Genomic DNA, 56,358 nt, shown 5'->3' on the forward strand with positions numbered 1-56,358 from the left:
GGCCACCACCTTCGGCACCACGAACGTGGGATGTCCGTCGTAACCCGCGGCGAAGGCGCGCTGGTTGTTCGCCTCCAGGCGATAGTCGAGCTCCTCCTCCATGCGCTCGGTCAGGGCTATCGTCATCACGCGCTGGACGGCTTCGGGGTAGGAGTGGTCCGGTGGGACGTAAATTTGGAGGGTCATCAGGCTTGCTATGTCGTCGGCTGTGACGTCTGGGCGGAGGTCGCCGTCGGCGTGTGCTTGTTCGGTCAGGGCCAGGATGCGGTCTGCTATTCGGGTGCGGGGGGCGGCCAGGGTCGGGTCGTTGCGGATGTCGCCGTGGAGGCCGGGTTCCAGGGCGGATGCCATTGCGCCCAGGCGTAGTTCGGCGCATTCCCGCAGGATTCGGCACAGGGTGGGCCAGGCGCCTTCCTCCTCGGCCTCGGCGGTGGTGGCCAGGTCGGCCAGGCCCGAGAGGTAGGCGTGGGCCGCTGCGCTGATCAGCGCGGCGCGGTCGGGGAAGCGGCGGTACAGGGTGCCTATGCCTACCCCGGCCTGGTCGGCGATGGTTTTCATCGGGACGTCTGTGCCGTGTTCGCGGAAGATGATCTGGGCCGCGGCCAGGATCTGATCGCGGTTGCTGCGGGCGTCGGCTCGCAGGTGTTCGGCCATGGGTGGGGCACCTTTCGAACTTGTCGGACTTCCGCTGATCGACATGGTACGAAATCTATGTGGACGAAATTGTTCCGGTTAGTGTAGCTTGAGGGATGAAGCGGACGAAATTCGTCCACTCCGACTTGGGAGGCTGACATGGGCGCTGACGTCCTGATCTCTGGGGCCGGTGTCGCCGGTTCGACCCTGGCTTATTGGCTGAGCCGGCACGGCTATCGGGTCACCGTCGTCGAACGGGCCACGGGGCAACGCTCCAGCGGGAACCCGGTCGATGTGAAGGGGGGCGCGGTGGACGTGGCCGAGCGGATGGGGGTGATGCCGACGTTGCGCGCTGCGGGCTCGCGCACGAGTCGGCTCGTTTTCACCGACGACGGGGGGCGGGTGCGGTCGTCGGTGCGGATGCGGTCGTTTCAGGGTTCGGCCGGTGATCGTGAGGTGGAGGTTTCCCGGGCCACGCTGGCCTCGACCTTGCTGGCGGCCGCCGCCGAGGCGGCCGAGATCCGTTGGGACGACAGTGTTACCGCGCTCACTCCCACCGCATCCGGGGTCGATGTGACCTTCGCGCGGGGCGAAGCGGCGCATTTCGATCTCGTGGTCGGCGCGGACGGTGTTCATTCGGCGACTCGGCGGCTGGCCTTCGGGCCGGAGTCGGAGTTCACCCGCAATCTCGGCATGTACGTGGCGACGCTGCCGGTGGAGCGGGCGTTCGGCGAGCCGGACGAGGTCGTGATGTACAACCTGCCGGGCGCGGCGCTGTCCGTCCATCCGGGTGTGGGACAACCGGTGGCGGCCTTCATGTTCCGGCACGCGCCGGTGCCGGACCTCGACTATCGCGATATCGAGCGGCAGCGGGCGATGATCTCGGCGGTGTACGGCGGGCGGCTGGGGGTGTTCCGGCCGTATCTGGACGCGGTGCGGGTGGCCGAGGATGTGTATTTCGACGCGGTGACGCGAGTGATGTTGCCGCACTGGAGTTCCGGTCGGATCACCCTGGTCGGCGACGCTGCTTCGAGCCTGTCGTTGTTCGGCGACGGTTCCACGCTCGCGATCTGCGGCGCGTACACGCTCGCCGAGGAACTCGGCGCCACGCCCGGTGACATCGCGGGGGCGCTCGCCCGGTACGAGCGGCGGCATCGCCGTCTGGTGCGGCCGCGGCAGCGCGGATTCCGTTCCGCCGGGATGTTGCTGGCGCCCAAGACGCGAACCGGTATCGCGTTGCGCGACAACGCGGTTCGCGTCCTGAGTCGGTGAGGCCGGCGGGTCAGCGCGGGGTGCGGGTGGCGCGCCGCATGGCCGACAGGGGATCGGCGTAGAAGACGCTCAGCGAGGTGACCGCCGCGGCGTGCTCCTGCACCCGGCCGCCGAACCGGCTGATCCGCAGATCGGCCGGAGGCAGGGTGGTGCTCTGCGCGAAAGCCCTTGCCACTCGGTCGACTCCGGGACGATAGCCCGTGAAGGCCTGGCCGCCCAGCACTACCCGATCCGGGTTGAACATGTCGCGGATCAGAGCGGCTGCGCGACCGAGGATCTCGGCTCGCTCCAGCAGCATCTCGCGCGCCGGTTCCGACCCGGAGTCGGCCGCCCGGTACAGATCGGCGATCACCGGGCGGCGCGGCGCCTCCCGCTTGGGCACGATGCCGGCCCGGACCGCCCGGCTCAGCACCGCCGCCTCGCCGATGGTGGCCTCCAGGCAGCCGCGCCGGCCGCAGGCGCATTCGATGTCGGAACCGGTGGGCAGGTGCGCGATCGAGCCGGGACCACTGCTCGGCGTGTGCACCCGATCGTGCAGCGTCACCGCGATACCGGCGGTCTCCCGCGCGTAGATGTAGAGGCTGCTGTCGGGATGCGTCCGCGGCTCTTCGCCGGTGGCCAGCAGCAGTTCGGCGGCGGCCATCGCCTCCACGTGCGCGGCGACCGACACCGGCAGATCCAGCACGCTGCCGAACACCGCGCCGACCGGCGCGGCGTGCCAGTCGAGGCGGGGATGGTCCACCACACCGGCGGTCGCGTCGACCCGGCCGGCCAGTGCGACGCCGCTCCACAACGGGCGGCGGCGGGGTAACCGGTCCAGGAAGGCCTTGGCGCTGCGGGCGATGATGGTGAGCGCGGCGTCCTGCGTGGTCTGCGGGGTGGCGATCTCCAGGCCGCCCAGGATGCGGCCGGACAGGTCGGCGGCGATCATGCGGGTGACGTTGGCGCCGATGTGCACACCCAGGGTGGCGTACGAGTCGGTGTCGACCTCGAACGGCACCCGGGGACGTCCGACCGCACCGGAGGCGGTGAGATCGGCCCGTTCTCGCAGCAGACCGGCCGAAAGCAGCGACGCCACTTGGCGATTGACGGTGGCGATGCTCAAACCGGTTGCCTGTGCGGCGGTGTCACGGAAGATGGGGCCACGGGTGGCGGCCCGGAGAACTGCGGCGGCCGGGTTGTCGGCGATGCGCAGTTCGGGGGGAACGGCGGGACGGGCGGGCGCGGTCCGGGTGGCGGACAGGGCGGAATTAGACGGTCGCTCGAGGGTGGGGCTCGTCATGAGGCGGCAATCCTTGTTGAGGTCCCCGCGGCGAGGGGACGGTTCGAAACAGCAACAAGGCAGCGAGAAGGGCCCGAGAGGGTCTTACCGGAGGACTCGAAGAGCGGTTCTCAGCTGCGCGGCCGGGAGCAACACAGCTCCCGTTGCCGCGGCAGCCGTACACCGAGCGCAACCGTCACATACGTGACGTGTGCGGCGTTCGGATGGCTGGGAGACATGTTTCAAAATGTAACATCCCATGTCTCGAAGACGCCAGACCGGCCGGTCTGCATCCATTCCGATCACCGTGAACATAACTTTTGCCCGCGTGCGGCCGGTGGCGCAATAGCCCGGATCCGGTGCATCCAGCCAGGCCCGGGCCACCGGAGCGGCGGCGGAATCCGCCGCCCGCGCCACAGCGCCGGCCGCGGTCACCCGCTGTCGGCGAACACCCTCGGTACAGTGACGAATCAGCAGGTCACGGGCATGAAGGAGGATGGGATGACGCCAGTACCGGCGCCGTCGCACGACCCCGGTCCGGACGGCGGGCCGGGCGGAAGCGAGCCGGCCGCGATTACGTCCACCGGCGGCCGTGGGCCCGATCACCGACTGCGGCCGGTGGATACGGATGGGATCGATATCACCGACCGGCCGGTACGCACCGGCGGTGGCGAGCGGGTCCGGCGCGCGGACCGCGCCCGGCAGGTGGCCGACGTCCTGCGTCAGCAGATCCATACCGGAACCTTCGCGCACGCGTTGCCGAACGAGGGTGAACTGGCCGCGGAATTCGCCGTCTCCCGCAACACCGTGCGCGACGCGCTGGCCCTGTTGAAGGACGAGCGGCTCATCGAGCGCGCTCCCAAGGTGGGCACCCATGTGGCCCAGCGCAAATACGATCACGGCCTGGACACCCTGCGCGGACTGAAGGAGACCCTGCGCGGGCACGGCGAGGTGCGCAACGAGGTGCGCGCGGCCCGGCTGGAGGATCCGCCGCCCGCCGTCGCGCGCCGGCTGTGCCTGGCACCGGGCGAGCGGGCGGTCTACCTCGAGCGGCTGCGCTACCTCGGCGATCTGCCGCTCAGCCTCGACCTCACGTACCTCGCCCCCGACATCGGCGAGGCCGTGCTGACCCGCGATCTGGAATCCAACGACATCTTCGCCCTCATCGAGGAGATCAGCGGCGGCCCACTCGGTTCCGCCGATCTGGTCCTGGAGGCGATCACCGCCGACACCCATTCGGCGGCCACCCTGCAGATGCCGGAGGGCGGCGCCCTGCTGCTGCTCGAGCGGCTGACCCGGCTCGACGACGGCCGCCCGGTGGATCTGGAGTACATCCGGATGCGCGGCGACCGTATCACCATGCGCGGCAGCCTGTTCCGGCCCGCCGACGCCAGCGATTGGAGACTGATCCGATGACACTGGTCAACCAGCGCGCCGACGTCCCGGTGACCATCGACGAATCCCTGTGTATCCAGGGCTGCACGCTGTGCGTGGAGATCTGCCCGCTGGATTCGCTGGCGATCAACCCGGACAACGGCAAGGCGTTCATGCACGTCGACGAGTGCTGGTACTGCGGACCGTGCGCGGCGCGCTGTCCCACCGGCGCGGTCACCGTGAACATGCCCTATCTGCTGCGCTGAACCGCGACTCGCTGCACCGAAGTCGTCGCGCCGCAGCATATTCACAGTCATCCACATCGAGCGGCGAATCCGCGTCCGCCTCCCGCGCTGCTGCCGTGGCGCTGCCCCCGCAAGGAACCCCATGAAGTACCGTCCTGCCCGTCTCATCGCCGTCGCCGCGTCCCTGGCCCTGGCCGCGGCCGGTTGTTCGCTCGACAGCACTTCGGATTCCGCCGGCACCGTCGCGGTCGTCGTCGGATACCAGTCCAGGACCATCAACACGGTCACCGCCGGCACCCTGCTGAAGGCGAAAGGTTATCTGGAACAACGTCTTTCCGCGCTCAGCGCGAAGGGCGGCCCGAAGTATCGGGTGGAGTGGCAGGATTACGACACCGGCGCTCCGATCACGGCCCAGATGGTCGCGCAGAAGATCGATATCGGCTCGATGGGCGACTACCCGCTGCTGATCAACGGCTCCCGCACCCAGGCGGCGGAGAAGTCGCGCACCGAACTGGTCTCCGTCACCGGTTATCAGCCGCACGGATCGCTGAACATGATCGTGGTGGGCCAGGATTCGCCGGTGCAGTCGCTGCGCGATCTGGCGGGACGGAAGGTTTCGTCCAGCGTCGGCTCGGCCAGCGACGGATTGCTGCGACAGGCGTTGAGCCGCACCGGTATCGACCCGAAGTCCGGCGTCGAGGTGCTCAACCAGCAACCGCAGGTCGGCGCGTCGGCCCTGGAATCCGGTCAGGTGCAGGCGCTGTCGCAGTTCGTGGCGTGGCCCGGGTTACTGGTGTTCCAGAACAAGGCGAAGCTGCTGTACGACGGCGCCGAGCTGAACGTGCCCACCTTCCACGGTGTGGTGGCCCGCCGTGACTACGCGAAGGACCATCCGGAGGTGCTCGACGCCTTCCTCCAGGCGCAACTCGACGCGACCGACTTCCTGCACCAGCGCCCGCTGGAGGCGGCGAAACTGGTCGCGGACGGCTCGGGGCTGCCGCCGGAGGTGGTGTACCTGTACAACGGCCCGGGCGGCACCTCCTTCGACACCCCGCTGAAGCCGCAACTGATTTCGGCGTTCAAAGGTGATGTGCCGTACCTGAAGTCGATCGGCGACTTCGCCGACCTGGACATCGACGGCTTCGTGAACGACGAACCGCTGCGCAAGGCGTTCGCCGAACACGGCGCGAACTACGACGCGGCCGTGGCGAACTTCGGTAATCCGGCGCCGATCACCGGTACCGATCCGGTGGCGAACCGCCCGGTGTCCGATCCCGCGCTGGCGGGCGAGATCTGGCTCGACGGCCAGGACGCCGCCACCCCCGCGGCGGATCCCACCAGCCTGCTGCGCGCGGTGAAACTGGCTCGGGCCCAGGGGAAGAAGGTACGCGCCGCCTACGTGCCGGACGCCGAATTCGGGACCCGCTGGTTCGCCGACAAGGCCCTGTGGGTGCACGCGGGCGACACCTATCTGCCGTTCACCACACCCGCCGCGGTGCAGCGGTATCTCGCCGCGCATCCCGGCGGCACGGCGGTCTCGTACGAGCAGGCCGTCGGCGAGGTGCGGTCGTGAGCGCGCGAGCCTGCTCGAGACGATCAGCACCGGGAGGTCGGTCATGAGTGTCGGTACGTTACCTGTCCCGGCGGCCGTGAGCGAGGCGGATGCCCGGCCCGCCGGACCGGCGACGCCGGTTCGAGGCCGCGGCGTATGGCGGTCGCGAGCGATCCGGGTGGTGTCGGTACTGCTGGCCGTACTGGCCTGGCAGCTGTTGACCGCCAACCACGTTCGGATCTGGGTTCGCTTCGACACGTTGCCGACGGTGACCCAGATCCTGCATGCGCTGGGGAAGCAGCTGGGGACGAACACCTACTGGCTGGATCTGGCGCAGTCGTTGATCCGCATCGTCAGCGGATTCGGGCTGGCCGGAGTGCTCGGTGTGGCAACGGGTATCGCGCTGGCGCGGTCGCCGCTGTTGTCGGATGTGCTGGGGCCGTTGACCGAACTGCTCCGGCCGGTGCCCGCGATCGCGATCGTGCCGGTGGCGATCCTGCTGTTCCCCACCGACGAGGCCGGGATCGTGTTCATCACCTTCCTCGCGGCCTTCTTCCCGATCATGGTCAGCACCCGGCACGCGGTGCGTGCGCTGCCGACGATCTGGGAGGACTCGATCCGCACCCAGGGCGGCGGCCGCTGGGACGTGCTGCGGCGAGTCGTGTTGCCGGGCAGCCTGCCCGGGGTGTTCGGCGGACTCTCGGTCGGCATGGGTGTGTCGTGGATCTGCGTGATCTCGGCGGAGATGATCTCCGGCCGGCTCGGCGTGGGTTACCGCACCTGGGCCGCCTACACGGTCGTGGACTATCCCGGGGTGTTCGTCGGCATCATCACCATCGGCGTTCTGGGACTGGCTACTTCGGCGGTGGTCGAACTGGTCGGCCGCCGGGTGACCCGCTGGCTGCCGCGCGCACAGGAGGTCGCGGCATGAACGATCGGAGCGCCGAAGTGGCAGTGCGGCGGGGACCCGCGGCCAGCGGGCCCGGCGCGAGGCCGACCTCGAACCGAGCGGTTGATGACGGGATACGCAGCGCCGGAATGAGTTTGCGTCTGGACGAGGTCGAACTCGCCTATGCGGGAACGGCTGTCGTCACCGACTTCACGGTCGACGTCCGGCCGGGCGAGATCCTGGTGCTGGCCGGGCCGTCCGGCTGCGGCAAGTCGACCGTGCTGCGCGCACTCGCCGGGCTGCTGCGGCCCCGTGCGGGCCGAATCCTGGCCGACGGGAACCCGGTCACGGGGCCGGATCGCGATCGCGCGATGGTGTTCCAGGACGACGCGCTGCTGCCCTGGCGCACGGTGCGGGCCAATATCGAACTGGCGCTGAAACTTCGGGGCATGCCCAAGGCGGGCCGGCGGGAACGCGCGGACCGGTGGATCGAGGAGGTCGGCCTCACCGGCTTCGGTGACCACCTGCCGAAACGCCTGTCCGGGGGTATGCGCCAGCGCGTGCAACTGGCGCGCGGCCTGGCGGGCGCGCCGCGCGCGGTGCTGATGGACGAGCCGTTCGGGGCACTGGACTCGCGCACCCGCGCGACCATGCAGCGACTGCTGATCGACACCTGGCACACCCATCCGACCACCGTCGTCTTCGTGACCCACGATGTCGACGAGGCGCTGCTGCTCGGCGACCGGATCGTGGTACTCGGCCGCGCCGGGCAACCGCCCCGAGCCCTGCTGGAGGTGCCGCGACCGCGCGACGCTGCCGCCGACCGATCCGGGCTGCGCACCGAAATCCTTGCCGCACTGGATTATTCCGACGACATCGCCGTGATGTCCTGACCTTCCGTGGAGCGTTTGCGATGCAGATTCCGGACCCGGCCGATGTCATTCGCCTCGACTGCGACGTGCTCGTGATCGGTGGCGGCACCGCCGGCACCATGGCGGCGCTGACCGCCGCCGAACAGGGCGCGAACGTGCTGCTGCTGGAGAAGGCGCACGTGCGGCACTCCGGCGCGCTCGCCATGGGGATGGACGGGGTGAACAACGCCGTCGTCCCCGGTAAGGCCGAACCCGAGGACTACGTCGCCGAGATCACCCGCGCCAACGACGGAATCGTCAACCAGCGCACCGTCTATCAGACGGCGACCCGCGGCTTCGCCATGGTGCAGCGGCTGGAGCGCTACGGGGTGAAGTTCGAGAAGGACGCCTACGGCGAGTACGCGGTCCGCCGGGTGCACCGTTCCGGGTCGTACGTGCTGCCGATGCCGGAGGGCAAGGACGTCAAGAAGGCGCTGTATCGGGTTCTGCGGCAACGGAAGATGCGGGAGCGGATCCGCATCGAGAACCGGCTGATGCCGGTGCGGGTGCTGACCGCGAACGGCCGGGCCGTCGGCGCGGCCGCATTGCACACGCGCACGGGCGAATTCGTCGCGGTGGGTGCGAAGGCGGTGATCCTCGCGACGGGCGCCTGCGGTCGCCTCGGCCTGCCCGCCTCCGGATATCTGTACGGCACCTACGAGAATCCCACCAACGCGGGCGACGGTTACGCCATGGCCTATCACGCCGGCGCCGAGCTGTCCGGCATCGAATGCTTCCAGATCAACCCGCTGATCAAGGATTACAACGGCCCGGCCTGCGCCTATGTCGCCAATCCGTTCGGCGGCTACCAGGTGAACGCGCAGGGTGAGCGGTTCGTCGACTCGGACTACTGGTCGGGCCAGATGATGGCCGAGGTGAAGCGGGAGATCGAATCGGCTCGGGGCCCCATCTATCTGAAGGTCTCGCATCTGCCGAACGAGACCCTCGAATCCCTCGAGGGCATCCTGCACACCACCGAACGCCCGACCCGCGGCACCTTCCACGCCAACCGCGGTCACGACTACCGCACCCACGACATCGAGATGCACATCTCCGAGATCGGTTTGTGCAGTGGGCATTCCGCCTCCGGCGTATGGGTGGACGAGCACGCCCGCACCACCGTCGGCGGCCTGTACGCCGCGGGCGATCTGGCCTGCGTACCGCACAACTACATGATCGGCGCCTTCGTCTACGGCGATCTGGCCGGCGCGCACGCCGCATCCACGCTCGCGGAAGTGCCCGCGCCCGAACAGCTTCCGGCCGACCAGCTGGCCGCCGCGCACGAGTTGATCTACCGGCCGCTGCGACATCCCGACGGGCCGCCGCAGCCCCAGGTCGAGTTCAAGCTCCGCCGCTTCGTCAACGACTATGTGGCCCCGCCGAAGACGTCGACGAAACTGTCGCTGGCGATCGAGACCTTCGACCGGATGCGCACCGAGATCGCGGGCATGGGCGCCACGACGCCGCACGAGCTGATGCGATGCGCCGAGGTGACCTTCATCCGCGACTGCGCCGAGATGGCGGCCCGCTCGTCCCTGACCCGCACCGAATCCCGCTGGGGCCTCTACCACGAACGCGCCGACCTCCCGCGACGCGACGACACGGACTGGCGCTACCACCTGAACCTCCGCAAGAACGCCGACGGCGCCATGGAATTCCTGAAGCGCCCGGTGGCGCCGTATCTGGTCCCGGTCCCCGAATTCGCCGACGTGCCCAGCGCCGCAACAGAACCCGTCCCGGTCCGCCAGCCGGACCCGATCGCCGGGCCGCCCCGCACGGGCAGCGCGACCGCGACCCCCACCCGCACGGCCGTCCGCACCGCCGACGAACCGGACGACGCCGCCGCACCCCGGATCGCGCAGCTGCTGCGCCTGGACGCTCCCACCGTCGCCGAACTTGTTGCCTACCTTGAGGATTCGCAGCCCGGAGTCCGCGCCACCGCGCTCTCGGTCCTCACCGAGAACACTCCGGACGGCTTCGCCGCGGCCCTGGTCACCGCACTCGGCGATCCCGCCACCACCGTCCGCGCCGCCGCCATCGCGGGCCTGCGCGAACTGGTGGAGATCCTCCCCGGCGACGTCACCGTCGCCGACCCGCCACACCCCGGCGTCCTCCCCGCCCACCTCGCCTCCCCCGACCCGCAGGTCCGCGCCGCCGTGGTCGACCTGCTGCGCGCGCTCCGCGCCGGCACCGCCGAACATTTCACGAAGGCCGTACACGACGCCGACCACCGGGTCCGCGTCGAAGGCGTCCGCGCCCTGGTGTCGCTCGACGACTGGGCCGCCCTGGAAACGGCCGCCCACGACGAGAACCGGGAGGTCCGCATCGCCGCCGCCCAGGGCCTGGCCACCGTCGGCCGGGGCGGCGCCGGTACCCTCCGCACCCTCACCACGGACCCCGACCCACTGGTCCGTGCCGCCGCCCTGGCCGCCCTAGCCCCGCTCGGCGACGCGGACGACGCCCCGATTCTCGCTGCGGCGCTGCGGGATTCGGCCTGGCAGGTCCGGGTCGGCGCGGCCCGGGGCCACACCGCGCTCGGCCCCGGATCCGCCCCCGAACCTTTGCGCCCCGCCCTGACCGACCCGCACCCCGACGTCCGCAAGGCCGCCGTCCTCACCCTGGCCGACTGGCCGGCCCACCCCGCGGCCCGCACCGCCCTGGAATCCGTCCTCGACGACTCCGACGCGGACGTCCGTGCCTACGCCCGCCGAGCCCTCACCCCGGTACACCCGTCGTGAGACGAAGCAAGCCGCCGTGGGGCCCCGGTCTCGGCCTCGCCGAGGCGGTCCGCGTCGAGGCCGGCGCGGACGGCCGCCCGCTGTGCGGGAGACGCCGGCCGATCCACCCGCCCCGGCGCGCAACGCCGCGGCCGAGATCGTGGCCCGGATCGTCCACGAGTGCGGAGCGGCGCGAGCCGGTGTGCCCGCGCTGCTCGACTGTGCCGCCCGGAGAACTCGGGGCTGTCCCGGCCCCCGGCTGATCCCTAGGCTGCGTCATGGAACCAGGGAGAGACGAAAAGTGCTCTGCCCCATGATGATCGGAGAGATCTGTGCACAAGAGGATCGCGGCCACCCTGCTGGTCACCACCGCGCTGGCACTGCCGGCGGCCACCGCCACCGCCGCCACGCCGGGCACCGGTTCGGCCTCGGGCTCGGCGAACGGACTGAACAATCTGCTCTGCGAGCTGCGGAGCTTCCTCGGCCAGGGCTGCGTCTACCAGCTGCCCTGAGATCCGGTGGCGGGCCGGCCCCTCACGGGCGCCCGCACATGTAGGCCTCCACCGAACCCGCGTCGCCGGGGAGGTGTTTGCAGTGCTGTTGGATCCACCGCACCCGAGGGTCGGCCGAGGGGGTGATCAGGGCGAATCCGATGTCGCCGTGGGCGACCAGGCGGGCCAGATCGTCGGTGGTGAGAGCCTGTGCCGTGCCGGTGAAACCGCCGAACGGGGGAATCTCGGCGCCGGTGGTGAAGATGAAGGGCGCGGCCAGGATCGAGGTGTAGGCGACGGCCGGATCGTGGGCCGCCGGGAATGTCTTACGTGCCGAGGCAACCAGTTTCGGGCCGGTGGCCATCGCGTCCCGGACGATGTCGTGGGTCACGTGGGCCTGGGCCGCCGGCTCGAAAGGCGTGTCGATCCCGCTGTATCCGTCCGCGACCACCGACGCGGCGGCGACGGCGGGGCCCGCGAGGACGGCGATCAACAGGGCGGCGGCAGCCGTCGTTCCGCGTAGCCCGACCGCGACCAGGCAGGCCGCCAGCGCCACCGCGACCGTGGCCCAGCGCACCGCGGCGGGAGCGGGCCGCAACAGCCACCAGCCGTACAGCACGGTGAGGATCGCGGCGAGCAGTACGGCCGCGCGCCACCCGGATTCCGTCCTCGTCGCGAATTCGACTGTGCCCCAGCAGATCAGCGCTGCCACCGGTGGTGTCAGCGCCGCCAGATAGTACGGGTTGATCGTGCCGGCGGCGAGGAAGACCGCAAGGTACACCAGCAGCCAGCCGCCCCAGAGCATCACCGCGGCCGGCTGCGCGGCGAAATCGGCGCGGTTAGCGAGGTCGGCGCGGTCCGCGAAATCGGCGCGGTCGGTAGATCCGTTGCCGCGGCGGCGTTTCCACACCGACACCGCGACGGCCGTGAGGATCAGCAGCGCCGGCGGAATCAGCCAGCCGATCTCCCGGCCACCCGCACCGGTGAAGACGTGGCCGAGCCGGTCGTCGGGGCCGAGCACCAGCCGATCGCGATAGCTCGTGCCGCCCGGCCCCAGCGCGAAGTTGGCGGCGCCGACACTGAACCCGCTGTCCGCCCGGGCCGCGCCGTTGTAGACGAAGACCTGCTCGAACAGCGAATCGTGGCCGCTGCCGTCCACATACGGCCGGCGCCGGGCCGGGATCAGGCTCACCACGGTCATCCAGCTCAGCGACACGACCAGCGTCACGGCCCCGAAACCGGCGATCTCGGCCAGCCGTCGCACCGGCCGCACGCCGGTCCGCGCCACCAGAAAGGCCAGCGCGAGCACCGGCACGATCAGCCAGGCCTGCACCATCTTGGCCTGGAATGCGAGGCCCACGAAAAGTCCCGCGTACCAAAGATTTCGGGGATTCTCGAACCGGATCGCGGCCAGCGTCCGGTCGGCCGCGAGGACCAGCAGCAGGACGAGCAGGGTGTCGGAGATGTTGCCGCGATCGAGCGCGACCGTCACCGGGGTGGCGGCCACCACCACCGCCGCGACCAGTCCGGCCACCGGTCCGGCCGTGCGCCGCACCGCGCGATACAGCACCAGGACGGTCAGCACCCCCTCGATCACCTGCGGCAGGGCCAGCGCCCACACGTGCGGCCCGAACAGCCGCACCGACAGTGCCTGCACCCAGAACGCGCCGGGTAGTTTGTCGATGCTGATCAGCCCGTCGGGATCGAAGGCGGCGAAGAAGAAGTCGTGCCAGGACGAGGCCATCGATCGGACGGCGGCCGCGTAGTAGATGTGCGGGACCAGCTCGGTGATGCCCCACGCGTAACTCACCGCCGCGACGGCGGCCACGAGCAACAGGGCCGGACGGGCCCAGCCCGGCTGGCCGCCGGGAGAGCGCCAGAATCGCCACCCGATGCCGCCGGTGGCCCGCGGTAACGCGAGTGCGGTCACCGCTCCACTATCGAAACGGCGGCGGCCCGGGTCAATCGAATTCCCGTCGAATCAACCTGTCGTCCAGCGGATTTCCACCTACGGGTGGAGGCCGCGGCTACCCTGGCAGGCATGCTCCATCACGTGCAGGTCGGCTGCCCGCCCGGCGGGGAGGATCGCCAGCGCGCCTTCTACACCGGCGTGCTCGGCTGGCCGGAGCTGCCCAAGCCGCCGCTGCTCGCGGCCCGTGGCGGCTGCTGGTTCCGGATCCCGGGTCACGGCGGGCCGGACAGCGAACTGCACGTCGGCGTGGAGGCCGATTTCCGGCCGGCCCGCAAGGCCCATCCCGCGTTCGTGGTGGACGCCGAGGCCACGGCCGCCGCGCTGACCGCCGCGGGCAGTCCGGTCACCTGGGCCGATCCGGCGGAGATCCCGGGCCGGCGACGTTTCCACTCCGAGGACGGGGCCGGGAACCGGCTCGAGTTCATCGACGGCTGATCGGCCGTCGCGGCGGCGCGTCTGCGGGTACCGCATCCGACGTATGCGGCCGTCCGGCAATTACTGTGACATCGCCGCCCGCCGTGGCGCCGTCTCGCCTGCTCGACCTGTGACCGACTGTGCCCGTGGAACGACCGGAGGCCACGCTGACCGAGTCGCTGGATTGGGGTGCCGTGCCGATCGAGTCGGTGCGGTGGCTGGCGATCGTCTTCGTCCTCTCGACGGCCGCGTGCGGCGTGGTCGGGTGGCTCGCCCTGCGGCTCACCGAGTGGGGCCGGCATTTCGGCCACGTGACCGGCGCGTTCTTCCGCGGCCGCACCGGCGCGCTGACCCTCGGGTACGCCGCCGTGCTCGTGCTGATCACGGTGGTCGCGGTCAAGATCCAGGTGCTGACGTCCTATCAGGGCAACGACATGTTCTCGGCCTTGCAGTTCGCGGCCGAGGCGATCGGCCGCGGCGACCGGGCGGCGTTGAACGCCGCGGGCGGGCGGTTCCGCGATTCGCTGGTGGTGTTCGCGGTGCTGGCCGTGATCGATGTGGCGCGCGCGCAGCTGGACTACTACCTCGGCCAGCTGTTCGAGATCCGCTGGCGCCGCTGGCTGACGGACCGGATGGCGAGCGACTGGATCGATGACCGGGTGTACTACCGCAGCCGCTTCCTGGACCATCCGACCGACAACCCCGACCAGCGCATCCAGCAGGACGTCGGCGACATGATCGCGATGGCCCGCGCGCTGTCGCTGGGGGCGCTGTCGGCGGTGCTGTCGGTGCTGTCGTTCGCCTGGATCCTGTGGCGGCTGTCCGGACCGCTGAACGTCCTCGGCGCCGAGATGCCGCGCGCGATGGTGTTCCTGGTGCTGGTCTACGTGCTGGTGGCGAGCCTGGTCGCGTTCCGGATCGGCCGGCCGCTGGTCGGGCTGGGATTCCGCTATCAGGCGGTGACCGCGCACTTCCGGTATTCGCTGGTCCGGTTGCGGGAGAACGCGGAACCGATCGCGTTCTACCGCGGCGAGGCGGCCGAGGAGCACGGCCTGCACGCCCGCTTCGAGGAGGTGTTGCGGGTGTATCGGAGCCTGGTGAACCGCACCACCGCGTTGATCGGCTGGAACCAGACCGCCACCGAGGCCGCGTTCGTGGTGCCGTGGTTGTTGCAGGCGCCGCGGTTCTTCGACGGCCGGCTGACGCTCGGCGACGTGCAGCAGACCGGAGCGGCGTTCGGGCAGATCCAGAGTTCGCTGTCCTATTTCCGCAACAACTACACCACCTTCGCCGCGTTCCGGGCCACGCTGGCCCGCCTGGACGGTTTGCTGTGCGACGACGACCGCACCCGGCGACTGCCGCGGATCACCACCCGGCACGAGCCGCGGGTCGTCGATCTGGCCGGCATCAACCTGGCCCGCCCCGACGGCACCCGGCTGATCGAGAACCTGACCCTGCGCCTGACCGGCGGCGACGCGGTGGTCGTCACCGGTCCGTCCGGTTGCGGCAAGACCACATTGCTGCGCGCGCTCGCGGAGATGTGGCCGTATGTCGACGGGACGATCGGCCGCCCCGCGGACGGACGGGTGGTGTTCTCACCCCAGATGCCGTATCTGCCGCTGGGGCCGTTGCACACCACGGTGACCTATCCGGGCCTGCCCGGCTGCCTGTCCGACGGCGCGCTCGCCGACGCGCTGCACCGGGTGCAACTCGACGCGCTGGTGCCGCGGCTGCACGAGGACGCCAATTGGGCGATGGTGTTGTCGCCGGGCGAACAGCAGCGGCTCGCGTTCGCCCGGATCCTGCTGATCGGACCGGAGGTCGCCTTCCTGGACGAGGCGACCTCGGCCCTGGATCCGGACATGGAGGCCGCGCTCTATGCCCGGTTGCGCGCCGACCTGCCGGATCTGGTCCTGATCAGCACCGCGCACCGGGAGTCGGTGGTGCGCCTGCACACCGCCCGGCTGGAGCTGACCGGGGCCGGATCCTGGCGCTACGCCCCGATCAGCGCGACCCGTTCGTGACGACCGCGTCCACCGGCGCGCTGCCGTTCGCCCCGGTCAGACCCCATTCCCGGGCCAGCAACCGGTGCGAGTTCAGCCGATCCGCGTGCCGGAAGGTGACGCTGGTGATCACGATCTCGTCGGCGCCGGTCAGTTCCTGCAGTGCGGTGAGCCGCGCCGCGACCTGCGCGGGGGTGCCGACGAACTGGGTGGCCAGGCGGTCCTCGATCAGTTGCCGCTGCTCGCCGGTGAGCGCGCCGGCGGTGTCGGGATCCTGATAGGCGTCGGCTCCGGCGCCGCTGCGGATGCTGTACACCCAATGGCCGTAACTGGCGGCGAGCCGCTGCGCGGCCGATTCGTCCTCGGCCACCACCACATCCGCGGACACCACCAGGTACGGCTTCGGGTGGCGGATCGATGGCTTGAACGAATCACGATACGCCGCAACGGTTTCCAGAATGGTTCCGGGTGAGACGTGATAGTTGGCGGCGAACGGCAGGCCCAATTGCCCGGCCAGCCGCGCACTCTCGCCGCCGCTGGATCCGAACAGCCACAACTCGATATCGGCCCCCTCGCCCGGGACCGCGTGCAGCGCGACACCGTCCGGGGTCTCGTAACTGCCGTCCAGGAGGGCGCGGATCTCGTGTACCTGCCGGGTGTACTCGATCGGCTGCGCGCCCGGCAGTTGCAGGGCCGCCTGACCGGCCAGCAGCCGCGACAGGTTCAGGAACTGCCCGGGACTGAACGGCGGCGGGATCACCACGCCGTCGCGCACCTCGGTCTCGCGGGGCGGCGCGGCGGGCGGTGCGCCCTCGCCGCGCAACTGGGGGCCACGGTGTCCGGAGCGGCCGAGGCCGAGATCCAGACGGCCCGGATACAGCGCGTCGATGGTGCCGAACGCCTCGACCACGGAGGCCGAGGTGTGGTGCCCGAGCTGGACCGCGGCCGATCCCACCCGGATGGTCTCGGTGGCGGCGGCGACCAGGCCGATCAGGGTGATGCTGGCCGAGCTGGCGACCTGCACGAAATGGTGTTCGGCCAGCCAGAATCGGCGGTAACCCCAGCTCTCGGCGTGCCTCGCCAGGTCGATGGTGTTCCGGAGCGCTTGTTGCGGGGTCGATCCGGCGCTCACCGGCGACAGATCGAGAACGGAGAGAGGGATGCCGGTCATGAGGCGCGTACTCCTTCGCTGGTCCGGTGGGGATGGCGCAGGCCCAGGTGTTCGCGCAGGGTCGTGCCGGTGTATTCGGTGCGGAAACTGCCGCGGTCCTGGAGTTCCGGGACGACCTTCGCGACGAAGTCGTCGAGGCCGGCCGGGGTCAGGTGCGGGACGAGCACGAAGCCGTCGCAGGCGTCGTGCTGCACGTAGCGATCGATCTCCGCGGCCACCTCGGCGGGGGTGCCGACGAACTGCTGCCGGGTGGTGACCGCGATGATCAGCTCGCGGATGCTGAGCCCCTCGGCCTCGGCCCGGGACCGCCACGCCTCGGCGACCGCGCGCGGATCCTTGGCGTGCCGGACCCGGCCGCGGGTGATGTTCACGTCGTCGGCCGGCTCCACGTCGGGCAGTGGTCCGTCCGGGTCGTAACCGGAAAGGTCACGGCCCCAGACCTGTTCGAGGAAGGCGAGCGCGGTCTGCGGGCCGACCTGCTGCAACCGGATGTGCCGGGCCCGCTCCTGCGCGTCGGCGTGGGTGTCGCCGAGGACGAAGGTGGCGGCGGGCAGGATCAGCAGATCCTCCCGGGAGCGGCCGTATTTCGCGAGCCGCCCCTTGACATCGCGATAGAACGACTGCCCGTCCTCGAGCTCACCGTGCATGCTGAAGATCGCATCGGCCTTGGCGGCGGCGAACTCCCGGCCCTCGGCCGAATCGCCGGCCTGCAACAGCACCGGATGGCCCTGCGGGCTCGGCGGCAGCACGAACGGTCCCTCGATGTCGAACTGCTCGCTGTGGAATCGCACGGCCGGGACGGGGGCAGTGAAGATTCCCCGATCGCGATCCACGATCGGCGGCCCGGGCCGACTGTCCCACAGCGCGCGGGTGGCGTCGACCACCTCGGCGGCCCGGGTGTATCGCTTCGCGTGCTCCAGATAGCCGCCGCGGCGGAAGTTCTCGCCGGTGAAGGCATCGGAGGAGGTGACCGCGTTCCAGGCGGCCCGGCCGCCGGAGAGGTGGTCCAGCGTGCCGAATTGCCGTGCCAGCTCGAAGGGTTCGTTGTAGGTGGTGTTGATCGTCCCGGCCAGCCCGAGGTGGGTGGTCACCCCGGCCAGCGCGTTCAGGACCGTGAGCGTGTCGGGCCGGCCCACCACGTCCAGATCGTGGATCCGGCCGCGGTGCTCGCGTAATCGCAGCCCTTCCGCGAGGAAGAAGAAGTCGAACAGGCCCCGTTCGGCCGTGCGGGCCAGGTGCACGAAGGAGTCGAAGTCGATCTGACTGCCCGAGTCCGGATCCCGCCACACCGTGGTGTTGTTGACGCCCGGGAAGTGTGCCGCGAGATGAACCTGTTTGCGTACCTGCGTATCCGGCATCTCTCTCCTCAGGCGGTCGGGGCGTAGCGGTTCGCGGGACGCGGCAGACCGAGCCGATCCCGCAGGCGGGGAGCCAGTTTCGGCAGCGCGGCGGCGAACGCGGCCACCGCCAGCGGCCGCAGCACCACCCCGTCGCCCGCACCGGTGGCGTTGATCCGGCCCAGCAGTTCGCGCAGCGTGTCCGCGGTTCCGATGTGCCGCAACGTGACCGGGTCCGGGGTCGGCGTCCACACCTCGAGTTGGGCGACGTCCACGACGGCGTTGTCCTCGGTGGCGGCGAGGTGCACATCGAGGTCGACGAGGACCGACACCAGATCGGGGTCGCGGCCGGCGGCGGCGACCGCGGCCCGCAGTTCGGCGCGGGCCTGCGCGGCGGACGCGAGATCGGCCGCGGCGACCCGGATCACGTCGGCGCGCCGGACGGCCAGCGCGGTGCTGTGCGGATCGGCCGCCCGGATCACCACGATCGGCTGCCCCTGCGGGGGCCGCGGCGTGATCGAGGGGCCCTTCACCGAGAAGTGCGCACCGGCGTAGTCGATGTAGTGCAGCTTGTCCCGGTCGACGAACCGGCCCGTGTCGGCATCCCGGATCTCGGCGTCGTCCTCCCAGCTGTCCCACAACCGGGTCACCACCTCGACGGCCTCGTCGGCCTCGGCCCACAGCGAGACCTCGTCCTGTTCGGCCTTGCGCCCGAACAGCGCCGACTGCCCGCGCGACACCGTGACCTCCCAGCCGGCCCGGCCGAGGGTCGCGAAATCGAGGCTCGCGACCGCCTTCGACACATGGAACGGTTCGGTGTGGGTGACCGGGACCTGCGGGATCAACCCGACCCGGTACGTCGCGGCCGCGACCCGCGCGGCGACGCCGACCGCCTCCAGCCGGCCGGCCGCGCCCGCCGGCTGCAGGGCGAACGAGTCGGGCAGGAACACGATGTCGAGTCCGTGCCGGTCCGCGGCGGTGATCGCGTCCAGCCAGTAGCCGGCGGTGAACAGCTCCTCGGCCCGGGAGTCCGGGCGCCGCCAGGACGCCGGATGCGCTCCGGTACCGGAAAGTTCCACTCCCAGTAGCAGATTCCTGCGTGCGGTCATCGAAGAATCCTTTCGACGGGAGCGCGCCGCCCGCCCGCGATTCCCGCCGAACCCGGGACGGCCGACAGCAGCTCTCGGGTGTACTCGTGCGTGGGCGCGCTGAAAATGTCTGCGGTACTTGCCGTTTCGACGATGCGGCCGTCGCGCATCACCGCCACCCGATCCGCGATGCGGCGGACCACGGCCAGATCGTGGGTGATGAACAGATAGCTCGAATGCAGTTCGGCCTGCAGATTCTCCAGTAGGGTGAGGATCTGCGCCTGCACCGAGACGTCGAGGGCGGAGACCGGCTCGTCGAGGACCACCAGGTCCGGGCGCAGGGCCAGGGCGCGGGCGATGGCGACCCGCTGGCGCTGGCCGCCGGACAGTTCGGCCGGGCGCCGGGCCACGTATGCGGCGGGCAGTTCGACCTGGTCGAGCAACTCCTCGGCCCGGCGCCGCCGGTCCCGGCGTTCGACGAGGCCGAAGGCGCGCAGCGGTTCCGTCACGATCGCCTCGATCGTGAGTTTCGGATTCAGTGCGGCATAAGGGTTCTGGTACACGACCTGGATGCGGCGGCGCAGTTCGCGCAGCCGGCCGCCGCGCACCGCGGCGAGATTTACGCCGTCGAAGCTGATGTTGCCCGCGTCGGCCTGCTCCAGCCGGGCCAGGATGCGCGCGGTGGTGGTCTTCCCGGAACCGGATTCGCCCACCACGGCCAGGGTTTCGCCGCGGTCGACGTGCAGCGCGACATCGTCCACGGCGGTGAGGGTCTCGCGGTGACCGATGTGGAACGTCCGGCGCAGCCCGGTCGCCACCAGCAGCGGGGCGGCCGCGGCCGGGCGCGACGGCCGGGTCGCGGTGTCCAGGCTCGGCGCGGCGGCCAGCAGCCGCTTCGTGTACTCGTGCCGTGGATCGCCGAGAATCGCTGCGGTGGAGCCGGTTTCGACGATCTCGCCGCCGCGCATCACCACGATGCGATCGGCGCGGTCCGCCGCCACCCCCAGGTCGTGGGTGATCAGCAGGACGGCGGTGCCGGATTCGGCGGTGCGGGCCGCGAGGTGGTCCAGGATCCGCTTCTGCACGGTGACGTCCAGCGCGCTGGTCGGCTCGTCCGCGATCACCAGCTGCGGGCCGCAGGCCAGCGCGATCCCGATCAGCACCCGCTGCCGTTGGCCGCCGGAGAGGTCCTGCGGATACTGCCGGGCCCGCACCTCCGGCCGGTCCAGCCCGGCGGCGGTGAGGATCTCCACCGCCGCCACCCAGGCGTCGCGGCGGGTGGCCCGGCCGTGGACGCGCAGCGTCTCGGCCACCTGATCGCCGATGCGGAGCACCGGATTCAGCGAGGTGCCCGGATCCTGTGGGACCAGCCCGATCCGGGCGCCGCGGATCTGCCGCAGCACCCGCGGCCCGGCGTCCTCGATCCGTTCGCCGTCGAAGTGGATGTGGCCGCCGGTGATGGCGCCGGCGCCGAGCCGGATCACCGCATGGGCGAGAGTGGTCTTCCCGGAACCGGATTCGCCGACCAGCGCGACCGTCTCACCGCGCGCGACCGTCAGCGAGGCGCCGGCGACGGCCGTGACCGCCCCCGGATATTCGACGCGCAGATCCTCGACGCGCAACAACGGTTGCGCCGGTGCGGTTGTCGGACTCGCCGGACCCGACGAGGTTTCGGGGCCGGTCACCATCACGGGGCCGGACGCGGTTGCGGAGCCGGTCACCGTCACGGGGCCGGACGCGGTCGTGGGGCCGGACGCGGTCACTGCGCCGGACGCGGTTACGGGGCCGGACGCGGTCGCGGGGCCGGACGCGGTCACTGCGCCGGACGCGGTTACGGGGCCGGTCACGGTCGCGGGCCGCCGCCCGGGCGGGTGTGCGGTGGTCATCGGGCACCGTCCCGGCCCAGGGCGCGGCCGATGCGCTGCGCCGCGAGTACCACCGCGATGATCACCAGGCCCGGCAGCGTGGTCATCCACCAGGCGGTGGCGAGGAAGTTGCGGCCGTCGGCGATCAGCGAACCCCATTCCGGCGTGGGCGGTTTCGCGCCGTAGCCGAGGAAGCTCAGCGACGAGACCGCCAGCACCGCGACGCCGAAATCGACCGCGGCCAGCGCCACCACCGGCCCGTAGGAGTTGCGCAGCACGTGCCGCACGAGCACCACCGGCCACCGCACCCCGGCGGCGAACGCCGCCTCCACATACGGCGTGCGGCGCACCCGTAACACCTCCGAACGCATCAATCGCGCGAACTGCGCCATCATCACCAATCCCACTGCCAGCGCGACATTCCGGCTGCCGACACCGAGCACGGTCACCAGCACCAGCGCGCTGAGCAACTCCGGAATGGCCAGCAGCACATCGACGATCCGCATGATCACGGTGTCCGCGAGCCCGCCGAGACCGCCGGACACGAGCCCGATCAGGCTGCCCCCGACCAGCCCGATGCCGACCGCGATCACGGTGGCGGTCACCGAGATTCCGGCCGCGTGCACCACCCGGGTGTAAAGATCACGGCCGAGGTTGTCGGTGCCGAACCAGTGCTCGGCGCTCGGCCCCCGCAACTTCTGCGCCGGCACGCCGGTGAGCGGATCCCGCCCGGCGAACCAGTCCGGCACCACCGCCCAGCCCAGCACCACGATCAGTACCAGCACGGACACCGCGACCGCCGCGTGTGCGCGCAGACCCCGCCCCACCGGTACCACAACGTGCCGCCACATCCGTTCGGCGAGAACACTATTCCCGCGATCCACCCCACCCGGCAGCAGCCCCGCCGCGGGCCGGCCCTGATCCGCGGGCCTCGACGCGAATTGCGCGGCTTCCGCGGGCTCACTCTCGCGCCGACCGTCCGCCACGGCCACCGGCCCAGGTTGACCGGTACCCGCCGGCTTACTGCTCGGCCGACCGTCCTCCGCAGCCACCCGCCCGGCTTGCCCGGAACCCACCGACTCACTGCTCGACCGACCGTCCGCCCCGGCCACCGGCCCTTGCGGCGCCGAGACCGCCGACTCACTGTCCCGCCGACCATCCGCCACAGCTTGCTCCGAGACCGCCGGCTCACGGCTCGGCCGACCGTTCTCCACCCGCCCTTGCGGCGCGGAGCCCTCGGGCGGGCCATCCGCCGAACCCTGCGCGGGTGGCACGTATCCCGCAGCCCTGCTTCCCGCCCGCCCGTCCGCCGCAGGCACGGACAGCGCCGCCTCGGCGGGCCCGGTCTCCGGCCGCCCGTCCGCCGCGGGGCCGGACCCGGACTGCGCGGTGTGTGCCGTCAGGAACTCCGTCATGACCGACTCCGCCCGCGCCACAAGAGGTTACGCATGAACCGTCCCTTTCCGCCGGAAGTGCTGCGCCACACGGGGATCCAGCACCGGATAGATCAGGTCGACGACCAGGTTGACCACCACGAAGACCGTCGCGGTGAACACGACGATGCCCTGCACCACCGGGATGTCCTCGTTCAGCACCGCGGTCTGAGTGAGCCGGCCGAGGCCCGCCCGGGAGAACACGGTCTCGACCACCACCGATCCGGCCAGCACGGTGCCGACCCAGACGCCGGCCACGGTGAGCGCGGGTGCCAGCGCGGGTCGCAGCACGTGCCGGATCTGTACCCACCAGCGCGAGGCGCCCTTGGCGAAGGCCACCTCCACGAACGGCTGCCGCCAGGTCTGCGCCAGGCTGGTGTACAGCACCTGCGCGATCACCGCGCCGACCGGGACGGCGAGGGTGACCGCGGGCAGGATCGTGCCCTGCACGCCGGTGCCTCCGAACGCGGGCACCAGCCGCAGCCGGAACGAGAACACCTGCAGCAGCAGCAATCCCACCCAGAACGTCGGGGCCGACGCGCCGATCGGCGGCAGCGCGGTCAGAAATCCACGCAGCCACCGTCTTTCGGTGTACGCGGCGGTCAGCGCCAGCGCGGTGCCGAAGACCAGCGCCAGCGCCAGCGCGGTGGTCGCCAGCACCAGGGTGGTGGGCACCGCGTCGCCGATCGCGTCGAGCACGTGCTGCCCGTTGGTCAGCGAGCGGCCGAGGTCACCGTGCAGCGCGCGATCGAGCGCGGTGAGGTACTGCTGCCAGATCGGCTTGTCCAGCCCGTATCGGGCCCGCAGTTCGGCGACCGCCGCGGCGTCCAGCGGGACGCCCGGATTCGAGGCGGCCAGGGTGACCGGATCGCCGGGCAACAGGTACAGCACGATGAACGAGCCGGTGAACGCGGCCCACAGGACCGCGACGGCCTGGATCACCCGCAATGCCACGTACCGGCCCATCGGTGCCTCACTTCCCGCGTAGCCAGGCGTCGTGGAACTGCAACCGGCCGGAGGCCTCGAACTTCAGATCCGCCACGGTCTGCGCGGTACCGATGGCCTGGGACAGTTCGATCGTCGGAATCCACAGGCCCTGGTCGAGGACCGACTTCTGCGCGTCGCCGATCAGCTTCGCCCGCGCGGCGGTGTCGGTGCTGCCGAGTTCGCCGATCAGCGCCTGATCCAGCGCCGGGATCGGACCGCGCGCGTTGTAGTTCTGCTGATCGATCCCGAAGGTGGTGCGCAGGATGTCGCCGTCGGCGCGGGTGAGGTTGAAGTAGACCGCGTCGAAATCCTTGCTGAGCTGTCGCGCGGCCACCACGTTGGACGCCTGCTTGTCCAGTCGCAGGTCGATGCCGACCTTGCGCACCTGCTGCTGGATCAATTCCAGGATGGCCTGATTACCGTCGAAGACCGGCGCGAACAACACCCCGAACGACAGCCGCTGCCCCTCCTTCACCCGAATACCGTCCGGCCCGGGGACCCAGCCGGCGGCGTCGAGCGTCTTCCGGGCGGCGTCGGGGTCGTAGCCGAGTTGGGCCGACAGGTCCGAGTAGGCGGGCGTCCTGCTCGCCAGGGTGCTGGTGGCCACCTTGAACTGCGGGCCGAGCACGGTGTCGATCAGTTCCTTGCGATCGATCGCGGTGCGCAACGCGGTCCGGACCGCCGGATCCCGGAGCGCGCCCCGGCTGATGTTCGGCCCGATGCCGAACGGGATGCCCGGATTGGACACGGTCAGGACCTTGCCACCCGCGCTCTCGATCTGCGGCGCGTCCTGGGGCAGGGCGTCGCTGACCGCGTCCAGCTGTCCCGAGGTCACGCTGCCGGTGCGCACCCCCGATTCGGGGATCACGGTGAAGACGATCCGGTCCAGATACGCATCGCCGTGGTTGGCGAAAACCGGTGAGCCCCAGCGGTATCCGGTGCGTTTGGCCAACGTCGCCGAGGCGCCCTGCCGGTACTCGGCATAGCTGAACGGGCCGGACCCGATCACGCCCTGGCAGCGGTCCTCCGGCGACTTCGCGGTGGTGGCGTCGGAGACCAGGCCCAGCTGCGGCGTCGAGGCCGCCTGCAGGAACTGCGCGTCGGGCGCGCTGAAATCCACTCGCGCGGTGAGCGGGTCGACGACCGTGGTGCCGACGTAGCCCGCGACATAGCTGGCCGCCAGCGACGCCTTCGCCGCGCCGATGGTGTGCACCAGCGCGTCCAGATTCTTGCGCACCGATTCGGCGGTCAACGGCGAGCCGTCGGAGAAGGTGATGCCGTCCTTAAGATGGAAGGTGAACGACTTCGCGTCCGGGCTGACCTGCCAGCTGTCGGCCAGCCACGGCTTGATCTCACCGGTCGCCGGATCCTGGTCGACCAGGGAATCGACCACCTGCCGCGTCACGTAGACGGTCTGGTTGGTCTGCGCCTGGGCCGGATCCGCGCAGGTCGGGGCCTGCGACAGACCGTAGCGCAGGGTGCCGCCCGGCTGCGGCGGGCCGGCCTGATCGCCGCCGCCGGAGCCGGAGCCACAAGCGGCGAGGGTCGTGGCCGTCGCGACCGCGCCGAACAGGGCCAGGGGACGTTTCATCGAGTGGTTCCTTCGGTGGACGACGGCTGCGGATCAGCCGCCGGATGACGCTGCGCGCCGAGCGCGCGACTCGAAATGCTGTGCCGCAGTGCGGGAGCCACCTCGGACTGGAACAGTTCGAGGCTCTCGCGATGCTGCTTGTCGGTGAATCCGTCTCCGTCCGCGGACAGATGGATCACCTCGTGGCCGAACCGCGCGTGATAGCGCTGCACCTTCTCCAGCACCTGCTGTGGGCTGCCGATCAGTGCCGAGCTCCGCTCCACGTAGTCCTCGAGGGTCGGGAAGACCACGGGCAGACCGTGTTTGCGTCCGACCGCCTGCCGGGCCTCGAAGATCGGCCGATACGCGCGCAGGGCGTCCTGCGAATCGCGGGCCACGTGGAAACCGGCGGTGCCGGCGCCGATCAGGATGTCGGCCGGATCGTGTCCGTAGGCGGCCCAGCGCTCCCGATAGTGGTCGATCAGTTCCGCGTACGGCTCGATCGGATAGGTGACGTTGGCGGAGAACAGCGGATCACCGTAGCGCGCGGCCAGATCCACCGATTCGCGGCTGGTGGCGCTGCCGTGCCAGATCCGCAGCCGCGGCTGCAACGGCCGGGGCAACGCTTTCGCGTCGATCAGCGACGGCCGGAACCGCCCCTGCCAGGTGACGCTGTCGCTCGCCCACAACTGCCGGAACAGTTCGTAGCCTTCGCGGTTGCGGTCCCATTGGTCCTCGGTGGTGACGTGGAACAGTTGTGCCTGCGCGGCGCCGTTACCCTTGCCGATGATCAGTTCCAGCCGGCCACCGGACAGATTGTCCAGGGTCGAATAGTCCTCGAAGGCCCGCACCGGGTCCAGCAGGCTCAGGGTGGTGACGCCGGTGAACAGGGCGATCCGGGAGGTGACCGCCGCGATGTGGCTGAGCACCACCGGCGGCGCCGACGAGATGAACGGATCCTCGTGCCGCTCACCGACGGCGAAGCCGTCGTAGCCGAGTTCCTCGGCGAGCCGGGCACTGTCGACCACCCGCCGCAGGCGTTGCGCGGCGGATTCGACGGCGCCGGTGACCGGGTCGGGGGTGTGCGTGATCAGGGTCAGCAACAGGAATTTCACGATTACGCCGCCTGCTTCGGCAGTCCCGGCGGGTTGATCTCGGAGGCCGGCACGGCCTCGCTCTCCAGGCCCCAGTGCGCCAGCCACTTCCGGTAGATGCCCTGATCGATCAGGTACTGGATGGCGTCGTGCACCGGCTTGATCAGTCCGTTGTCCTTCTTCACCAGGACGGCGATCTTGCCCTGCAAGGTCGTTCCCGCCCCGGAGAAGGTGGCGACCACCTTGGTCTTGCCGGTACTCGAGGCGTGGTACTGCGTCGACGGATTGGGCCCGAGGTAGCCGTCCAGCCGGTTCGAGGTGAGGGCGAGGAAGTAGTCGTTGGGGTTCGCGTAGTACGCGATATCGACCTTCGGCAGGCCCTCGGCCTGGTTCTGCTTGTCCCAGTCGACCAGCAGCTTCTCCTGATTGGTGCCGCTGCTGACCCCGATCCGCTTGCCCGCCAGCGACTTCCGGTCCGCGTACGTCCAGCCGGCGTCCTTCGGGATTTCCAGCGAGACGTTGTCGAGCCGATAGGTGGCGAAGTCGTACTTCTCCTTGCGCTCCTCGGTGACGGTGACGTTCGAGACGAAGGCGTCCACCACGCCGGAGTCGATCGCGACGAAGTTCTGTGCCCAGTCGGCGTTGCGGTGCTCGGTCTTCAGACCGAGGACCTCGGCCACCAGATCGGCGAGATCGATCTCGCCGCCGATGATGGTCTTGTTGTCGGTGGCGTAGAAACCCAGCGGCGGCACCGCGCCGACCTGGCCGGTGATTCGCAGTACGCCGCGGTCGCGGTAGGCCTGCGGCAGTTCCGCGGCGATGGCGTCCACCTTGCCGGCGTGGATCCGGCTCGCCTGCTCCGGGGACAGATCGTAGGTCTGCCCGTTCACCGAATTCGTCTCGTTCGCCTGGGGTTCGGCGCTGCTGCACGCTCCCGTCAGCAACACCGCGGCGGCGAGCACGGTCAGTGCCGGTACATGTCTGCGGGAGAACGGCATGGCGGATACTTCCTTCGTCGAGCGGAACACGAGCACTCAGAGGACGTGCGCGAGAAAGGCTTTGGTGCGCGGATGGCGAGGATTGTCGAAAACCTCAGTGGGCGGGCCTTGTTCGATGATCCGGCCCTCGTCCATCAGCACCACGGTGTCCGCCACCTCGCGGGCGAATCCGACCTCGTGCGTGACGATGACCAGTGTCGCGCCGTCGCGGGCCAGTCCCCGGATCACGTCGAGCACCTCGCCGACCAGCTCCGGATCCAGCGCGGAGGTCGGTTCGTCGAACAGGACCACACCCGGCCGCAGCGCCAGCGCCCGCGCGATCGCCACCCGCTGCTGCTGACCGCCGGACAACCGGCGCGGATACTGTTCGGCCTTGTCCGCCAACCCGACCCGGGCCAGCAGCGCCCGCGCTTCGTCGTGCACCTCGGCGCGCGGTCGCCGCTGCGCCGAGATCGGCGCCAGCGCAACATTTTCCAGCACTGTCAGATGCGGGAACAGATTGAAGTTCTGGAAGACGAACCCGATCCGCGAACGCTGCCGCAGGATCTCGCGTTCGGACAGCTCGTGCAGTTTGTTGCCCTTGCGCCGGTAGCCGACCAGCTCGCCACCCACCCGGACGGTGCCGGCGTCCACCTTCTCCAGATGGTTGACGGTGCGCAACAGGGTGGACTTGCCGGAACCGGACGGGCCGAGGATCACCGTCACCGCGCCGGGCCGTACCGCCAGATCGATCCCGCGCAGCACCTCGTGGTGCCCGAATCTCTTGTGCACACCGCGTAATTCGACGGCATAGCCTTCGGCAGCGATATCGGTGTTCGCGACTCGTTCGGACAGGGCCGTCTCGGTCATTTCCGCTCCCCCGTGATGTCGGCCAGTGTGGCGCGCACCCGCTGCCACGGCGTGGGTGACAGCTCCCGCAGCGCGCCCTTCGCGAAATGCCGTTCGATGTAGTACTGGACGATGCTCAGCACGGTGGTGAGCACGATGTACCAGACCGTCGCCACCATCAGCAGCGGCACCACCCGGCCGCTGCGGCCGTAGATCACCTGGACCTGGTAGAACAGCTCCGCGATCGCCATCACCGAGACGATCGAGGTGCCCTTGAACAGGCTGATCACCTCGTTGGCGGCGTTGGGCAGGATGCCGCGCATGGCCTGCGGGACGATGATCGTGAAGAACTGCCGATGCCACGGCAGCCCCAGGGATTTCGCGGCCTCCAGCTGACCGGCGTCCACCGAGATGACGCCCGCGCGGATGATCTCCGCCGAATACGCGGCCTGATGCAGCGCGAGACCGATCACCGCGGCGCTGAACCCGCTGAGCACCTGGTTGACATCGAAGGTCACGAAGGCGGGCCCGAACGGGACGCCCAGGGACAACCGCTTGTACAGATAGGCGAGGTTGAACCAGAACAGCAACTGCACGATCAGCGGAATCGACCGGAAGGCCCAGACATACGCCCACGCGATCACCTGCAGTACCGGAATCCGCGACAGCCGGGCGATCGCGACCACACCGCCGAGCAGGAAACCCAGCAGCGTGCCCCAGAAGGTGAGCTCGAGGGTGACCTTCAGCGCCGTCAGCACCGAATGCGCCGTGAAGTACAGCCGGAAGGTCGGCCAGTCCCAGCCCGGATTGGTGATCAGGCCGTGGGCGAACTGCGCCACCAGCACCAGCGCCACGGCCGCCACGACCCAGCGCCAGGGATGGCGGGTCCGGGCGACGACCAGGCTGTCGTCATCGGACGGCCCGGCGGTCACCGGTTCGGCCGCGCCGGCCGGTGCCGCGCTACTCATGTTCCTCAAGGTAGGCAGGCCCGGACCCGATGTCTGCACTCCGGATCATCGTGAATTCAACTGTTCGGCAATGCCGCTCGCGTGCCCGCCAATTTGCGTACACTGATGTTCACAAATAGGGTGACCGACGCGTATCCGCTTGTCCGGCGGTGCCCGCCATCGGAGATTTCGACGAGGAGATCCGCCCATGCGCGACCTGACCGATCGTGTCTGCCTGCTCACCGGCGCCGCCGGCGGTATCGGCCGGGCCACCGCCCTCGCCGCCGCCCGCGCCGGGGCTCGGCTGATCCTCACCGATGTCGCCGCGGCCGGTCTCGCGGAGACGGTGACCATCGTCGCGGACGCCGGCGGCGAGGTCCTCGCCGCCCGGGTGCTGGACATCACCGATCACGAGGCCGTCGCCGCCTGGGCCGAGGAGATCCACGCCGAATACGGCTCCGTCGACGTGGTGATGAACATCGCCGGGATCGCGACCTGGGGCACGGTGGAGAATCTCGAACACCGGCACTGGCGTTCGATGGTCGAGGTCAACCTGATGGGGCCGATCCACGTGATCGAGGCCTTCGTCCCGCCGATGGTGCGTGCGGGCCGCGGCGGTCACCTCGTCAACGTCTCGTCGGCGGCGGGCCTGCTGGCGCTGCCCTGGCATGCCGCTTACAGCGCAAGCAAATTCGGGCTGCGCGGGGTGTCGGAGGTGCTGCGTTTCGATCTCGCGCGGCACGGCATCGGGGTGAGCCTGGTGGTGCCCGGCGCGGTCCGCACCCCGCTGGTCCGGAGCGTGCAGATCGTCGGCGTGGACCGCGAAGACCCCCGGATGCAGCGGCTGACCCGGCTCTTCGAGGGTTACGCGGTCCGCCCGGAGCGAGTGGCCGATCGAATCCTCGCCGGGATCCGGCACAATCGGTACCTGGTGCACACCTCCCCGGACATCCGCCTGGCCTACTGGGTGGCCCGGAAGTTCGCGCTCCCCTACGAAGTGACGATGCGACTGGCCAACCGGCGCTTCGACCGATTACTCCCGCCGCTGCCGCAACCCGACCGGACCCGTTGACCGGCAGCGACTTCCGCGCTCACCGGGGCCGGCGATCCAGCTGCCGCCGCCGCTCGCGCAGATGGTCGCGTTCGGCGGGGTTCTCCGTATGTTCCAGTGCCAGTTCGAAAGCCGTGGCGGCCTCGGCCGATCGGCCCAGCCGGTCCAGCAGTTCGCCGCGGACCGCGTGGTAGAGATGGTAGTTCGGCAGGTCCAGCTCGTCGACCAGCGCCAATGCCGCTGCCGGACCGTCGATCTCGGCGACCGCGACGGCCCGGTTCAGCGTCACCACCGGACTCGGCGCCAGCGCCGCGAGATGATCGTAGAGCCGGACGATCTGCGCCCAATCGGTGTCCGCGGTCGTGGCCGCGTCCGCGTGCACCGCGTTGATCGCGGCCTGGATCTGGTACGGGCCGGGCCGGTTGCGCCGCAGGCACTCTCGGACCAGGGACCGGCCCTCGTCGAGCAGGGCGGCGTCCCAGTGCCGCCGATCCTGCCGGGCCAGCGGGATCAGCGAACCGTCCGCGGCGATCCGCGCGCGGCGACGGGCGTCGCTGAGCAGCAGCAGGGCCAGCAGCCCGATCGCCTCCGGCTCGCCGGGCAGCAGTTCGGTGAGCAGGCGGGCCAGCCGGATCGCCTCCGCGCACAGGTCGGCCCTGGTCGCCGCCGGGCCGGTGGACGTGGTGTGGCCCTCCGTGTAGATCAGGTACAACACCGCGAGCACCCCGGGCAGCCGCTGTGGCAATTCCGTCGCGCCGGGCACCCGGTACGGGATGCCCGCCGCCCGGATCTTGCCCTTGGCCCGCGAGAGTCGTTGCGCCATGGCCGTTTCCGAGATCAGGAAGGCGCGCGCCAGCGCCGGGGTGCCGAGTCCGCCGAGCAGCCGCAGGGTGAGCGCGACCCGGGCCGGCATCGCCAGCGCGGGGTGGCAGCAGGTGAAGATCAGGCGCAGCCGGTCGTCCGGCACGTCGTACGGGTCGGCCTCGTCCTCGGCGTGCGTCAGCGCGGCCTGCGCGTATTTGCCGGCCCGCGCCGCCTCCCGGCGCAGCCGGTCGACGGCGCGGCGGCGCGCGGTGGTGATGATCCAGCCCGCCGGGGCCGGGGGCAGCCCTTCGGCCGGCCAGTGCCGCAGCGCCGCGGCGAAGGCGTCCTGCACGGCGTCCTCGGCGATGTCGATATCGCCGAAGACCCGGATCAGGACGGCGACGGCCCGGCCGTACTGCTCGGCGAAGACCGCCTCGATCGCCCGGACATCCACCACCGCGCCGGCGCTCATTCGTCGACGAGCGGCCGCACTTCGATCGGCAGGCCGATCACCGACGCCATCCGGCCCACCCAGACCAGGGCCGCGTCCAGATCCTCGGCCGCGATGATGCTGAATCCGGCCAGATATTCCTTGCTCTCGACGTAGGGCCCATCGGTGATCAGCACCTCACCGCCGGGCCGGGCCTGCACCACCGTCGCGGTGCTCGGCGCGTGCAGCCCGGCCGAGAACACCCAGGCCCCCGCGGCCCGCATCTCGTCGTTGAGCGCCGCGAGGTCGCGCATGATGTCGTCGAGGTTGTCCGGCGGCGGCCCGGCCTCCGGCTGCTGGACGCCGAGAAAGTACTGCTTCATCGTGTGCTCCTTTCCGCGGACCGGCCCGATGCCGGTCTTCGGGATCTACACGAACGGCCGCTCCCGATCTCGACGGTAGTCCGGTGTGCCCCGCGTCACAGTTCGAGCCGGAGCCGGTCAGAGGTGTGCGACACAGACGACGAAGCGACGCTGCGTGTAGACGAACCCGCGATCCCCCGCACCCGCGCAGGCGTTCACATCCGCGGTGCCCTGTTTGATGTCCACCACCTTGACCCGGCTGGACAACGCGGTGACGCAGGGGGCGGGAGCGGGAGCGGCGCCGTTCACGTCCACGCAATGACCGACGACCCACGGGACGTCGAGGCACAGCGTGTCCTGCTCACCGCCGGGCAACGGACGCGGGTAGGTGCGATCGGAATCGGCAGGACAGGAGGCATTCGGCGCCGCCACACCGGCTACCCGGAAATCGGCTCCCGGTGTGCCACACGCGCTTTTCTGAATTGTGCCGTTTTCACCGCCGAATCCCACACAATCGCCTGCCGCGATATCGGCGCCGGGCTTCTTCTCCTCGGCGCCCTTGTGCAGTTCGGCCTCGCTCGTGGCCGCGTCCGCCGCGGTGGCCACGGTCGCGGGCGCCTCGGCGACGGGCCCGGCGGGCACGCTCGGCGGCGGCGCGACGAGATCGGTGGTCGGCGCGGAAGTACCTGTCGCGCTGCGACTTTCGTTGTCCTGATTGCGGTCGCCGGCGGCCCACAACGCGCCGCCGACCAGTACTCCGGTCGCCACCGAGGCGGTGACGACGAAGCCCAGCAGCGCGATCAGGGCCTGGCCACGTCGACGCGACATGTACCTGTCCTCCAGAGCTGTAACGCCTTTGAATAAAGGATCGATTTCCGTTTTAAGAAACCGGAGATGGATTTTCGAATCACAAGATGTCTACCGCAGGCCATACGACCGAGTCGAGACCCGCGCGAATCCGGTCGCTTTTGCGGTATTTGTCGGCATTTCGATAACGAAACGATAACTTCACGATCCGGTACGCAAGAAGAGGTTTGCGAATTTCGCACCGGGGAATGATTTCTCGGTCGATGTACAGTCACCGCCCCGGCCGGGTCACCCGCCGGGGTTCCGCATGCTCGCCACGAGGAATCTGAATGAAGTTCGGCTCGTTCGCCGCGCTCGCGGTCCTGACAGTCACCACCGTCGGGGTCGGCGCGGGAACCGTGAGCGCCGATCCGCTCACCCCCACACCACTCGATCGGCCCGGCGCCACCGCCGCGCAACAGATCTCGGCCGACGGCTCCGATCGGGGCGTGGACTACCACCTGGTCCGCACCGATCTGTCCCGGGAACTCACCACCAGCGTGGCCGGGGGCCGCTTCGCGCTCACCGGCGACCGGGTGACGCTCACCTCCGACACCGGCGACGAGATCGCCTCCGTACCACTGACCTACCGGGTCCGGGGCGCCGCCGTTCATGTCGCACAACAGATCTCCGACGACGGGCACACGCTCGCGCTGGCGCCGAAGGTCGGCGCCACCGAGATCGGCGAGATGCAGCCGATCAGCTCCACCGCGCAGCTGGCGAACGAGGTGAATCAGAACGTCGTCGGGATCGTCGCGGGGGGCGTCCTCGGCGGAATCCTCGGCACCGTGCTCGGGATGGGCTTCTTCAGCCTGCTCACCGGGCCGATCGGGCTGCTCGTCGGTGCGGTCGCCGGTGGTTACGCGATGGGCGGCCAGCCGTTCCTGGACGCGGTGACGGCGGTGCTCACCGGCCAGCCGTGATCGGCTGAGGCGAGCCGGGGTCGGTGTCCCGAGGTGCGTCCGGATCCCGCTGCCGCGCCCGGGAAAGCGCAGATCACATCGTTTTTGGTTGCGCGTGTGTCCGAATCGTGGCTGAATCCGTAGTGGTAATGCTGTAGCTCGGACCGGGGGCAGTCACGGATGATCGGGGATTCGCACCGCTGGGTGTCGACCGCGGAGGACGACATGGTCGAGTTGCAGGATCTCGTCTCGGAGCGCGGGGTGCAGATCGTGCGCCCCGACGAGGAGGAACTCCCCGGGGATGTGATCACCGAGGTCGAGGATCTGGTGTTCCGCTGGGCCAACCTCGACACCCAGGAGGAGGCCGAGGCGGAGCTCGACGAATGGGAGCCGGTCGACGTCCTGCTCGCGATGAGCTGGATGTGCGCACTCTGGGCCGTGGTCTGCGAGACGCGGCTCGGCAAGCCCGCCGACGCGATCGTCCAGGATCTGGACTACCGCGGCGGCTGGCGCCGGTTGCGCACCGCCGAGGAGGAGCGACTGTGGGAGGGTCTCACCGAGCGGATGCGGCTCGGCGCGATGGCCGCGCTCACCGAGGATCCGCGGGCGGTGGCCGCCTATCGCGAGGCCTACAGCGAACCGGCCGACATCGCCGCAATCCTGGTGCGGCACACCCTGATCCACCTCGACGCGCTCAGCCAGGACATGGAACGCCACGAGATCCTGGCCCAGGGCCTGGCCGGCGGCGTGATCGAGCACACCCGGCCCGGCACCGGGCCGCGCCGGCGGCTGTGCTTCCGGCCGTCCCATCCCTTGTGAGCCGGGCCGGAATCGGCCGGGCGCAGTGGGTTTCGCGAACCGGGTCCGGCTGCGCGGGTTTCGCCGGCCGCCGCTGTGACCCGGCGGCCGCGAAGCGGCGGCTAACCGGTGGCCTGCAACGGCGCATCGGCGTGCAGCCGCCGGAACCGGCTGCCGTGGAACACCAGCGGATCGACATCGGCGCGGGTGGCCAGGCGGTGGATGCGCAACAGCACCACGTGATGGTCCCCGGCGGGCACCTGGGTTTCGATGGTGCCCTCGATCCAGGCCGGGGCGCCGTGCACGAAGACCGAATCGCCGGTGCCGCGATGTAGTTCGAGGCCGGCGAAGCGATCGCCGTTCTTCGCGCTCAGCGAGCGCGCGGCGGCGGCCTGTTCGGTGCCGAGCAGACTCAGGCCGAGGTTGCCGGCCCGCGACAGCCGCGGCCAGGTGCTCGAACTGTTCTGCACGCAGAACGAGACGAGCGGCGGATCCAGCGAGACCGGCACGAAGGTGCTCACCGCCAGACCGACCGGTGTGCCGTCGATATCGGCGCAGACGGCCACCACACCGCTCGGGAAGGCCGCGAACGCGTGCCGCAGGCCGACCCCGTCGGCGGGAATCTCGTTCAGCTCAGACATGATTCACGCTCTCCGTGCTTCGGGACAGCGCACGCACCACCGGACCCCAGCGGTCTGCGTACGCGTCGATGACGCCGTCCTCGGCGAAGGTCTTGTCGGACAGATAGAGTCCCGGCGCGGGTGTGGTGGCGCCGAGTTCCACCAGCACCGGCTTGAGCAGCAGGTCCGGCGCCAGCGCGTGCACCGGGCCGGCGCCGAGCATGACCGGCACGGCCACCACCGAGGCCAGTCCGGTACCGCCGTCGAACTGCTCCAGGAACAGCTTCAGCAGTCCGGTGTAGGTCGCCTTGAAGGTCGGGCTGGCGAACACCACCAGCTTCGAATCCGCCACCGCGCGAACGGCTTCGGCGACATTCGGATCGCCCCAGCCGAGCAGGGCGGGGCCGAGCTCGACCAGGTCGAGCACCGCCGGCTCCACGTCCGGGCGCAGTCCGCGCGCCACCAGGCCGGCCGCGGTGCGCGTGCGGGAGGCGGGCTTCGGATTGCCCACCACCACCGTCACTGTCATCGTCGTGTCCTCTCGCTCGGTCGAATTCGTCAGATGACCCCGTGCAACGGTGGCGGGGTGCCGTGCAGTACGGCCCGGCCCAGATGCTGGTACTTCCACCGCACCGGGTCGTGCAGGGTATGGGTACGGGCGTTGCGCCAGAAGTGACCGAGGTTGAGATCGGCTGCGGCGCTGCGGGTCCCGCTCACCTCGAACAGTGCCGAGGACACCTCGTTGGCGGCCCGGTCCGCGGTGATCTTCGCGGTCGCGACCGCCAGCGAGGCGGCGGCCACCACGTCGGCACCGGCCGCGGCGTCCATCACGTCGGCACCGGTGGCGGCGTCCACCACATCGGCGCTGGTGGCGGCATCCACCACATGGGCACCGGTGGCGGCGTCCACCGCGAGGCCCGCGGCGACCAGGGTGGCCTCGGCGGTCGCGACGGACACCGCCAATTCGCCGAAGCGCTGGATGACCAGCGGGTCGTCGATGGCGTGCTCCACCCGCGCCTCGAACCAGGGCCGGCTGCGGGTGCGGACGAATTCCACTGCGGCCGAGAGCGCCCCGCGCGCGATGCCGGCGTCGATCGCGGCGTGCAGCAACTGCGCGAACGCGCCGTATCCGGTCGGTGCGCGGACCGCGGCGGAGCGCTCGATCAACTGATCACGTTTCACGATCACCGCGTCGAAGGCGACCGTGCCGCTGCCGGTGGTGCGCTGCCCGAGCACGTCCCAGTCGTCGACGATCCGCACCCCGGGTGCGTCGGCGGGCAGATAGGCGATGTACTCGCCCGGCTCCAGCCCGCCGCGGCCCGCCGGATCATCGAACCGGACCAGCACCGCCAGCAGATCGGCGAACAGCGAACCGGTGCAGTAGTACTTGACGCCGTCGATGCGGAACCGGTCGTCGCCCTCGGGCCGCAGCGTGGTCGCCACCTCGGCGACGGTGGCGCCGCCACGCTCGGACTGGGCGTTCGCGATCCGGGCGCCCGCCAGCAGCCGCGAGAAGTAGTACTCCCGTTGCGCCTCCGAGCCGGCCAGCCGCACCAGGTTCACATAGACGAAGTGACTGTGCGGAATCTGCGCGATGTTCGGGTCGGCGACCGCGAGCAGCCTTGTCACCTCGGCCAATTCGCTCGGCGGCAGGTCGGCCCCGCCGTAACCGGCGGGCACGGTGATCGCCAGCAGCCCGGACGCGGCGAGCCGCTCGATCTCCGCGGCCGGTAGCCGGCGCTCCCGATCCCGCAGCGCGGCCTCCACCGCGAACTCGTCCGCCAGCGCGGCGGCGGTCGCACGGGCCTGGGCGGCGGAGGTGATGCGCTCGGCGGTCACGGTCATCGGTCCCACATCCCGGGCCGACATCGGCGTGCAGAACTCATCACTACTCCCGTGGTGCCGGTGGTCACGCTCGGCCGCCGGACGCGGCAACCGAGCAGCCGGCGCGCCTTCCACTACAGCACGTCGCGCTGACGCCGACGAGTATTCGAATCGGCGGGATCTCATCACCACGCCCGGCGCGGCATTCCGTACTCGTTCCGGGCTCGATCCACGCGGCCACGGTGACGAACCGGGAGGGTTCCAACCACGCAGATTTCAATCGGTGACGGCCTGGACATCCACTGCCAGCATCGATTAAGGATGCCGACCGCTCGGCTCCGTCCACCCTCTTCGCAGAGTACGAGGTTCTCACGGTGTCCACTCTCGCGCTGCGGTCGGCGCCGTCGAGGCCACGATCGCGTCCGTCCCCCGGGTCCTGGGTACGGCTGATCAGTCCGGTGGTGATCATCGTGCTGTGGCAGGTGCTCAGCTCCACCGGGGCGCTGCCCCCCAAACTCCTGGCCTCACCGTCCACGGTGGTGACCACCGCGATCGACCTGATCCGCGACGGTACGCTGCCGCACGCGATCACCGTCTCCCTGCAGCGGGCACTGATCGGCTTCGTCATCGGCGCGGTGATCGGTGTCGCACTCGCGGTGGTGGCCGGGCTGAGCCTGTTCGGCGAATTCCTGGTCGACCCACCGATGCAGATGCTGCGCACGCTGCCGTTCTACGGACTGATCCCGCTGCTGATCCTGTGGTTCGGTATCGGGGAGCTGCCCAAGATCGTCCTGGTCGCGTTCGGTACGGCTATTCCGTTGTACCTCAACACCTTCGCGGGAATCCGCAGTGTGGACGGCAAACTCGCCGAAGTGGCCCGGGTGCAGCAGTTGTCGAGCGCCGGATTGATCGGGCACATCGTGCTGCCCGGCGCGCTGCCACAGGCACTGGTCGGGCTGCGGCAGTCGCTCGGTGTCGCCTGGCTGGCGCTGATCGTCGCCGAACAGGTGAATGCCGATGCGGGCGTGGGCTTCATGATCAACGACGCCCGCGAATTCCTGCGCACCGACATCATCGTCGTCGGCCTGCTCGTCTACAGCCTGCTCGGACTGTTCACGGACGCGATCGTCCGGCTGATCGAAAGGAAGGCACTGGTATGGCGACGCGGTTTGCTGGGGAATTGAAGGCGCACAACGATATCGGCACCGCGGATGCCGCGCCCGATCCGGTCGTGGCGCGAATCGACAAGCTCACCAAGGCGTTCGGTGACCGCACCGTCCTCGACGGTATCGATCTGCGCATCGAGCGCGGTGAATTCGTGGCGCTGCTCGGGCGCAGTGGCAGCGGCAAGTCGACCCTGCTGCGCGCCCTGGCCGGGCTGGACCACGAGCACGGCGGCGAACTGACCGTCGGCGGCGACGTGGCCGTCGCCTTCCAGGAACCGCGACTGGTGCCGTGGAAACGGGTGCGCGCCAACCTGACTCTGGGTCTGCGCGGCCGCGATCCGAAGGCCGCCGCCGACGCGGCACTGGCCGAGGTGGGCCTGACCGAGCGCGCCGGCGCCTGGCCGCTGACGCTGTCCGGCGGCGAGGCCCAGCGGGCCTCGCTGGCCCGCGCCCTGGTGCGCGATCCGGACCTGCTGCTGCTGGACGAGCCGTTCAGCGCGCTGGATGCCTTGACCCGCATCACGATTCACGCCCTGGTGCTGGAACTCTGGGCCAGGCATCGGCCCGGCGTCCTGCTGGTCACCCACGACGTCGACGAGGCGTTGCTGCTGGCCGACCGCGCCCTGGTGCTGGCCGACGGGCGGCTCGCCCGGGAGATCCGCATCGACCTGCCCCGCCCGCGCCGGCGCGACCATCCGCGCTTCACCGCGCTGCGCGACGAACTGCTGAGCGAACTCGGCGTCGCCACCGAGGAATCCGCTGTCCGAGAAGAACCCGAAGAAGGAAACACATGATCACGCGACGCTTGTTCGCCGTCCTGGCCCTGACCGCCATCGTGGCGACCGGCTGCTCCTCGAACGATTCGAAGGACGCCGCGGTCGGATCGGACGGCACCGTCGACCTCACGAAGGTGACGCTGAACCTGGGCGACCAGAAGGGGACCGGCCTGCAGGCCCTGCTGGAGGCTGCCGGCGAGTTGAAGAACACCCCGTACAAGATCTCCTGGTCGCAGTACACCTCCGGACCGCCGATGCTGGAGGCGATCAATTCCGGCGCAGTCGATTTCGGTGGCGTGGGCAATGCTCCGCCGGTCTTCGCGGCAGCGGCGAATTCCGATATCAAGATCGTCACCGCGTATCAGGCCGGCAAGCACGGCCAGGCGATCGTGGTGCCGAAGGATTCGCCGATCCACGCTCCGGCCGACCTGCGCGGCAAGAAGATCGCCGTCGCCAAGGGCAGTTCGGCGCACCACCACCTGCTCTCCGTTCTGACCAAGAACGGACTGTCGTTCACCGACGTCCAGGCGCAGTATCTGCAACCCGCCGACGCGCTGGCGGCACTGTCCACCGGCAAGGTGGATGCCTGGGCCATCTGGGACCCGTACACCGCGCAGGCCGAACAGCAGACCGGCGCGCGCATCGTGGTGGACGGCGACGGCTATGTCGCCGGCGACTCCTTCTATGTCGCCGGCACCAAGACGCTGGGCGACAAGGGTAGGACGGCCGCGCTGCGCGATCTGATCCAGCGCATCTCCCGGGCACACACCTGGGCCAACTCGAACACCGCGCCGTGGGCGCAGGTCTTCTCGCAGACCTCGGGCCTGTCGCTGGATGTCTCCACGGTGGCCGTCAAACGCCTGACATTCCAGGATCATCCGATCGACGACGTCACCATCGCGGCGGAACAACAAGTGGCCGATGCCTTCTCCGACGCGTCGCTGATCCCGCACAAGGTGAAGATCTCCGACTACATCGACACCCGCTTCAACGATCTGTTCCCGAAATCCTGAAAGGAGTATCGGATGAGCCTGTCCTTCCACTGGTTCCTGCCCACCTACGGTGACTCCCGCAACCTCATGGCGGGCGGCCACGGCACCTCGATGGCCGGCGACCGGCCCGCGTCGCTGCGCTATCTGAACCAGATCGCCGGCGCCGCCGAGGAGAACGGCTTCGAGGGCGTGCTGACGCCGACCGGGGCCTGGTGCGAGGACGCGTGGCTGTCCACCGCGATGCTGGTGGAGACCACCGAAACCCTGAAGTTCCTGGTGGCTTTCCGGCCCGGCATCATCAGCCCGGTGCTGGCCGCGCAGATGGCGGGCACCTTCCAGCGGCATTCCCGGGGCCGCCTGCTGCTGAACGTGGTGACCGGCGGCGAGCCGCACGAGCAGCGCGCCTACGGCGACTTCCTGTCCAAGGAGGAGCGTTACGAGCGCACCGGCGAATTCCTGCATGTCGTGCGCGAACTCTGGCGGTCGCACGATCCGATCTCGTTCCAGGGCAAGCACATCCAGATCGAGAACGCGTTGCTCGCCAATCGGCCCGATCCGTTGCCGCCGATCTTCTTCGGCGGCTCCTCCGGTCCGGCGGGCCCGGTCGCGGCCCGATACGCCGACAGCTATCTGACCTGGGGCGAGCCGCTGTTCGCGGTGAGCAAGAAGCTGGAGTGGATCCGCGGCCTGGCCGTGGACCACGGCCGGGTACTCGACTACGGCCTGCGCATCCACGTCATCTCCCGCGACACCTCGGAACAGGCGTGGGCGGAAGCGGATCGGCTGTTGCAGGCGGTCGACCCCGCGGATATCGAACGGGTACAGGCGAATCTGGCGCAGAGCGAGTCGGAGGGCCAGCGGCGCATGCTGGAACTGCACGCCGGCTTCCGGGCGACGGCGGGGAGCGCCGGCACGGAAGGCTCCGGCCGGAAGCCGGACGGATACAGCTCCACGGAGCGGCTGGAGATCGCGCCCAATCTGTGGGCGGGCGTGGGCCTGGTCCGCGGCGGGGCCGGCACCGCGCTGGTCGGATCGCACGCGGAGGTCGCCGAGCGGCTGATCGAGTACTCCCGGCTGGGCATCAAGCACTTCATCCTCTCGGGGTATCCGCATGTGGAGGAGGCGTACTGGTTCGGTGAGGGCGTGCTGCCGATCCTGCGGCGCAAGGGCCTGTGGAACCATCCGGCACAGCGCCCGGCCGGCCCGGTGTCGACCCCCTTCGCCACCGCGCTGACCGCGTCCAGCAGTTAGATTCCGCCACAACGCAATTCGGCCGCCGGTCCGCATGTGCGGACCGGCGGCCGACGACGTGTCACTCACTCCGCCGGCGCGGCCGTCGGCAGGTTCGCCGGGTCGATCCCGAGCCGCCGCTGCACGACCTTCGGGTACCGGACCGTGAAAATCGCCGCGGCCGTGAAGAATCCGACCTTGCAGATCACCAGCAGCGGCACGTTGTGCGGCGCCCAGTGCTGCAGCACGGCCAGCACCACCGCGTCGATGGTGAAGCACAGCGCCCAGACCGTCGTGATCACGATGTTGATCCGCCGGAAAACCGCAGTGCTCGCGACGAATTCGCTGACCGAGCGCCGCGCGATACCGATGGTGAACGGCTGCCCGGCGGCCAGCCCGGCCCAGGCGGTGATCGCCAGCCAGCCGATCGCCAGTGAGGTGCCGTAACGCAGGACCGCCAGATGCGGCGCCACCAGGGTCAGCACACTCAGGACGGCCATGTAGGCGGCGCTGGAGGCGTCGAGAATCATGGCGTCCCACGGAGTTCCCTTGCGCCGATCGTCGATCAGCAGCAGCACCGCCGCCGTCAGACCGGCCAGCGCGCCGGCCCGCTCGTCGAAGCCGCTGACCACCGCCAGCAGGATCCAGGGCAGGAAGGTCCGGGCGTAGTACTTCAGCATTGTCGGTGCCTCTCAGCGCTCGAGCCCTGCGGCTCGACGTTCCATGTGTGACAGGTCGACAGTAGAAGAGCACCGCCCGACATGTCAATACTGATATGTCAGCTCTGATCTGTTAGATTTGGGGTATGAGTTTGCGACACGGCGTCCTGGGCCTGCTGGCCGAACTCGAGCACGCCAGCGGCTACGACCTGATGAAGATCTTCGACGTCTCCCTGGCCGGGGTCTGGCCGGCCACCCAGAGCCAGTTGTACACGGAGCTGGGCAAACTCACCGCCGACGGCCTCATCGAGGTCGCCGCCGAGGGCGCCCGCGGCAAGAAGGAGTACCGCATCACCGCAGCCGGCCGGGAAGAGTTGCGGCACTGGCTCGTCGAGGTCCCCCCGCGCCGCCCCGTGCGCGACGAGACCTTACTGCGCATGTTCTTCCTCGGCCAGGTGGAACCGGACCAGGCCCGGCACTATCTGCTGCGCGGCGTCGACTATCTGAACGAGCAGCTGGAGAAGCTGGAAGCCGATGAGCGGAACATCAATTGGGGCGACGACAATCTGTCGCGCTACGGCCACATGGTGATGGAGTACGGCAAGCGCTACATGACGCTGCGCCGCGACTGGCAGGCCGAGACCGCGGACCGCATCGCCCCCGGGGAGTAGGTCCTATTTCTTGGCCGCGGCCTTCGCCTGCTTCTTGAAAGCCCTTACCTGCGCGAGCGATTCGGCGTCGACGACATCGGCCACCGACCGCGTCGATCCCTCGTCCCCGTAGGCCCCCGCCACCTCACGCCACCCCGCGGGCTGCACCCCGCGCTGTTTTCCCAGCAGCGCCAAGAAGATTCGCGCCTTCTGATCCCCGAACCCGGGCAGCGCCCGCAACCGCCGCAACACCTCTTTACCGTCCGGATCCCCGTCGGTCCAGATCTTGGACACCACTCCGTCGTAGTTGTCCACGACGTACCGGGCCAGCTCCTGCACCCGCCGCGCCATCGACCGCCCGTACCGGTGAATGGCCGGCGGCGTCGCCCCCAACTCCTCGAACGCCTCCGGATCGGCCTCCGCGATGCGGCGCAGATCGAACCCGTCCATCCGCTCCGCGATCTTGTGCGGCCCCCGGAAGGCATGCTCCATCGGGAACTGCTGATCCAGCAGCATCCCCGTCAACAACGCGAAATCGTTCGTCGACAACAATGTGTCGGCCTCCGGCTCCTGCGCGAGGCACAGCATGCGGCTCACCATGCACTCGATCATCTCATTCCACCCCCGCCGCGCCGAACACCACCTGCCGCACCGGAACGACCCCGAATTGTACGGTGACGAGAACAGCCCGACCGCTTCATGAACAACGTTCACCGACCTATCGGACCCCATACCGGTTGGAGAACACCATGGCCGTCGAACAGCCCGCGCCGGAGCCGTCACCGCAAACCCCGGCCGATCCGAGCCCGCCGCCCGACCCCCGCAACGACACCCTGCGCGGCGCACGCGCCGCGACCCTGACCGCGATACTGGTCGCCATCATCTCCAGCGTCGTCGCCGCGGGTTCGGCCGTCTATGTCAGTGTCCACGGCGCCGACCGCTCGGAGCACCAGGCTCTTGCCGAAGCGATCCACTCCGACCGCGAGAAGATCTACAGCGCTTACCTGGCCTCGTATTTCGACGTCCTGAAAGAAATCAGCACCCTACAGGGCCACCTCCGGGTAGGCCTGCCCCACGAAACGGTAGCCACCCGATATCAGGCCTTCGTCGACCGATCCGTGGAGTTCTACGCGGCCTCCACCATGCTCATGCTGGTGGCGAGCGAGGAAGTGATCGACCCCGTGGCCAAAATCTCCTCCGCATTCCTGGAATTCGTCACACGCTACAGCGATTTCGCCCTGAAATACCTCGCCCCCAACGCCCCCGGCGCCGACGACCCAACGGGCTGGGCGCAGGACTCCGCCGCCCTGTCCACCGTCATCGCCGGCGTTCTGACGAAACAACAGGACCTGATCACGCCCCTGCTGCTCCAGGGCCGCGCCGACCTGGGCCGTTAGCCCGGCGGAAACGACTCGGCCCGGGGCTGCGTGCGCAGTCCCGGGCCGGTCTCGGCGGAGGATAGGGGATTTGAACCCCTGAGGGCGTTAACCCAACCCGCGTTCCAGGCGAGCGCCATAGGCCACTAGGCGAATCCTCCGTCGAGCAATATACCGGTTGACCCCCGGTTCTCGGCAAATGGGCCGGTCGGCGGGGGTGGGGACTACTTGTGGAGGGTGGTGAAGATCTTCTTCAGCTGGTCGGTGCAGGTGTTGGCGACCGTGGTGGTGTTGAGGCTGCCCGGGTCGGAATGGACGCGGAGTTCGACCTTGGCCGAGAGGTTGGAGTCCAGGGCCGCGCAGGTGTAGTCGAGGACCACGAAGGACGAGTAGTTGGTCTGTTCGGAGGCGTAGTAGGCCTGCTGGCCGATACCGGTCAGGGCGCCGGAGGAGCGACCGGAGCCGGTGGTGCGGGTATCCGAATCGTGCCAGGAGTTGTACTGCGGCGGGCCGTAGTCGCTGGCGAAGGTGGCGCCGGCGCTCAGGGTGGCGTCGTTGCTGCCGTATTTGCCGGCGCCGCTGTAGCGGGCGGAGCAGTTCAGGGAGCCGCCGTCGTAGCTGGTGGGCTGGCGTTCGGTGTGTTCGGGAGAGCCGGCGGTGGGGGCCCATTTCTGCAGGACGGTCGGGTCGACCATGGCGCAGGCGTTGTTGTTGGCCTTGGTGATGACGTAGTTGCCGTCGTGTTTGCCACCGGAGCCGCCGATGGCGGCGGAGCCGGATTTGTGGCCGAGTGCCACCAGGCCGACCACGCCGGCCACGATCAGCAGGATCACCACCGCGACCACGGCGATGATCACGCCGTTGTTGCTCTTCTTCGGCGGCATGGCGCCGTAGTGCGGCATGGGGGCGCCGTATTGGGGCATCGCGCCGTATTGCGGCGGCGGGGGCGGGACCGTGCCGAACTGCTGTGCCGGGTAGGCCGGCTGCTGGGGGTAGCCGGGCTGGGAATAGGGCGGCGGCGGCGCGCTCGGGTAGGCCGGTGGCGGCGCCTGGAAGCCGCCGAGCACGGTCGGTTCGGTGCCGGTGACCGGAGCTCCCGGGGTGCTGCCGGCGGGCGGGGTCGACCACCATTGCACGGTTTCGTTGGGGTTCCCGTCGCCGGGATTTCCGTCCTGCGGCGGGTTGCTGCGTGTCACTTGCTCGGTTCCTCCCCGGTCGAAACGCGGTGCTCCGCGACGAATCTGTCGAAAAAGCGGATTTCCGCGGCGAACTTCGCTGCGATCGTAACCAGTACGAGGACATACGTCTCGGGCTCGACCCCCCGCTCGTGGTCGTGATCGGCCGTGCGGAAGGCACCCTCCGGACGCTGCTACACTGGCCGACGGATCCCGCGCGGCGAGCATCCTGTGAATCCCCCCAGGGCCGGAAGGCAGCAAGGGTCAACGGGCTCTGCCGGGTGCGCGGGGTCCCCTTATTTTTCCGCCGCGGTAGGGGTGCGGCGCTCGGGCCCGCCCGGCATCTCCGCCGCACAGCGGCCCGACATCTCCGTCGCGGGGGCCCGGACCGGCGAGTAACGTGGTCCGCTGGACCGGCCACGAAGCCGGTCGTCGACCACATCGCCGTTGGAAAGGCCACCCCAGATGCCCCGGCAGACGCAGATCGGTTTGATGAGCCATGCGGAACTCGTATCCGAATACGAGACGCAGACCGCGAACTACGCGAAGCTCCAGACCGAGAAGCTGACGCTGGACCTCACCCGGGGTAAGCCCGCGCCGGAACAACTGGATCTGTCCGCCGACTTACTCTCGCTGCCCGGCTCCGGCGACTACCGCGACGCCACGGGCACCGACTGCCGCAATTACGGTGGGCAGCAAGGACTTCCGGAGTTGCGAGCCATCTTCGGCGAACTGCTCGGCATCCCGGCGGCGAATCTGCTGGCGGGCAACAACTCCAGCCTCGCGCTGATGCACGACGTGCTGACGTTCGCGCTGCTGCACGGCACCGCCGATTCGGCCGGCCGCTGGGTCGACGAGCCCGTCAAGATGATCTGCCCCGCACCGGGTTACGACCGGCACTTCGCGCTGAGCCAGTCGCTGGGGATCGAGATGATCCCGGTCCCCATCGGCCACGACGGCCCGGACGTGCACGCCATCGCGGCCCTGGTGGCCGGGGATCCGCAGATCAAGGGCCTGTGGGTGGTGCCGAACTATTCCAACCCGACCGGTGTCACGCTGTCGGAGGAGGTCGCCCGCGAGCTGGTGTCGATGCCGGCCGCGGCGCCCGACTTCCGGCTGTTCTGGGACAACGCCTACGCCGTGCACCCGCTGACCGACCTCGCCGATCCGGTGCTGGACGTGCTCGGCCTGGCCGCCGCCGCGGGAAATCCGAACCGCCCCTTCGTCTTCGCCTCCACCTCGAAGATCACCTTCGCGGGTTCCGGCGTCAGCTTCCTCGGCGGCTCGACCGCGAACCTGAGCTGGTATCTGAAGCACGCCGGCGTGCAGAGCATCGGCCCGGACAAGATCAACCAGCTGCGCCACGTGCGGTTCTTCAAGGATGCCGAGGGCGTGCGCGCGCACATGCAGAAGCACCGCGCCCTGCTGGAGCCGAAGTTCGCCCTGGTGCTGCGCATCCTCGAGGAGCGGCTGGGACCGTCGAAGGTCGCGTCCTGGACCGAGCCCAAGGGCGGCTACTTCATCAGCCTCGACGTGCTGGAGGGCACCGCCGCGCGCACCATCGCGCTGGCGAAGGAGGCCGGAATCGCGCTGACCGCAGCCGGTTCCGCCTTCCCCTACGGTAAGGACCCGGAGGACAAGAACATTCGCATCGCCCCCAGCTTCCCATCGCTGACGGATCTGGAGACCGCGATGGACGGGCTGGCCACCTGTGTGCTGCTCGCGGCCACCGAGAAGCACATCGGCGACTGACATCCGAACGGCCCGCCGGTTTCTCATCGCGAGCCGGCGGGCCGTGTCGGCGGTACGGACTACTCCGGTTTGTGGGCGAGCACCGCGAAGACGGTCACCGACAGATGGATGTCGCCGGTGCGGGCGCCCATCGCCAGATCGGTCAGCAGCCGCTCGCGCTGCGGTTCGGTGATTGCGCCGCGGGCGACCGCCATCGCGGAGATCCGGCCGACCAGCGCGCCGGCGCCGGCACTCGGATCCTGGACCAGCGCATGCGAGGCCACCTCGTCGACGACCAGGCCCGCCTGGGTGAGCAACCCGGACAACCGGCGGCCGGAGAACGGCTGGGTGGTGCTCGCGATCAGCGTCTCGACCACCTCGTGCACGACGTGCCGGTCGCCCGGGTGCACGATCGCGGTGCCCCAGTCGCTGTCCATCAGCACGACCCGCCCACCGGGGCGCAGCACCCGCGCGATCTCCGCGGTGGCCCGGGCGGGGGCCGTCAGATGCTGGAACACGCGCTCGCACAGGGCGACATCGACGGAGTCCGTGCCGAAGGGCAGTCCGTAGGCGTCGCCGGAGACGAAACGCGCGGCCGAACCCGCCTGTGCCGCACGGCGTTCCGCGGCCAGACGCAGATCCGGATCCGGTTCCACGCCGATCGCGGCGCCGGTCGGGCCGACCGCGCCGGCGAATGCCAGTACCTCCGAACCGGTTCCGGAGCCGATGTCGACGGCGCTCTCGCCCGGTGCGGCGGCGAGGGCCTCGTGGGCCCAGGTCCGGAGCCGGTGGATGCCGGGGAGGGTCGCCCGCAGGTCGCGGACGTCGACGAGCTGGTCGTAACCCTCTCGGTCGAAGTGGTCCGGACGCAGGCCGGGAAACGAGGTGCTGGAGGTGGGCGCCATGGATGTGACCGTTCTGTCTTTCGGCACCGTTGCCACGGGGGGTGTAGCCAGAGTGTCAGGCATGGGCCCACCCTACGCGCGCCCGCATGCTACCCGCCGGTTCGACTGTGGTATGGGTCACGCGGCGCGGCGGCGAGCGCGACCACCCGGGTCAGCGCGGTGTCCAGCGCCGCGGCGTAGTCGTCCAGGTCGGGCAGCGCGTCCGGATCGGCGTGCAGCGACACCGTGATCGTGTCACCGAGACCGTGCACGCCGTGCGTCAGGTGCATGACCGCGCCCAGGGCCGGGAAACCGGCGGTGAACCGGACCGGCGCGCCCGCACAGGTCAGATCCGCCGCGCCGCGATGGACGCTGGAGACGACGGTGTGCGCGGACAGCTTCGCCGGGACCGTGCCGAGCGGGAAGGCGGCGATGTCGCGGCGCAGAACCGGTGCCGGGAGCGCGGCGGTGGCCCGATCGGGTGCGCGGAGCAGCGGATGAGCGGCCCGGATCCGGCGGGCCGCGAGCGTGGCGGCGATCAGCTCGGTGCGCCGGTGCGGATCGTTTTCGTCGCAGTGCAATTCGACGGCGACATCCCGATAGTTGTTGCGCTGCAACGCGTTCGATGCGGGCAGCGCCACGGACACCTGAGCGGCGAGCTCCCCCGGCGCCTCGCCGCGTCCGGCCAGGTAGGCAGGCAGAGCCTCCGCGATCGCGGCCAGCACCAGCGCGGTCACCGTGCGGCCGGGTACCCGCAGGTCGGCACGGACCAGCATCCGCACCGCGTGCCGCGCCGGAGCCGGCGGCCGGTTCAGCACCGTCGGCGCGAATTCTCCACCCGGCGGCGGTATTTCGCCTCGCGCCGTCCGCTCGGCCAGCTCCCGGCGAGCCCGTTCGGCGGCGATGCCACGAACGACGGTGCGCGCCACGCCGACAGGCAGCGCCGCCAGCGCTCTCCCCTCGATCGCCCACCCGGCGAGGTCACGGCCCCGCACGGCGACCACGGCCGATGCACGCCCGAACCACGTGCCGCCGAAGCCCGTCGCACTCCTCCGTACATCGAGCCGACGCCGGCCGACCCCGGCACCGGTCGGCACGGTGTCCGGGCTTCCGACTTCGCTCGCCGCACTCCGGTCCTCGACGACCGAACCGTCATCCGACCCGGTGTCGGCCGAACCGAATACCGCGCGGGCGATCTCGGCGGCGCGGCGGCCGTCGGCGAGTGCGTGGGAGAGTTGCAGGACCACGACCAGCGCCGGGCCGTCACCACCGGGGGCGCCGGTCACGTGCCGGAACAGGTGCAGCCGCCAGGCCTGCCGCTCGGCGGCCACTCCGTCGGCGAGCAAATCGCTGAGCGCTGCGCCGACCGAGGTCCAATCGGATTGCGGCAGTGGATGTTCGGCGATCTGTTCGGCGGCGATCCCGCACGGCACCCAGCGCGGATAGGCGAAGCGGTACTCGCGCAGCCGGATTCGCAGGTCGGCGACGGCCGCGCAGCGGGCGAGCAGGGTGGCGCGCAGCGTGTCCGGGGTGCAGCCGGGTTCGTCGAAGCAGTACAGCAGGAACAGGTCGTTGCGGGCCCGCCGGGACAGCCAGTGGCGGATCGCGTCCGAGGGGGCGAGCGTGGGCATGCCGCCGACGATAGCCACCACATTCGGAGTGCGCGATTCGCCTCGGCTGCCGGGGCCCGCGAAACCCATCGCTCCCGGTCACGATGAGTGCTACGCTCTGTAGTAGAAGATTTCCACGCTCTCGAGTGGGTGACTGCCATGGCAGTATCAGAGGTCATCGCCCGCAGTCTCGCCGGACAGGCGGACTCCGCGGACCAGCGCTACCGGGCGGCGAATTTCGCCAAACGATCCATCAACAAGGTCTTTCCGACGCACTGGTCGTTCCTGCTCGGCGAGATCGCGCTCTACAGTTTCGTCATCCTGATCCTGTCCGGGATCTATCTGACGCTGTTCTTCGACCCCTCGATGTCCGAGGTGGTCTACGACGGCGCCTACCAGCCGTTACGCGGCGTCGGCATGTCGCGGGCCTACGAGACGGCGCTGAACATCAGCTTCGAGGTGCGCGGCGGGTTGTTCGTGCGGCAGGTACACCATTGGGCCGCACTGCTGTTCGCGACGTCGATGGTCGTGCACCTGTGCCGGATCTTCTTCACCGGCGCCTTCCGCAAACCGCGCGAGGCGAATTGGGTGATCGGCTCGGTACTGCTGATCATCGCGATGTTCGAGGGGTTCTTCGGCTACTCGCTGCCCGACGACCTGCTGTCCGGCACGGGCCTGCGCGCCGCGTTCGCGGGTATCACGCTCGGCACCCCGGTGGTCGGCACCTGGTTGCACTGGCTGATGTTCGGCGGCGACTTCCCCGGCACGATCATCATCCCGCGGCTGTACATCGCCCATGTACTGCTGTTCCCGGGCATCATGGTGGCGCTGGTGGCCGCGCACATCGCGCTGGTCTGGTACCAGAAACACACCCAGTTCCCGGGGCCGGCACGCACGGAGCGGAACGTGGTCGGCACCCGCATCGTGCCGGTGTTCGCCTTCGACCAGGGCGCGTTCTTCATGCTGACCCTCGGCGTACTCGCGTTCATGGGCGGCCTGCTGCAGATCAATCCGATCTGGAACCTGGGTCCGTACAACCCCGCTCAGGTCTCGGCCGGTACCCAGCCGGACTTCTACCTGATGTGGACCGACGGATTCCTGCGACTGTTCCCGGCCTGGGAGCTCTACCTGTTCGGGCATACCGTGCCCGGCTCGTTCGCGGTGGCGATCCTGATGCCGCTGCTGTTCGGGCTGTTGATCGGCTACCCGTGGATCGAGAAGCGGCTCACCCGGGACCGCGCGGCGCACAATCTGCTGCAGCGGCCACGCGATGCGCCCGTGCGCACGGCGATCGGCGCGATGGCGCTGGCCTTCTACGCCGTCCTGACGCTGGCCTGCGTCAACGACATCATCGCGCTGAAGTTCGACATTTCGCTGAACGCGACGACCTGGATCTTCCGGATCGGATTGCTGGTGGTACCCCCACTGGCCTATTTCGCCGCCTATCGACTGTGCCTCGCCCTGCAGCGTTCCGATCGGGCGGTGCTGGCGCACGGCATCGAAACCGGGATCATCCGGCGGTTGCCGGACGGCGAATACCTCGAGTTGCATCAGCCGCTGGGGCCGGTCGATGAACGCGGCCACGCTATTCCGCTGGCATACCGGGGCGCGGCGATCCCGAAGAAGATGAACGAACTGGGACTGTCCGGTAAACCGGGCAGCGGGAGCTTCTTCCGGGCCGATCCGGAGCCGGAAATCGAGCTGCTGCAGGGTAATGCACATACACAGGAATCTCGCAGGCTCGCGGTGCTGCGGCGAGCGCAGGAAATGACGGCCGATGATCCGGCCGAAAATTGAGCACCCGGACTGAAACAATTGATAGAATCACGGAATATCGCGACCGGCCCCGGGCCGGACAGCCCGGGGCCGGTGCCGCACGGCACGGGGGGCTCAGGCCCGGCCGAACATCCCGCCGGTCACCTCGGCGACGAAGGTGTCCCACTCGCCGGGGGTGAAGGCCAGGATCGGGCCACGACCACGGTCTTTGGTGTCGCGCACCGCGATATTGTCGTCGCCCAGAAAAGCGACCTCCACGCAGTTTCCGTCGGGACCACTGTATGAACTCTTTCGCCACACAGCACTGGTCACGTCGACCTTCACAGCTATAGCTCCTTCGCTACATCGAGAATACGAGTTTGCCCTGGCCAATCATTCGATCTTGTCCCCGGGGACTCCTGCCGAGCACCGGAATCCCGGGGATGCGCCATGGTGGTGGTGTGTGTACAACTGCCGCTCGCGACGGCCGCGCACATCCACCGGTTTTCACTTTGCGGAGTGTTGCCCGCCGTGTTGCACACTAGCAGGTTTTCACAGTCGCGCCAGGGACAGTTTTCGCGTTCACCGGCCGAAGATCCGGACATATCCGGACCGCGATTGGTTTGCGGACAAATTGCTTATCTAAATACAAGATCGATACAGCGGAGCGTGGGTAATTGCCGGGTTCGCGCGCGCGAGTGGCTCGTACCGGATATTCACGATCCGGCGCCGGCGGGCAGAATGGTCCGGTGAGCGAACGCGACCGAGACGACGCCGGGCATGCCCGGAATGCCCGGCCCCGCGACCGGCTCGGTCGCCCCCTGCCGCCGGGTAGCGTCGGCGTCCCCCGCATCCCGGAAGACCTCCAGCTAACCTCCCGGCAAACCTTGGACTACGCGCAGCGGCTGCTGGACGACGGCACCGCGTTCCACGCACACGAGGTCCTGGAGGCCGCGTGGAAGAACGGTCCGATTGCCGAGAAGATGCTGTGGCAGGGTCTGGCCCAGTACGCGGTCGGGCTGACCCATATCCAGCGGGGTAACCCGAAGGGAGCGCGGCTGCTGCTCGAGCGTGCCGTCGGCCGCCTGACCGCCGCCGAACCGGTTCCCTACGACATCGACGCCGCCGGCCTGATCGCCCGCGCGCGAGAGCTGCTGGCGGAACTCGCGGCCGGTCGGCTGCCCACGCAGTCGCGACTGCACCCGCCGCTGCGGCGGCCGGTCCCGGGGGCGGGGCGATTCGCCCCGAGCCCCTCGGGCGATCTGCATCTCGGCAATCTGCGTACCGCGCTGCTGGCATGGCTGTTCGCCCGGTCGACCGGGCGCGAATTCGGTATCCGGGTGGAGGATCTGGATCGGGACCGGTCCCGGCCCGAGATCGCCGAGCGGCAACTCGCCGACCTCGCCGCGATCGGGCTGGACTGGGACGGTCCGGTGGTGTGGCAGTCGCAACGGCTGTCGCGGCACCACGCCGCCACGGAACGACTGACCGCGGCCGGCCTCACCTACGAATGTTATTGCACGCGAAAGGAGATTCAGCAGGCCGCGACCGCTCCGCACGGACCGCTGGGCGCCTATCCCGGAACCTGTCGCGAGCTGAGCGCGGCCGAACGGGCCGCCCGCAGCGCCGACGGCAGGCCGGCGGCGCTGCGATTGCGTTCGGAGGTCACCGAATTCGACATCATCGACGAAATACACGGGCACTATCGAGGTCTCGTGGACGATTTCGTGTTGCGTCGCGGAGACGGCACGCCCGCATACAATCTCGCGGTCGTCGTCGACGACAGCGAACAGGACTTCGATCACGTGGTGCGCGGCGACGACCTGCTACCCGCCACACCGCGGCAGGCCTATCTGGCGACCCTGCTCGGATTCGAGGTGCCCCGATACGCCCATGTCCCATTGGTTCTCAACAGCGAGGGCAAGCGATTGGCCAAACGGGACGGGGCCGTCACCCTCGCCGATCGGCTCGCCGCCGGCGAGACCGCCGAGCAGGTCACGGCGCTGCTGGCCGGCTCGATCGCGCCGGCCGCCCGCACCACAGCAGAGTTGCTCCGGACATTCGATCCGGAAACGTTGTCGCACTCGCCGTGGATATTGGAACCGATCGGCTTGTTGCGACGCGGTTGATATCCGTAACGTAGCCGGTCGATACCAGCACGTCCATTCAGCATCGAGGATTCCTGATATGACCAATGGTGGGTACGATCCCAACCAACCTCCCGGCGGACAGTCCTTTGGGCAACCGTATCCGCAAGGCGGACAGCAGTATTCGGATCAGTCCGGCTACGGGCAGCAGCAACAGCCGTACGGACAGCAGCCGGGTTACGGCCAGCCGCAGTACGCGCCGGGCGGGCAGCAGCCCGGTCAGCCGTACGGTCAGCAACAGCCCTACGGGCAGCAGCCGGGTTACGGACAGCAGCCGCCGCAGCAGGATCCGTACGGGCAGCAGCCCTACGGACAGCAGCAACCGTACGGTCAGCAGCCGGGCTACGGACAGCAGCCACCGCAGCAGGATCCGTACGGTCAGCAGCCCGGTTACGGACAGCAGCCACCGCAGCAGGATCCGTACGGTCAGCAGGCGGCCTACGGGCAGCAGCAGCCGGCCTACGCGCCCTACCCGCAGCAGTTCGGCCAGCCGCTGAACCTGCCCCCGGGCGCCCATCCCGCCGAACTCGGCATCCGGTTCGCGGCGCGGCTCATCGACGGCATCGTCGTCGCGATCCCGTCCTACATCGTCAGCTTCCTGCTGCTGCTTGCCATCGGCAACAGCGGCCTGATCAGCAGGTTCCTGCTGCCGATCCTGGTCTCGGTGCTCGGCGTGCTGTACTACATCGGCCTGGAGACCCAGCTCGGGGCGACGCTGGGTAAGAAGGCACTGGGTCTGCGCGTGATCGGTCCCGACGGCAACAACCTCGACGCGGGCTCGTCGCTGAAGCGGAATCTGTTCCTGCTCACCGGCATCGTTCCCTGCATCGGCAGCATCGCGTCGCTGGTGCTGGTCATCCGGATCGCGATGACGATCTCCTCGGATCCGAACCACCAGGGCTGGCACGACAAGTTCGCCGGCGGCGCCGTGGTGGTCAAGGGCTGATCTCCGGCCCGGCACCCGTGGGGCGCATCCGAATTCGGATGCGCCCCTTGTCGTTTCACGTGGATCAGTTGACGGCCATATCGATGACGACGATGATGAGCGTCAGGATGATGCCGATCGACCCGATGATGATCCCGGCGAGGGCCATGCCGCGGCCCTGGCCGCCGCGCTCCTTGATCTGGTTCAGCGCGGTGAAACCACAGATGATGCCCGCGATCCCCGCCGGGCAGCAGAACAACCCCACGATCGAGAGCACGAGCGCGGCGATCGCCATGCCGTTGTTGCCCTGCGCCGGCTGCTGATATCCCGGATACGGCGCGTACCCGGATCCCGGCTGCTGCCCGTACCCGGGCTGCCCGTACCCGGGCTGGCCATACTGTGGCGGCGCCTGGTACGGCGGCGGGCTCGGATAGGACGGATACTGCTGCGGCGGCGGCGTGACCGGCGGCTGCTGCTGATACTGCGGGGCCGAGGGGTAGCCGCCCGGCGGGGCGGGCGGCGGTGGTTCGGACCGTCCACCGGACTCAGGGGAGACCCCCTCGCCACCGTATTGCTTCCACCACTCGTCGGAATCGCCGGGATTCGTCATTGACTCAGCCTATTCCACAGCGCCGACGTGCAGGTATCGTCCACACCTCGTGAGTGAGACACAACTACCCGCAACCCCGACGGACAACGACCGGCCTGGGCGCCCCGAGACCGAACACGCGGCTTTCGCGAAGGTCTCGGGGAGTGCATACACCCTGATCGTGGCCCTGTTCACGACCGTCCTGATGATCTCCAACATCTGCGCGACCAAGGGTGTGCAGTTCTTCGGAACCCATCACGTATCGCTGGGCCCGATCGATATCCTGCCGATCACCACCGACGGCGCCTTCTTCCTGTTCCCCCTGGCCTACGTCATCGGCGACATCCTCAGCGAGGTATACGGCTTCAAGGCCGCGCGCCGGACCATCTACTACGGCTTCGGCATGCTCGCCCTGATGGTGATCTGTTTCTGGATCGCGATCGGGCTGCCCAAGGCCGATTTCTACGACAACCAGGACGCCTTCCGGACCGTGGTCGGCACCACCCCGCAGCTGGTCGCCGCCGGCTTCGCGGGCTATGTCATCGGGCAGTTCCTCAACTCCGCCACGCTCGTCCTGATCAAGGAGCGCACGAAGGAGAAGCATCTGTGGGCACGCCTGCTGGGCTCCACCGTGGCCGGTGAGTTCGGCGACACGCTCGTGTTCTGCTCCCTCGCGGCCACCGCGATCGGGATCAACACCTGGGGCGCGTTCATCAACTACGTCATCGTGGGCTTCGTCTGGAAGACCATGTGCGAGGTGTTCATCATGCCGATCAGCTACCGCTGCATCGCCTATCTGAAGAAGCACGAGCCGAGCTACGCACCGCTCGATCGGCCCGCGCTGTTCAGCTGACCCCACCGGCACGACGATCCGGCACCTGGGCAGCCGAGTGCCGGATCGACTACGCGGTGCCCACCGAGCGCACGACCGCATCCGGCAGCAGCGCGCCCGAATGCCGCCGGAGCGGCAGCCACGAGGCCAGCCGGGAGCCCGACCGTTCCAGCTCGCGCTGCAACTCCGGCTTCGGCACCACCAGCACCGGACAGACCGCCCGGCGGGTCAGCCGCGTCGCCACCGGCCGCCGCAGCCCGCGGGACAGCCGGCCGCCACCGGAACCCACCACCAGCAGATCGTCCGGCTGATCCGCGCAGGCGAGCAGGGCCTCGACCGGTTCGCCGCGAATCAGTTCGGCCCGCAGCGGCACGCCGGGGTCGATCCCGGCGAAGGCGTCGTCGAGCGCCGCGAGCAGGCGGGCACGGGCCGCCGAACGGGCCACGTCCAGCAGTTCCGGGCAGGGGTATCGGGATTGCGCGTACTCCCCGCCGGGCGGCGCCCAGGCCAGCACGGCCACCACCTCCGCCTCCGGCCGGCGCCGCGCCTGCGCCACGGCTCGATGCAGAGCGGCCAGGCTACCGAGCGATCCGCTCACCCCGACGACGATGCGCGGGAACAACCGCGGGACATACTGTGCCGACACCCGGACCCTCCAGAACTCCAGAACCCACCGGAATGCCCTTGCTACCGGCGGCGGGGCGACCCGTGGAACTGCCGAAATATTACCTCTCTGTTAATTTCCGGGGCCAGGCCCGCGGCGTATCTCGGCTAGTGAGGTTGACGACTGCCCTGCCAGCGGCCCAGCGCCTCGGCCTTGAATTCGTCGTACCGGCCGTTGTCGATGCTGTCCCGGATCCGGTCCACGAGCCGAATGGTGAAGCGCTCGTTGTGAATCGTGCACAGCGTGGCCGCCAGCATCTCCTTGGCCTTGAAGAGATGGTGGATGTACGCACGGGTGTAGTTCGCGCAGGTGTAGCAGTCGCAGGTCTCGTCGATCGGGGTGAAATCGCGCCGGAATCGACTGGTGTTGATGTTGAATCGCCCGTCGTCCACATAGATCGCGGCATTGCGCGCCACCCGCGACGGGTTCACGCAGTCGAAGGTGTCGGCGCCGTTCTCGACGGCCGCGAAGAAATCCTCCGGCTCGCTGATACCCAGCAGATGCCGCG

At 69.5% G+C, this 56,358-nt stretch carries 53 protein-coding genes, 1 tRNA gene, 1 other RNA gene and 1 pseudogene (1 of these 56 only partly in view); 26 read left to right on the top strand and 30 right to left on the bottom strand.

Going from position 1 to position 56,358, the window contains the following annotated elements:
• Positions 1-654 (bottom strand): TetR family transcriptional regulator (locus NRB56_RS11810; protein ID WP_153341441.1); only part of this gene is annotated, 654 nt, incomplete at its 3' end.
• 138 nt (positions 655-792) lie between these two features.
• Between NRB56_RS11810 and NRB56_RS11815 the strand changes: the two genes are divergently transcribed.
• Positions 793-1,905, top strand: a complete 1,113-nt coding sequence (locus tag NRB56_RS11815) for an FAD-dependent oxidoreductase (RefSeq protein ID WP_153341443.1) — start codon at positions 793-795, stop codon at positions 1,903-1,905.
• A 10-nt stretch (positions 1,906-1,915) separates the two neighbouring features.
• Here the strand turns inward: NRB56_RS11815 and NRB56_RS11820 are convergent, their stop codons facing one another.
• On the bottom strand, positions 1,916-3,187 hold the full coding sequence (locus NRB56_RS11820; RefSeq protein WP_153341445.1) for an ROK family transcriptional regulator: 1,272 nt from the start codon (positions 3,185-3,187) through the stop codon (positions 1,916-1,918).
• Positions 3,188-3,667: 480 nt separating this feature from the next.
• On the opposite strand from NRB56_RS11820, the gene NRB56_RS11825 reads away from it, so the two are divergent.
• The 7 genes from NRB56_RS11825 (at position 3,668) to NRB56_RS11855 (ending at position 11,366) form a co-directional block, all read left to right on the top strand.
• Positions 3,668-4,582, top strand: a complete 915-nt coding sequence (locus NRB56_RS11825) for a GntR family transcriptional regulator (RefSeq protein WP_227837594.1) — start codon at positions 3,668-3,670, stop codon at positions 4,580-4,582.
• Positions 4,579-4,806, top strand: coding sequence for a 4Fe-4S dicluster domain-containing protein (locus NRB56_RS11830; RefSeq protein ID WP_019931803.1), 228 nt, complete (start codon positions 4,579-4,581; stop codon positions 4,804-4,806). The genes NRB56_RS11825 and NRB56_RS11830 overlap by 4 nt, the downstream gene beginning before the upstream one ends.
• 121 nt (positions 4,807-4,927) lie before the next feature.
• Positions 4,928-6,358, top strand: a complete 1,431-nt coding sequence (locus tag NRB56_RS11835; protein WP_153341447.1) for an ABC transporter substrate-binding protein — start codon at positions 4,928-4,930, stop codon at positions 6,356-6,358.
• A gap of 43 nt (positions 6,359-6,401) precedes the next feature.
• Entirely contained in the window at positions 6,402-7,268 is an 867-nt protein-coding gene (locus tag NRB56_RS11840; protein ID WP_153341449.1) for an ABC transporter permease, read from the top strand.
• A 107-nt stretch (positions 7,269-7,375) separates the two neighbouring features.
• Entirely contained in the window at positions 7,376-8,119 is a 744-nt protein-coding gene (locus NRB56_RS11845) for an ABC transporter ATP-binding protein (protein WP_153341451.1), read from the top strand.
• A 20-nt stretch (positions 8,120-8,139) separates the two neighbouring features.
• Positions 8,140-10,875 (top strand): fumarate reductase/succinate dehydrogenase flavoprotein subunit, encoded by a 2,736-nt coding sequence (locus tag NRB56_RS11850; RefSeq protein WP_153341453.1) that lies wholly within the window; start codon positions 8,140-8,142, stop codon positions 10,873-10,875.
• 311 nt (positions 10,876-11,186) lie between these two features.
• A complete protein-coding gene (locus tag NRB56_RS11855) occupies positions 11,187-11,366 on the top strand; it encodes a hypothetical protein (RefSeq protein ID WP_153341455.1) in 180 nt (59 codons plus the stop codon).
• 22 nt (positions 11,367-11,388) lie between these two features.
• Here the strand turns inward: NRB56_RS11855 and NRB56_RS11860 are convergent, their stop codons facing one another.
• Positions 11,389-13,275 (bottom strand): ArnT family glycosyltransferase, encoded by a 1,887-nt coding sequence (locus tag NRB56_RS11860; protein ID WP_153341457.1) that lies wholly within the window; start codon positions 13,273-13,275, stop codon positions 11,389-11,391.
• 111 nt (positions 13,276-13,386) lie between these two features.
• Between NRB56_RS11860 and NRB56_RS11865 the strand changes: the two genes are divergently transcribed.
• Both NRB56_RS11865 and NRB56_RS11870 read left to right on the top strand, forming a co-directional pair.
• Positions 13,387-13,752, top strand: a complete 366-nt coding sequence (locus NRB56_RS11865; RefSeq protein WP_153341459.1) for a VOC family protein — start codon at positions 13,387-13,389, stop codon at positions 13,750-13,752.
• 125 nt (positions 13,753-13,877) lie between these two features.
• On the top strand, positions 13,878-15,755 hold the full coding sequence (locus NRB56_RS11870) for an ABC transporter ATP-binding protein/permease (protein WP_319942876.1): 1,878 nt from the start codon (positions 13,878-13,880) through the stop codon (positions 15,753-15,755).
• Here NRB56_RS11870 and NRB56_RS11875 read toward each other — a convergent pair.
• The 11 genes from NRB56_RS11875 to NRB56_RS11925 form a co-directional block, all read right to left on the bottom strand.
• Positions 15,736-16,905 (bottom strand): LLM class flavin-dependent oxidoreductase, encoded by a 1,170-nt coding sequence (locus NRB56_RS11875; protein WP_153341461.1) that lies wholly within the window; start codon positions 16,903-16,905, stop codon positions 15,736-15,738. The genes NRB56_RS11870 and NRB56_RS11875 overlap by 20 nt on opposite strands.
• The gene (locus tag NRB56_RS11880) at positions 16,902-18,263 is read right to left on the bottom strand and encodes an NtaA/DmoA family FMN-dependent monooxygenase (RefSeq protein ID WP_153341463.1); all 1,362 of its coding nucleotides are present in this window, start codon (positions 18,261-18,263) and stop codon (positions 16,902-16,904) included. The genes NRB56_RS11875 and NRB56_RS11880 overlap by 4 nt, the downstream gene beginning before the upstream one ends.
• Positions 18,264-18,271: 8 nt before the next feature.
• On the bottom strand, positions 18,272-19,351 hold the full coding sequence (locus NRB56_RS11885; RefSeq protein WP_153341465.1) for an LLM class flavin-dependent oxidoreductase: 1,080 nt from the start codon (positions 19,349-19,351) through the stop codon (positions 18,272-18,274).
• Positions 19,348-21,018, bottom strand: a complete 1,671-nt coding sequence (locus NRB56_RS11890; RefSeq protein WP_153342052.1) for a dipeptide ABC transporter ATP-binding protein — start codon at positions 21,016-21,018, stop codon at positions 19,348-19,350. Before NRB56_RS11890 ends, NRB56_RS11885 begins: the two co-directional genes overlap by 4 nt.
• A 194-nt stretch (positions 21,019-21,212) precedes the next feature.
• Positions 21,213-22,046 carry an ABC transporter permease gene (locus NRB56_RS11895; protein WP_227837645.1) on the bottom strand — a complete coding sequence of 278 codons (834 nt, stop codon included), beginning with the start codon at positions 22,044-22,046 and terminating at the stop codon, positions 21,213-21,215.
• Between the two features lie 591 nt (positions 22,047-22,637).
• The gene (locus NRB56_RS11900) at positions 22,638-23,594 is read right to left on the bottom strand and encodes an ABC transporter permease (RefSeq protein WP_153341467.1); all 957 of its coding nucleotides are present in this window, start codon (positions 23,592-23,594) and stop codon (positions 22,638-22,640) included.
• Positions 23,595-23,601: 7 nt separating this feature from the next.
• Positions 23,602-25,206 (bottom strand): ABC transporter substrate-binding protein, encoded by a 1,605-nt coding sequence (locus NRB56_RS11905; RefSeq protein WP_153341469.1) that lies wholly within the window; start codon positions 25,204-25,206, stop codon positions 23,602-23,604.
• Entirely contained in the window at positions 25,203-26,300 is a 1,098-nt protein-coding gene (locus tag NRB56_RS11910) for an LLM class flavin-dependent oxidoreductase (protein ID WP_319942877.1), read from the bottom strand. The genes NRB56_RS11905 and NRB56_RS11910 overlap by 4 nt, the downstream gene beginning before the upstream one ends.
• A 2-nt stretch (positions 26,301-26,302) precedes the next feature.
• Positions 26,303-27,277 (bottom strand): transporter substrate-binding domain-containing protein, encoded by a 975-nt coding sequence (locus tag NRB56_RS11915; protein WP_153341471.1) that lies wholly within the window; start codon positions 27,275-27,277, stop codon positions 26,303-26,305.
• A gap of 36 nt (positions 27,278-27,313) precedes the next feature.
• Positions 27,314-28,126 (bottom strand): amino acid ABC transporter ATP-binding protein, encoded by an 813-nt coding sequence (locus NRB56_RS11920; protein ID WP_153341473.1) that lies wholly within the window; start codon positions 28,124-28,126, stop codon positions 27,314-27,316.
• Entirely contained in the window at positions 28,123-29,073 is a 951-nt protein-coding gene (locus NRB56_RS11925; protein WP_153341475.1) for an amino acid ABC transporter permease, read from the bottom strand. Before NRB56_RS11925 ends, NRB56_RS11920 begins: the two co-directional genes overlap by 4 nt.
• 187 nt (positions 29,074-29,260) lie before the next feature.
• Here NRB56_RS11925 and NRB56_RS11930 point away from each other — a divergent pair, with 187 nt between their 5' ends.
• The gene (locus NRB56_RS11930; RefSeq protein ID WP_153341477.1) at positions 29,261-30,124 is read left to right on the top strand and encodes an SDR family oxidoreductase; all 864 of its coding nucleotides are present in this window, start codon (positions 29,261-29,263) and stop codon (positions 30,122-30,124) included.
• 19 nt (positions 30,125-30,143) lie between these two features.
• Here NRB56_RS11930 and NRB56_RS11935 read toward each other — a convergent pair whose 3' ends face one another.
• The 3 genes from NRB56_RS11935 to lppU form a co-directional block, all read right to left on the bottom strand.
• Positions 30,144-31,379, bottom strand: a complete 1,236-nt coding sequence (locus NRB56_RS11935; RefSeq protein ID WP_153341479.1) for an RNA polymerase sigma factor — start codon at positions 31,377-31,379, stop codon at positions 30,144-30,146.
• Positions 31,376-31,720: a YciI family protein gene (locus tag NRB56_RS11940; protein WP_153341481.1), complete on the bottom strand. Its 345-nt coding sequence runs from the start codon at positions 31,718-31,720 to the stop codon at positions 31,376-31,378. The genes NRB56_RS11935 and NRB56_RS11940 overlap by 4 nt, the downstream gene beginning before the upstream one ends.
• 117 nt (positions 31,721-31,837) lie before the next feature.
• Positions 31,838-32,527: an LppU family putative lipoprotein gene (gene lppU, locus NRB56_RS11945; protein ID WP_153341483.1), complete on the bottom strand. Its 690-nt coding sequence runs from the start codon at positions 32,525-32,527 to the stop codon at positions 31,838-31,840.
• Between the two features lie 308 nt (positions 32,528-32,835).
• Here lppU and NRB56_RS11950 point away from each other — a divergent pair, with 308 nt between their 5' ends.
• Positions 32,836-33,468 (top strand): hypothetical protein, encoded by a 633-nt coding sequence (locus NRB56_RS11950; protein WP_153341485.1) that lies wholly within the window; start codon positions 32,836-32,838, stop codon positions 33,466-33,468.
• A gap of 159 nt (positions 33,469-33,627) precedes the next feature.
• Positions 33,628-34,266: a hypothetical protein gene (locus NRB56_RS11955; RefSeq protein WP_153341487.1), complete on the top strand. Its 639-nt coding sequence runs from the start codon at positions 33,628-33,630 to the stop codon at positions 34,264-34,266.
• Between the two features lie 101 nt (positions 34,267-34,367).
• Here NRB56_RS11955 and NRB56_RS11960 read toward each other — a convergent pair whose 3' ends face one another.
• From NRB56_RS11960 to NRB56_RS11970, 3 genes are read right to left on the bottom strand one after another with little or no spacing between them, the layout of a single operon-like run.
• Positions 34,368-34,886, bottom strand: a complete 519-nt coding sequence (locus tag NRB56_RS11960; RefSeq protein WP_153341489.1) for a flavin reductase family protein — start codon at positions 34,884-34,886, stop codon at positions 34,368-34,370.
• Entirely contained in the window at positions 34,879-35,394 is a 516-nt protein-coding gene (locus tag NRB56_RS11965; RefSeq protein WP_153341491.1) for an NADPH-dependent FMN reductase, read from the bottom strand. Before NRB56_RS11965 ends, NRB56_RS11960 begins: the two co-directional genes overlap by 8 nt.
• 29 nt (positions 35,395-35,423) lie before the next feature.
• The gene (locus tag NRB56_RS11970; RefSeq protein ID WP_153341493.1) at positions 35,424-36,710 is read right to left on the bottom strand and encodes an acyl-CoA dehydrogenase family protein; all 1,287 of its coding nucleotides are present in this window, start codon (positions 36,708-36,710) and stop codon (positions 35,424-35,426) included.
• Positions 36,711-37,063: 353 nt separating this feature from the next.
• Between NRB56_RS11970 and NRB56_RS11975 the strand changes: the two genes are divergently transcribed.
• The 4 genes from NRB56_RS11975 to NRB56_RS11990 are packed head-to-tail and all read left to right on the top strand — an operon-like array spanning position 37,064 to position 40,874.
• The gene (locus NRB56_RS11975) at positions 37,064-37,873 is read left to right on the top strand and encodes an ABC transporter permease (protein ID WP_406603468.1); all 810 of its coding nucleotides are present in this window, start codon (positions 37,064-37,066) and stop codon (positions 37,871-37,873) included.
• Complete coding sequence (locus NRB56_RS11980; RefSeq protein WP_153341495.1) at positions 37,846-38,649, top strand: ABC transporter ATP-binding protein; 804 nt, start codon at positions 37,846-37,848, stop codon at positions 38,647-38,649. The genes NRB56_RS11975 and NRB56_RS11980 overlap by 28 nt, the downstream gene beginning before the upstream one ends.
• The gene (locus NRB56_RS11985) at positions 38,646-39,644 is read left to right on the top strand and encodes an ABC transporter substrate-binding protein (protein WP_153341497.1); all 999 of its coding nucleotides are present in this window, start codon (positions 38,646-38,648) and stop codon (positions 39,642-39,644) included. Before NRB56_RS11980 ends, NRB56_RS11985 begins: the two co-directional genes overlap by 4 nt.
• 12 nt (positions 39,645-39,656) lie before the next feature.
• The gene (locus NRB56_RS11990) at positions 39,657-40,874 is read left to right on the top strand and encodes an LLM class flavin-dependent oxidoreductase (protein WP_153341499.1); all 1,218 of its coding nucleotides are present in this window, start codon (positions 39,657-39,659) and stop codon (positions 40,872-40,874) included.
• A gap of 65 nt (positions 40,875-40,939) precedes the next feature.
• Here the strand turns inward: NRB56_RS11990 and NRB56_RS11995 are convergent, their stop codons facing one another.
• A complete protein-coding gene (locus NRB56_RS11995) occupies positions 40,940-41,533 on the bottom strand; it encodes a hypothetical protein (RefSeq protein WP_153341501.1) in 594 nt (197 codons plus the stop codon).
• A 125-nt stretch (positions 41,534-41,658) separates the two neighbouring features.
• Between NRB56_RS11995 and NRB56_RS12000 the strand changes: the two genes are divergently transcribed.
• Entirely contained in the window at positions 41,659-42,183 is a 525-nt protein-coding gene (locus NRB56_RS12000) for a PadR family transcriptional regulator (protein ID WP_153341503.1), read from the top strand.
• 3 nt (positions 42,184-42,186) lie between these two features.
• Here the strand turns inward: NRB56_RS12000 and NRB56_RS12005 are convergent, their stop codons facing one another.
• Positions 42,187-42,762: an HhH-GPD-type base excision DNA repair protein gene (locus NRB56_RS12005; protein ID WP_153341505.1), complete on the bottom strand. Its 576-nt coding sequence runs from the start codon at positions 42,760-42,762 to the stop codon at positions 42,187-42,189.
• A gap of 149 nt (positions 42,763-42,911) precedes the next feature.
• Between NRB56_RS12005 and NRB56_RS12010 the strand changes: the two genes are divergently transcribed.
• A complete protein-coding gene (locus NRB56_RS12010; protein ID WP_153341507.1) occupies positions 42,912-43,559 on the top strand; it encodes a hypothetical protein in 648 nt (215 codons plus the stop codon).
• Between the two features lie 55 nt (positions 43,560-43,614).
• On the opposite strand, the gene NRB56_RS12015 is transcribed toward NRB56_RS12010, so the two are convergent.
• Together NRB56_RS12015 and NRB56_RS12020 are read right to left on the bottom strand one after the other, a co-directional pair.
• Positions 43,615-43,699, bottom strand: a tRNA-Ser gene (locus NRB56_RS12015).
• Between the two features lie 63 nt (positions 43,700-43,762).
• On the bottom strand, positions 43,763-44,734 hold the full coding sequence (locus NRB56_RS12020) for a hypothetical protein (protein ID WP_153341509.1): 972 nt from the start codon (positions 44,732-44,734) through the stop codon (positions 43,763-43,765).
• A gap of 184 nt (positions 44,735-44,918) precedes the next feature.
• On the opposite strand from NRB56_RS12020, the gene ffs reads away from it, so the two are divergent.
• Positions 44,919-45,013, top strand: an RNA gene (gene ffs / locus NRB56_RS12025) — signal recognition particle sRNA small type.
• 165 nt (positions 45,014-45,178) lie between these two features.
• On the top strand, positions 45,179-46,465 hold the full coding sequence (locus NRB56_RS12030) for an aminotransferase class I/II-fold pyridoxal phosphate-dependent enzyme (RefSeq protein ID WP_153341511.1): 1,287 nt from the start codon (positions 45,179-45,181) through the stop codon (positions 46,463-46,465).
• Positions 46,466-46,524: 59 nt separating this feature from the next.
• Here the strand turns inward: NRB56_RS12030 and NRB56_RS12035 are convergent, their stop codons facing one another.
• Positions 46,525-47,349, bottom strand: a complete 825-nt coding sequence (locus tag NRB56_RS12035) for a methyltransferase domain-containing protein (protein WP_153341513.1) — start codon at positions 47,347-47,349, stop codon at positions 46,525-46,527.
• Positions 47,350-47,438: 89 nt separating this feature from the next.
• Positions 47,439-48,959, bottom strand: coding sequence for a WS/DGAT domain-containing protein (locus NRB56_RS12040; RefSeq protein ID WP_153341515.1), 1,521 nt, complete (start codon positions 48,957-48,959; stop codon positions 47,439-47,441).
• Positions 48,960-49,097: 138 nt separating this feature from the next.
• Here NRB56_RS12040 and qcrB point away from each other — a divergent pair, with 138 nt between their 5' ends.
• Positions 49,098-50,735: a cytochrome bc1 complex cytochrome b subunit gene (gene qcrB, locus NRB56_RS12045; protein ID WP_153341517.1), complete on the top strand. Its 1,638-nt coding sequence runs from the start codon at positions 49,098-49,100 to the stop codon at positions 50,733-50,735.
• A gap of 93 nt (positions 50,736-50,828) precedes the next feature.
• Here the strand turns inward: qcrB and NRB56_RS12050 are convergent, their stop codons facing one another.
• Complete coding sequence (locus NRB56_RS12050; protein WP_319942878.1) at positions 50,829-51,038, bottom strand: DUF397 domain-containing protein; 210 nt, start codon at positions 51,036-51,038, stop codon at positions 50,829-50,831.
• A 404-nt stretch (positions 51,039-51,442) separates the two neighbouring features.
• Here NRB56_RS12050 and NRB56_RS40100 point away from each other — a divergent pair.
• The 3 genes and pseudogenes from NRB56_RS40100 to NRB56_RS12060 all read left to right on the top strand — a co-directional run.
• A pseudogene (locus NRB56_RS40100) lies at positions 51,443-51,742 on the top strand (DUF309 domain-containing protein); the annotation flags it as partial.
• Between the two features lie 129 nt (positions 51,743-51,871).
• Positions 51,872-52,822 carry a tRNA glutamyl-Q(34) synthetase GluQRS gene (gluQRS, locus tag NRB56_RS12055; RefSeq protein ID WP_406603475.1) on the top strand — a complete coding sequence of 317 codons (951 nt, stop codon included), beginning with the start codon at positions 51,872-51,874 and terminating at the stop codon, positions 52,820-52,822.
• 58 nt (positions 52,823-52,880) lie between these two features.
• A complete protein-coding gene (locus NRB56_RS12060) occupies positions 52,881-53,786 on the top strand; it encodes an RDD family protein (protein ID WP_153341521.1) in 906 nt (301 codons plus the stop codon).
• Positions 53,787-53,850: 64 nt separating this feature from the next.
• On the opposite strand, the gene NRB56_RS12065 is transcribed toward NRB56_RS12060, so the two are convergent.
• Positions 53,851-54,375: a DUF4190 domain-containing protein gene (locus NRB56_RS12065; RefSeq protein WP_153341523.1), complete on the bottom strand. Its 525-nt coding sequence runs from the start codon at positions 54,373-54,375 to the stop codon at positions 53,851-53,853.
• A 154-nt stretch (positions 54,376-54,529) separates the two neighbouring features.
• Between NRB56_RS12065 and NRB56_RS12070 the strand changes: the two genes are divergently transcribed.
• Entirely contained in the window at positions 54,530-55,207 is a 678-nt protein-coding gene (locus tag NRB56_RS12070) for a queuosine precursor transporter (RefSeq protein WP_264767020.1), read from the top strand.
• 49 nt (positions 55,208-55,256) lie between these two features.
• Here the strand turns inward: NRB56_RS12070 and NRB56_RS12075 are convergent, their stop codons facing one another.
• Together NRB56_RS12075 and tgt are read right to left on the bottom strand one after the other, a co-directional pair.
• Positions 55,257-55,832 carry a universal stress protein gene (locus NRB56_RS12075; RefSeq protein WP_319942880.1) on the bottom strand — a complete coding sequence of 192 codons (576 nt, stop codon included), beginning with the start codon at positions 55,830-55,832 and terminating at the stop codon, positions 55,257-55,259.
• 125 nt (positions 55,833-55,957) lie between these two features.
• On the bottom strand, positions 55,958-56,358 hold the 3' portion of the coding sequence (gene tgt / locus NRB56_RS12080) for a tRNA guanosine(34) transglycosylase Tgt (protein WP_319942881.1). 850 nt of this gene lie beyond the right edge of the window; only the last 401 of its 1,251 coding nucleotides appear in the window; the start codon falls outside the window, past its right edge — the gene reads right to left on this strand; it ends in the stop codon at positions 55,958-55,960.

This window comes from Nocardia aurantia, assembly GCF_009604425.1.
GTDB lineage: Bacteria > Actinomycetota > Actinomycetes > Mycobacteriales > Mycobacteriaceae > Nocardia > Nocardia aurantia.

Bases quoted from the DNA above. Each gene is read 5' to 3' on its own strand.
- NRB56_RS11930 (WP_153341477.1), top strand. From the start codon at position 29,261: ATGCGCGACCTGACCGATCGTGTCTGCCTGCTCACCGGCGCCGCCGGC.
- NRB56_RS11980 (WP_153341495.1), top strand. From the start codon at position 37,846: ATGGCGACGCGGTTTGCTGGGGAATTGAAGGCGCACAACGATATCGGC.
- NRB56_RS11815 (WP_153341443.1), top strand. From the start codon at position 793: ATGGGCGCTGACGTCCTGATCTCTGGGGCCGGTGTCGCCGGTTCGACC.
- NRB56_RS11820 (WP_153341445.1), bottom strand. From the start codon at position 3,187: ATGACGAGCCCCACCCTCGAGCGACCGTCTAATTCCGCCCTGTCCGCC.
- NRB56_RS11990 (WP_153341499.1), top strand. From the start codon at position 39,657: ATGAGCCTGTCCTTCCACTGGTTCCTGCCCACCTACGGTGACTCCCGC.
- lppU (WP_153341483.1), bottom strand. From the start codon at position 32,527: ATGTCGCGTCGACGTGGCCAGGCCCTGATCGCGCTGCTGGGCTTCGTC.
- NRB56_RS11825 (WP_227837594.1), top strand. From the start codon at position 3,668: ATGACGCCAGTACCGGCGCCGTCGCACGACCCCGGTCCGGACGGCGGG.
- NRB56_RS11915 (WP_153341471.1), bottom strand. From the start codon at position 27,277: ATGCCGTTCTCCCGCAGACATGTACCGGCACTGACCGTGCTCGCCGCC.
- NRB56_RS12040 (WP_153341515.1), bottom strand. From the start codon at position 48,959: ATGCCCACGCTCGCCCCCTCGGACGCGATCCGCCACTGGCTGTCCCGG.
- NRB56_RS12005 (WP_153341505.1), bottom strand. From the start codon at position 42,762: ATGGTGAGCCGCATGCTGTGCCTCGCGCAGGAGCCGGAGGCCGACACA.
- NRB56_RS11960 (WP_153341489.1), bottom strand. From the start codon at position 34,886: ATGTCTGAGCTGAACGAGATTCCCGCCGACGGGGTCGGCCTGCGGCAC.
- NRB56_RS11955 (WP_153341487.1), top strand. From the start codon at position 33,628: ATGATCGGGGATTCGCACCGCTGGGTGTCGACCGCGGAGGACGACATG.
- NRB56_RS11850 (WP_153341453.1), top strand. From the start codon at position 8,140: ATGCAGATTCCGGACCCGGCCGATGTCATTCGCCTCGACTGCGACGTG.
- qcrB (WP_153341517.1), top strand. From the start codon at position 49,098: ATGGCAGTATCAGAGGTCATCGCCCGCAGTCTCGCCGGACAGGCGGAC.
- NRB56_RS11965 (WP_153341491.1), bottom strand. From the start codon at position 35,394: ATGACAGTGACGGTGGTGGTGGGCAATCCGAAGCCCGCCTCCCGCACG.
- NRB56_RS12030 (WP_153341511.1), top strand. From the start codon at position 45,179: ATGCCCCGGCAGACGCAGATCGGTTTGATGAGCCATGCGGAACTCGTA.
- NRB56_RS12060 (WP_153341521.1), top strand. From the start codon at position 52,881: ATGACCAATGGTGGGTACGATCCCAACCAACCTCCCGGCGGACAGTCC.
- NRB56_RS11935 (WP_153341479.1), bottom strand. From the start codon at position 31,379: ATGAGCGCCGGCGCGGTGGTGGATGTCCGGGCGATCGAGGCGGTCTTC.
- NRB56_RS12065 (WP_153341523.1), bottom strand. From the start codon at position 54,375: ATGACGAATCCCGGCGATTCCGACGAGTGGTGGAAGCAATACGGTGGC.
- NRB56_RS11900 (WP_153341467.1), bottom strand. From the start codon at position 23,594: ATGGGCCGGTACGTGGCATTGCGGGTGATCCAGGCCGTCGCGGTCCTG.
- NRB56_RS11925 (WP_153341475.1), bottom strand. From the start codon at position 29,073: ATGAGTAGCGCGGCACCGGCCGGCGCGGCCGAACCGGTGACCGCCGGG.
- NRB56_RS11890 (WP_153342052.1), bottom strand. From the start codon at position 21,018: ATGGTGACCGGCCCCGAAACCTCGTCGGGTCCGGCGAGTCCGACAACC.
- NRB56_RS12010 (WP_153341507.1), top strand. From the start codon at position 42,912: ATGGCCGTCGAACAGCCCGCGCCGGAGCCGTCACCGCAAACCCCGGCC.
- NRB56_RS11865 (WP_153341459.1), top strand. From the start codon at position 13,387: ATGCTCCATCACGTGCAGGTCGGCTGCCCGCCCGGCGGGGAGGATCGC.
- NRB56_RS12000 (WP_153341503.1), top strand. From the start codon at position 41,659: ATGAGTTTGCGACACGGCGTCCTGGGCCTGCTGGCCGAACTCGAGCAC.
- NRB56_RS11970 (WP_153341493.1), bottom strand. From the start codon at position 36,710: ATGACCGTGACCGCCGAGCGCATCACCTCCGCCGCCCAGGCCCGTGCG.
- NRB56_RS11920 (WP_153341473.1), bottom strand. From the start codon at position 28,126: ATGACCGAGACGGCCCTGTCCGAACGAGTCGCGAACACCGATATCGCT.
- NRB56_RS11950 (WP_153341485.1), top strand. From the start codon at position 32,836: ATGAAGTTCGGCTCGTTCGCCGCGCTCGCGGTCCTGACAGTCACCACC.
- NRB56_RS11995 (WP_153341501.1), bottom strand. From the start codon at position 41,533: ATGCTGAAGTACTACGCCCGGACCTTCCTGCCCTGGATCCTGCTGGCG.
- NRB56_RS11875 (WP_153341461.1), bottom strand. From the start codon at position 16,905: ATGACCGGCATCCCTCTCTCCGTTCTCGATCTGTCGCCGGTGAGCGCC.
- NRB56_RS11895 (WP_227837645.1), bottom strand. From the start codon at position 22,046: ATGTGGCGGCACGTTGTGGTACCGGTGGGGCGGGGTCTGCGCGCACAC.
- NRB56_RS11830 (WP_019931803.1), top strand. From the start codon at position 4,579: ATGACACTGGTCAACCAGCGCGCCGACGTCCCGGTGACCATCGACGAA.
- NRB56_RS12035 (WP_153341513.1), bottom strand. From the start codon at position 47,349: ATGGCGCCCACCTCCAGCACCTCGTTTCCCGGCCTGCGTCCGGACCAC.
- NRB56_RS11840 (WP_153341449.1), top strand. From the start codon at position 6,402: ATGAGTGTCGGTACGTTACCTGTCCCGGCGGCCGTGAGCGAGGCGGAT.
- NRB56_RS11905 (WP_153341469.1), bottom strand. From the start codon at position 25,206: ATGAAACGTCCCCTGGCCCTGTTCGGCGCGGTCGCGACGGCCACGACC.
- NRB56_RS11885 (WP_153341465.1), bottom strand. From the start codon at position 19,351: ATGACCGCACGCAGGAATCTGCTACTGGGAGTGGAACTTTCCGGTACC.
- NRB56_RS11845 (WP_153341451.1), top strand. From the start codon at position 7,376: ATGAGTTTGCGTCTGGACGAGGTCGAACTCGCCTATGCGGGAACGGCT.
- NRB56_RS11940 (WP_153341481.1), bottom strand. From the start codon at position 31,720: ATGAAGCAGTACTTTCTCGGCGTCCAGCAGCCGGAGGCCGGGCCGCCG.
- NRB56_RS11835 (WP_153341447.1), top strand. From the start codon at position 4,928: ATGAAGTACCGTCCTGCCCGTCTCATCGCCGTCGCCGCGTCCCTGGCC.
- NRB56_RS11880 (WP_153341463.1), bottom strand. From the start codon at position 18,263: ATGCCGGATACGCAGGTACGCAAACAGGTTCATCTCGCGGCACACTTC.
- NRB56_RS11985 (WP_153341497.1), top strand. From the start codon at position 38,646: ATGATCACGCGACGCTTGTTCGCCGTCCTGGCCCTGACCGCCATCGTG.